This window comes from Streptococcus sp. IMAU 99161, assembly GCF_014435245.1.
GTDB lineage: Bacteria > Bacillota > Bacilli > Lactobacillales > Streptococcaceae > Streptococcus > Streptococcus lactarius.
Genome location: NZ_JAAPAW010000013.1, coordinates 1 through 43232, shown reverse-complemented (window position 1 = coordinate 43232; position 43232 = coordinate 1). Strand labels below are relative to the sequence as shown.

33 protein-coding genes, 2 tRNA genes and 4 pseudogenes are annotated in these 43232 nt (G+C 40.7%); 7 read left to right on the top strand and 32 right to left on the bottom strand.

The features are described from left to right. Positions 1-98: 98 nt before the first annotated feature. Positions 99-410, bottom strand: a complete 312-nt coding sequence (locus tag HA044_RS08465; RefSeq protein WP_187540763.1) for a hypothetical protein — start codon at positions 408-410, stop codon at positions 99-101. Between the two features lie 113 nt (positions 411-523). Here HA044_RS08465 and HA044_RS08460 point away from each other — a divergent pair, with 113 nt between their 5' ends. After that, the gene (locus tag HA044_RS08460; RefSeq protein ID WP_187540762.1) at positions 524-664 is read left to right on the top strand and encodes a hypothetical protein; all 141 of its coding nucleotides are present in this window, start codon (positions 524-526) and stop codon (positions 662-664) included. 67 nt (positions 665-731) lie between these two features. Here the strand turns inward: HA044_RS08460 and HA044_RS08455 are convergent. The 23 genes and pseudogenes from HA044_RS08455 to HA044_RS08345 all read right to left on the bottom strand — a co-directional run bounded on the left by HA044_RS08455 (position 732) and on the right by HA044_RS08345 (position 24467). Beyond that, a tRNA-Thr gene (locus tag HA044_RS08455) sits at positions 732-804 on the bottom strand. A 59-nt stretch (positions 805-863) separates the two neighbouring features. Continuing rightward, positions 864-1814 carry an alpha/beta fold hydrolase gene (locus HA044_RS08450; RefSeq protein ID WP_187540767.1) on the bottom strand — a complete coding sequence of 317 codons (951 nt, stop codon included), beginning with the start codon at positions 1812-1814 and terminating at the stop codon, positions 864-866. A 119-nt stretch (positions 1815-1933) separates the two neighbouring features. Then, positions 1934-2815 (bottom strand): class II fructose-bisphosphate aldolase, encoded by an 882-nt coding sequence (locus tag HA044_RS08445; RefSeq protein WP_187540761.1) that lies wholly within the window; start codon positions 2813-2815, stop codon positions 1934-1936. A gap of 176 nt (positions 2816-2991) precedes the next feature. Continuing rightward, positions 2992-3444, bottom strand: coding sequence for a hypothetical protein (locus HA044_RS08440; protein WP_187540760.1), 453 nt, complete (start codon positions 3442-3444; stop codon positions 2992-2994). Between the two features lie 79 nt (positions 3445-3523). Next, a tRNA-Leu gene (locus tag HA044_RS08435) sits at positions 3524-3609 on the bottom strand. 125 nt (positions 3610-3734) lie between these two features. Further along, positions 3735-5348: a CTP synthase gene (locus tag HA044_RS08430; RefSeq protein WP_187540759.1), complete on the bottom strand. Its 1614-nt coding sequence runs from the start codon at positions 5346-5348 to the stop codon at positions 3735-3737. A gap of 175 nt (positions 5349-5523) precedes the next feature. Beyond that, positions 5524-6219, bottom strand: a complete 696-nt coding sequence (locus tag HA044_RS08425; protein ID WP_187540758.1) for a B3/4 domain-containing protein — start codon at positions 6217-6219, stop codon at positions 5524-5526. A 204-nt stretch (positions 6220-6423) separates the two neighbouring features. Continuing rightward, positions 6424-7003: pseudogene (gene rpoE, locus HA044_RS08420) on the bottom strand (DNA-directed RNA polymerase subunit delta). Between the two features lie 218 nt (positions 7004-7221). Beyond that, positions 7222-8505, bottom strand: coding sequence for a trigger factor (gene tig, locus HA044_RS08415; RefSeq protein WP_187540757.1), 1284 nt, complete (start codon positions 8503-8505; stop codon positions 7222-7224). A gap of 128 nt (positions 8506-8633) precedes the next feature. Next, complete coding sequence (locus HA044_RS08410; protein ID WP_187540756.1) at positions 8634-9197, bottom strand: TIGR01440 family protein; 564 nt, start codon at positions 9195-9197, stop codon at positions 8634-8636. A 3-nt stretch (positions 9198-9200) separates the two neighbouring features. Next, on the bottom strand, positions 9201-9671 hold the full coding sequence (locus HA044_RS08405) for an ECF transporter S component (RefSeq protein WP_003010175.1): 471 nt from the start codon (positions 9669-9671) through the stop codon (positions 9201-9203). Further along, positions 9661-10422 carry a bifunctional hydroxymethylpyrimidine kinase/phosphomethylpyrimidine kinase gene (locus HA044_RS08400; RefSeq protein ID WP_187540755.1) on the bottom strand — a complete coding sequence of 254 codons (762 nt, stop codon included), beginning with the start codon at positions 10420-10422 and terminating at the stop codon, positions 9661-9663. Before HA044_RS08400 ends, HA044_RS08405 begins: the two co-directional genes overlap by 11 nt. Next, positions 10415-11161, bottom strand: coding sequence for a tRNA pseudouridine(38-40) synthase TruA (truA, locus tag HA044_RS08395; RefSeq protein ID WP_187540754.1), 747 nt, complete (start codon positions 11159-11161; stop codon positions 10415-10417). The genes HA044_RS08400 and truA overlap by 8 nt, the downstream gene beginning before the upstream one ends. A 135-nt stretch (positions 11162-11296) precedes the next feature. Further along, positions 11297-14839, bottom strand: coding sequence for a family 20 glycosylhydrolase (locus HA044_RS08390; protein WP_187540753.1), 3543 nt, complete (start codon positions 14837-14839; stop codon positions 11297-11299). A gap of 161 nt (positions 14840-15000) precedes the next feature. Continuing rightward, positions 15001-16134 carry a molecular chaperone DnaJ gene (gene dnaJ / locus HA044_RS08385; protein WP_187540752.1) on the bottom strand — a complete coding sequence of 378 codons (1134 nt, stop codon included), beginning with the start codon at positions 16132-16134 and terminating at the stop codon, positions 15001-15003. A 528-nt stretch (positions 16135-16662) separates the two neighbouring features. Next, entirely contained in the window at positions 16663-18486 is a 1824-nt protein-coding gene (gene dnaK, locus HA044_RS08380; RefSeq protein ID WP_187540751.1) for a molecular chaperone DnaK, read from the bottom strand. A gap of 255 nt (positions 18487-18741) precedes the next feature. Continuing rightward, positions 18742-19281, bottom strand: a complete 540-nt coding sequence (grpE, locus tag HA044_RS08375) for a nucleotide exchange factor GrpE (protein WP_187540750.1) — start codon at positions 19279-19281, stop codon at positions 18742-18744. A gap of 6 nt (positions 19282-19287) precedes the next feature. Then, positions 19288-20322 (bottom strand): heat-inducible transcriptional repressor HrcA, encoded by a 1035-nt coding sequence (hrcA, locus tag HA044_RS08370; protein ID WP_187540749.1) that lies wholly within the window; start codon positions 20320-20322, stop codon positions 19288-19290. Between the two features lie 167 nt (positions 20323-20489). After that, positions 20490-21257 (bottom strand): D-alanyl-D-alanine carboxypeptidase family protein, encoded by a 768-nt coding sequence (locus HA044_RS08365; RefSeq protein ID WP_187540748.1) that lies wholly within the window; start codon positions 21255-21257, stop codon positions 20490-20492. Beyond that, the gene (locus HA044_RS08360) at positions 21250-21948 is read right to left on the bottom strand and encodes a histidine phosphatase family protein (protein WP_187540747.1); all 699 of its coding nucleotides are present in this window, start codon (positions 21946-21948) and stop codon (positions 21250-21252) included. Before HA044_RS08360 ends, HA044_RS08365 begins: the two co-directional genes overlap by 8 nt. Positions 21949-22068: 120 nt before the next feature. Then, the gene (locus HA044_RS08355) at positions 22069-22758 is read right to left on the bottom strand and encodes a histidine phosphatase family protein (protein ID WP_187540746.1); all 690 of its coding nucleotides are present in this window, start codon (positions 22756-22758) and stop codon (positions 22069-22071) included. Between the two features lie 86 nt (positions 22759-22844). After that, complete coding sequence (locus HA044_RS08350; RefSeq protein WP_187540745.1) at positions 22845-24182, bottom strand: PFL family protein; 1338 nt, start codon at positions 24180-24182, stop codon at positions 22845-22847. A gap of 18 nt (positions 24183-24200) precedes the next feature. Continuing rightward, positions 24201-24467 carry an ACT domain-containing protein gene (locus HA044_RS08345; RefSeq protein ID WP_003004214.1) on the bottom strand — a complete coding sequence of 89 codons (267 nt, stop codon included), beginning with the start codon at positions 24465-24467 and terminating at the stop codon, positions 24201-24203. Positions 24468-24823: 356 nt separating this feature from the next. Between HA044_RS08345 and HA044_RS10040 the strand changes: the two are divergent. Beyond that, positions 24824-24931, top strand: a pseudogene (locus tag HA044_RS10040) (YSIRK-type signal peptide-containing protein); the annotation flags it as partial. Positions 24932-25237: 306 nt separating this feature from the next. Beyond that, a pseudogene (locus HA044_RS08340) lies at positions 25238-29323 on the top strand (alpha-L-fucosidase); the annotation flags it as partial. Between the two features lie 88 nt (positions 29324-29411). On the opposite strand, the gene HA044_RS08335 reads toward HA044_RS08340, so the two are convergent. From HA044_RS08335 to HA044_RS08325, 3 genes are all read right to left on the bottom strand, one after another. Further along, a complete protein-coding gene (locus tag HA044_RS08335) occupies positions 29412-29615 on the bottom strand; it encodes an ACT domain-containing protein (protein WP_187540766.1) in 204 nt (67 codons plus the stop codon). 287 nt (positions 29616-29902) lie between these two features. Continuing rightward, on the bottom strand, positions 29903-31006 hold the full coding sequence (locus HA044_RS08330) for a VanZ family protein (RefSeq protein WP_187540743.1): 1104 nt from the start codon (positions 31004-31006) through the stop codon (positions 29903-29905). A gap of 140 nt (positions 31007-31146) precedes the next feature. Continuing rightward, positions 31147-31743, bottom strand: a complete 597-nt coding sequence (locus tag HA044_RS08325) for a rhomboid family intramembrane serine protease (protein WP_187540742.1) — start codon at positions 31741-31743, stop codon at positions 31147-31149. A 314-nt stretch (positions 31744-32057) separates the two neighbouring features. Here HA044_RS08325 and HA044_RS08320 point away from each other — a divergent pair, with 314 nt between their 5' ends. Further along, entirely contained in the window at positions 32058-32261 is a 204-nt protein-coding gene (locus HA044_RS08320; protein WP_013904666.1) for a CsbD family protein, read from the top strand. Positions 32262-32496: 235 nt separating this feature from the next. On the opposite strand, the gene HA044_RS08315 is transcribed toward HA044_RS08320, so the two are convergent. The 5 genes from HA044_RS08315 to HA044_RS08295 form a co-directional block, all read right to left on the bottom strand. Further along, positions 32497-33753 carry an MFS transporter gene (locus HA044_RS08315; RefSeq protein ID WP_187540741.1) on the bottom strand — a complete coding sequence of 419 codons (1257 nt, stop codon included), beginning with the start codon at positions 33751-33753 and terminating at the stop codon, positions 32497-32499. A gap of 45 nt (positions 33754-33798) precedes the next feature. Beyond that, positions 33799-34569, bottom strand: coding sequence for a type II toxin-antitoxin system toxin PezT (gene pezT, locus HA044_RS08310; RefSeq protein WP_187540740.1), 771 nt, complete (start codon positions 34567-34569; stop codon positions 33799-33801). Next, the gene (gene pezA / locus HA044_RS08305; protein ID WP_187540739.1) at positions 34569-35045 is read right to left on the bottom strand and encodes a type II toxin-antitoxin system antitoxin PezA; all 477 of its coding nucleotides are present in this window, start codon (positions 35043-35045) and stop codon (positions 34569-34571) included. Before pezA ends, pezT begins: the two co-directional genes overlap by 1 nt. A gap of 409 nt (positions 35046-35454) precedes the next feature. Beyond that, positions 35455-37059 carry an ABC transporter ATP-binding protein gene (locus tag HA044_RS08300; protein WP_187540738.1) on the bottom strand — a complete coding sequence of 535 codons (1605 nt, stop codon included), beginning with the start codon at positions 37057-37059 and terminating at the stop codon, positions 35455-35457. After that, entirely contained in the window at positions 37052-38119 is a 1068-nt protein-coding gene (locus HA044_RS08295) for a helix-turn-helix transcriptional regulator (protein WP_187540737.1), read from the bottom strand. The genes HA044_RS08300 and HA044_RS08295 overlap by 8 nt, the downstream gene beginning before the upstream one ends. Before the next feature lie 414 nt (positions 38120-38533). Here HA044_RS08295 and HA044_RS08290 point away from each other — a divergent pair, with 414 nt between their 5' ends. The 3 genes and pseudogenes from HA044_RS08290 to HA044_RS08280 form a co-directional block, all read left to right on the top strand. After that, positions 38534-39736, top strand: coding sequence for a hypothetical protein (locus HA044_RS08290; RefSeq protein WP_222935357.1), 1203 nt, complete (start codon positions 38534-38536; stop codon positions 39734-39736). 1206 nt (positions 39737-40942) lie between these two features. After that, positions 40943-42151, top strand: a complete 1209-nt coding sequence (locus tag HA044_RS08285) for an ATP-binding protein (protein WP_187540736.1) — start codon at positions 40943-40945, stop codon at positions 42149-42151. A gap of 377 nt (positions 42152-42528) precedes the next feature. Then, positions 42529-42903 (top strand): annotated as a pseudogene (locus HA044_RS08280) (tyrosine-type recombinase/integrase); the annotation flags it as partial. Between the last annotated feature and the right edge of the window lie 329 nt (positions 42904-43232).

Genomic DNA, 43232 nt, shown 5'->3' with positions numbered 1-43232 from the left:
CCCCTCTTGAATTGAGGAACAAGGCCGTTGCTTAATCTTTTATTATTTCATTGTCTACTTGACTGGGAGCAGTTCAATTTCTGTCCCACTCTCTTTCTTTATTTGTTGCTTTCCTTATCTGGTAAAAGAAAACCAAGACCCAGGCAAGCAAGGACACCCGCTGTGATCACTAAGCCATTTGAAACCGGCAAAAGATCGTAGATCGCGTTTGCAATCATCAGAGCAATCAAAGCACAGATAGCACTTGCCTTGTAATCCTTTTTGAAGAGATTTTCAAGAGTAAAGAAAGCAAATAAGAGAACGGGAAATAGGGGCCAGATTTTCACATCAAGCTTTGGAAAGCCAACCATTCCCATTGTGACAACCGCAAGAGCAGCAAGAATAAATCCTAGTCCAAGTAGTTTTTTCATCCTAATACCTCATTTTCACTATTCGGAAGGGTTCCTTCCTTTGATGATTCTATAATAGCAGAGGAAGTGAAAAGTAACAAGGACTTTTGACTAGGTGGTCAAAAAAGGCGCTTATGCGGTCAAAAAAAGGAGCGAGACAGAACGAATCGTTTATCACCATCATTCATTATCTCGCCCCTCCAAGTGGTGCTTCTAGCCATCACTACTACATCAAGCAGGTCCTTTTAATGCTCATCGAAGCCTTTTATAATTAATTTGGTACAAAAAGCAATTAAACATCAAAAAAGCCCGTCACAACAGGCTTTTTATTGTCTCATTCGATGCCGATTGCAGGGATCGAACCTGTGACCTACGCGTTACGAGTGCGTTGCTCTACCAACTGAGCTAAATCGGCGATTACCTTCTTAGTATAGCACTCTGAGAACGGATGTCAAGCACTTTTAGTTGATCTTTTTAATCAAGTCTAGACTGATGTAGAAAAGAGCTTATTTGAGAGACGACCTCCTCCTTCTTGCTATGATAAAAATCATGAGGGGCATCCTCATAAACAACTTGGACATTGGAGTGATTTCTAGCAAAGTCTTTCGCATAATTCTGCCACTTCGACCGACTAAAGCTAGTTCCCTCCCCATTTGAGACGAATAGGAGCACAGGGATTTTAGAATCAATGGTAAATCCACTAACCTTACGAGCATTTTCTTTCACTGCACGAGTTTCGTTTAACATAGCCTTCGACAGCAACTGCTTGTAAGCTAAAAATCGATATTGTTGGCGTTCACTATCCGTCAAATCATCATTTTTCAGGTAAACAGACTCTGGAAAATAACGGAGCAGCCCAATCTTACTCGTCCAATAGGCTAAGGTCATGAGAGTTGGATGTTCCTTTAAATCCTGATAACTTGCCGGCAGGGCCCAATCAAGACCGATCACTGCCCTTACTTCATTAGGATATTTTTCTTGCCAAGCAAGACTCTCAAGACTAGCCATTGAATGCGAAACAATCACATAAGGTCCCGAAACTTCGGCTTGCGACAAAGCTTGACGGGTCTCAGAAAGAACCTCCATCACATCTCTGGATTGATCACTATCTTCGCTGAAACCATAGCCCGCTCGCTCTACGACGACTACTTTGTATTTTTTGGATAGGGGATCTGATAGATTTTTAAAGTCTAATATAGGCGATGCAATACCAGCACCTGAAAGAAAAACGATCGTTTCCGGCCCTTCTCCTTTGACATATACATTCATTTGATGTCCATTGACTACAACCTTCTTACCTATGGGCATGAGGAGCTTGCTTTCTTTTTGCAAACTAAGTTGGTGGAAACCAAATGTACCTCCTAGAAAAAGGATAAGAAAAACAAAAATGATCCAGCTATACTGTTTGAATTTTTTCATAGCCATATTGTACAAAAAATAGAGCCTGTAAGCAAGAGACTTAACGGCTCCCAAAAGAATGCTAGTACCCAACTTTCCAATACAAAAAAACAAGATCCACCTGGGATCTTGTTTTCCTGTTTTTTTTAAGCTTTGCCTTCTGAACCGAATACGTCGATACGTTCTTCAACAGCTGCTGTAATTGCTTCGAAACCTGGTTTCAAGAATTTACGTGGGTCGAAGAGTTTCTTCTTGTCGTATTCTGCTTCGTTTGCATCGTATTCACGTACGAATTGACGAGTAGCGTTTGCAAATGCGATTTGGCATTCAGTGTTAACGTTAACTTTCGCAACACCAAGTTTGATGGCTGCTTGGATTTGATCATCAGGGATACCTGATCCACCGTGCAATACGATTGGGAATCCTGGTACAGCTTCAGTCAATTTTTGCAAGTGGTCAAGGTGAAGACCTTTCCAGTTTGCTGGGTAAGGACCGTGGATGTTACCGATACCTGCTGCCAAGAAGTCAATTCCTGTAGCAACCATTGCTTTAGCATCTTCGATTGGTGCCAATTCACCGTCACCGATGATACCGTCTTCTTCACCACCGATAGTACCAACTTCAGCTTCAACGGAAACGCCTTTAGCATGAGCTTTTTCAACGACGTCTTTCGCCAATTTAAGGTTTTCTTCAACTGGAAGGTGTGAACCATCAAACATGATTGAAGTGTAACCAGCTTCGATACATTCAAGAGCATCTTCATAATGACCATGGTCAAGGTGAATAGCAACTGGTACAGTGATTCCCATTGCTTCTACAAGGTTTTCGATAAGGGCTTTACATACTTTGTAACCACCCATGTATTTTGCAGCACCCATAGAAGTTTGGATAAGTACTGGAGCTTTCTTAGCTTCTGCTGCACGCAAGATAGCTTGAGTCCACTCAAGGTTGTTTGTGTTAAATCCACCAACTGCATAACCATTGTCACGAGCTGCTTGGACAAATTTTTCTGCTGAAACGATTGCCATTAGTAGTAGGCCTCCTCTAATTTTTTGTGGTTAAACCACTTACATTGTTTATTTTATCACTTTTACACTAAAATTACTAGTCTTTCCTGTGGCTTTACGTGATTTCTTCTGATAAAAGAGGAGGAACCCTCTCCCTCCTACCTTTTCAAAAAGCAAAAAAGGGAGCTAACCCCCTTTCAATCCTTCTCTTTGAAATTTTTTAATGAGACTAGAAAGCCAATCCCGCAAATCACAAGGGATACCGCTGCAACCCATTGTGAATAGAAATAAGCATCAAATAACTGACTGTCGGTAAATAGTTTTCCAAGAAGCCCGTTGACCAATCCCTCAAGCAACGGAAAGCTCTCGTACATAGCAAGGATTGCCGCAAGAAAGAGAATACAGCCTGCCATCAAGAAAAGATTGGGAATCCACTTTTTAATCCTTTTCTCTTTCCTGAGCAAATACTTAGAAGCAATCGCTGCTAGAAAAGCGAGGACGTTCCATATGTTTAAGGCGATAAAATATCTAAAAGTATCCTTGTATGCGCCTATCACCATAGCTAAAATCATAATAGGACCGAAAAAATTAAGGGCACTTCCCAATAGTGCAAAGAGGCCATCGGCCAAAATCAGATACTTCTTCTTCATGTTTATACCACCTCTCCCACCTATTCTACCACAAAGGTTTCGAGAAACAAAAAAGATAGCCGAAGCTATCTTCATCCGATGCGGAGAGAGGGACTTGAACCCTCACGACCTAAAGCGGTCACAGGATCCTTAGTCCTGCGCGTCTGCCAATTCCGCCATCCCCGCGATTGAGTACCTTACTAGTATATCAATCATCGAGATGTTTGTCAAGATTTTTTTCAAACTTTTTTCAGGGTTTGCCATCTCTTTCAATGAAAAGAGGCCAGGTGACGAAACCTAACCTCTTCTTCTTACTTACTATCGTGGTTTTCGACAGCTGCGGTCACAAAGGCTGTGTAAAGACCTTCTGGACGGTTTGGACGGCTTGACAATTCTGGGTGGTATTGGCAAGCCACAAAGAATTTATTTTCTGGAATTTCAACGATTTCGACCAAACGGTTGTCTGGAGAAACACCTGAAAAGACCAGTCCTGCTTCTTCGAATTGTTCACGAAAAGCATTGTTAAACTCATAACGGTGACGGTGGCGACGTTGCACCACTTCTTGATTGTCATAGGCTGCTGCTGCTTTTGATCCTCGCTTGAGTTTTGATGGGTAGAGCCCTAAACGAAGGGTCCCTCCCATATCTTCTACATCGATTTGATCGCGCATGATATCGATCACTGGATACTTGGTTTCTGGGTCCAATTCTGCTGAGTTAGCTCCTTCTAGTCCCAAAACATCACGTGCAAACTCGACACAGGTCAACTGCATACCAAGGCAAACTCCCAGCATTGGTACATCATTTTCACGCGCATACTTGATGGCCTGAATCTTGCCTTCTGTGCCCCGTTGGCCGAAACCACCTGGCACGATGATTCCATCAGCTCCGTCAAGGAGTTCAGCTACATTTTCAGCTGTCACATCATTGGCATTCACCCAGTCGATTTTGACTTCAGCATCATTGGCATATCCAGAGTGTTTCAAAGCCTCTACAACTGAGATGTAGGCATCTTGCAATTCTACGTATTTGCCCACCAAGGCAATCTTGACCTGTTTCTTGAGGCTCATGACCTTATCGACCATAGCAGACCATTCCGTCATATCTGCTTGTGGGACATCCAATTTCAAATGATCACACACGATTTGGTCCATATTTTGCGCTTGCAAATTCAATGGAATTTGGTACAAATGCTGTACATCAAGAGACTCGATGACGGCTTCTGGAGCTACGTCACAGAATTGAGCCAACTTGTTCTTGATTCCTTGCCCGACAGGCTTTTCCGTACGGATAACCAACATATTTGGCTGAATTCCAAGTCCACGCAATTCTTTCACAGAGTGTTGGGTTGGTTTGGTTTTCATTTCTCCTGCAGCCTTCAAGTAAGGAAGAAGGGTGGTGTGGATGTACATAACATTTTCAGCACCGACATCTGCCTTCATTTGACGAAGAGCTTCAAGGAATGGAAGGGACTCAATGTCTCCAACGGTACCGCCAACTTCTGTGATGATGACATCTGAATCGGTCGTCGTCGCTGCTCGTTTGATTTTTTCTTTCAAGGCATCCGTAATATGAGGAATGACCTGTACAGTAGCTCCTAAGTATTCCCCATGGCGTTCCTTCCGAAGAACCTCGCTATAGATTTTTCCTGTCGTGACGTTTGAGTATTTATTGAGGTTGATATCGATAAAGCGTTCATAGTGACCAAGGTCCAAGTCTGTCTCAGCACCATCGTCGGTGACAAAGACTTCCCCGTGTTGATAGGGGCTCATGGTACCTGGGTCAATATTGATATAGGGGTCAAATTTTTGAATGGTGACCTTCAATCCACGATTCTTAAGTAGACGCCCAAGACTCGCTGCAACGATTCCTTTTCCGATGGATGATACGACACCACCCGTGACAAAAATATATTTTGTTGACATGCGCTTTCCTCTTCTTCTAATGTTGTAGAGGCCATTCCTCTTTGCAGAAAAAAACAAAAATAGCTCCCTAATCCATAGGGAGCTCCGACCTCAAAATGAGGTGCCCTAACAATATCTTACCGCAAATACTCTTCTTTGTCAAATTGAAACGTTTATGAAGAACATTTTCATTTCCTTATGAGGCTGGCTCTACTCCATTTCGTGTGACGAGAAATTTCTCAAATTGAAGATCAGGCATGCAGGAAGCAAGATCCTTGTGGATTCGCTCCAGTGCTTCTAAGCGCATCTCTACTGTGGTCTCTTGGTTTCCTTGGATGACAAAGAGGGCATTTTTTGTTGTCTCCTCAAATTTGTAAAGGTCGCTATCCCGTACATCCAACCAAGCTAGAACCCCTTTTTGATCTCTGTAGACGGGGTCTGTCGGCGCTACATGCTTTTCGCTAGAAAGGATAGGTAAGAAGAGATCTTCTCTTTGACTGATCGTAAATTCAATTGGGCCTTCAATTTTATCCAGATCATGTCCTCCAATAGCGAGATAGGTTCTCAGACATTCAACATTATAAATGTCAATGATACTATTGATCTGAGGCAGAGAACCACGATGCTGGATGTTTCGGATGAGGGCAAGAATTGTTGGCGGATTTTTCTTGATACTGCGCCCTACCTTTTGCAACAAATCGGTATAGCCTGTAACGACCGCTGATTCTGCAACTTCTTCCAACTTACATTGGAGCGCCCATTGTTCCATCGCTTGCTTCTTTTCAAGAAAAGCGACAGGTAAAACAGCTTGAGGATCCACATGTTTAGCTATGCCAACCACCACCGTGTCAATACCGGCATCTACTAAACTGTCATCTAAACGAAAGTCCATTTGGAACACCTCCTATTTGGGGAATATTACATGTTCATTATACTCTAACTTACCACCTTTTTCAATGTAAACCAAAAGGGAGTGGGACAGAACGAATGTTGACTAAAAATCGTTCCTTGTCCCACTCTCAATCAACTACTGCGTCTTGCAGTTCTATCTATCATAGATAAGAGGCTGGACACTTTATGCCCAGCCTCTTATGTTTTATTCTTCTTCGTCGTCAGATTCTTCTTCTTCGTCGTCTTCTTCGCTCAATTCAACTTCTTCGCCCAAATCATCTGGTACGATTTCATTGATTTCAGCATCGTAAGCTTCGACTTCACTCTTTTCATCATCTGGATTTTCTTCGTCATATGAAAGAAGGATCTGCTTCGTAAACTTCTTCGTCTTCTGGATCGTCGTCGTTGTAATCGATCGCATCTTCGTCTCCATCCATGAAGGCATTAACACGTTTTTTCTTGCGTTTCTTAGGTGTTTCGTCTTCATCTGTTTCTTCAAGAGCAATGATTTCTTCATCAACTTCATCGATGGCATACCACGAACGAAGGCCCCATTTGTTATCTCCAAGCGGGATAAAGCTTCCATCCACATTCAACTCAGTGTAGAACAATGGAAGAGCTTCGCGGATCTCGCTGTTTGATTTTTCAAGATAGTTTTGAATTTCATTTACAAGATCACTAAAGTACATTTCATGGTCACGTCCACGCAATTCCAAGATCGCACGCGCCACTTCAATCATAGAAAGTTCACTTTTTTCTTGTCCAGCAAATACTTCTAATTCCAAGGGTAGATCTCCTTATGTTTCATTTCCTAAATGGAGAGGAATCCGGTCTCACACCTCATCCTATCCTCACTGATAGACGAAAAGCCTCTATCAGGCATTTTATCGTTACACTCTATTGTACGATAAATTTCCCCTTTCGTCAAAGGAAAATTCCAGGATTCTCCAGGAAATCAGAAATCAAAAAAGAAGAGCCTCGCGACTCTCCTTCTTGTTCTAAATTATTTTACTTTTGCTGAGCTTGTAATCACGTTCACAGCTTTCTTCACAGTGATGTCATGTTTCAACATTTCTAGTGAAAGAAGGTTACGAACTTGTGCAACTTCCATATGGTAGTCGCTTGCCAATTGTTCGATTTCAGCATTGATTTCTTCTTCAGTTGCTTCAAAGCCTTCTGCTTTCGCTACTGCTTCAACCACAAGGTTTGTCTTGGTACGGCTTTCAGCTTCAGCTTCGTATTGTTTATGAAGATCTTCTTGAGTTGTACCAGTGATTTGGAAGTACATGTCAGGTGAGATTCCTTGGCGTTGCATGTTTCCAAGGAATTCATTTACTGAGCGATGAACTTCTTCATGAATCATTTCTTCTGGAAGTTCTACGATTTCAGCATTTTCAACTGCTTTATCGATCGCTGCTGCTTCGACAGCATCTTTGTATGCTTCTTCTTTTGCTTCAGCTAATTCTTTGCGGTATTTTTCTTTCAATTCAGCAAGTGTTTCAACTTCTTCATCGATGTCTTTTGCCAATTCGTCGTCAAGAGCTGGCACTTCTTTTGATTTCACTTCGTGGATCGTTGTTACAAATTTTGCTTCTTTACCTGCAAGGTCAGCAGCTTGGTAATCTTCTGGGAAGGTTACGACAACATCAACTGTTTCACCAGCAGAGTGTCCTACCAATTGCTCTTCATATCCTGGGATGAATTGACCTGAACCAAGTCCAAGTGAGAAGTTATCTCCTTTACCACCGTCGAATTCAACACCATCAATTGTACCAACGAAGTCGATCACTACTGTATCCCCTTCAGCAGCAGCGCCTTCTTTAACGACCAATTCAGCCAAGTTGTTGCGTTCGCGTTCGATACGAGCATCTACATCAGCGTCTGTGACTTCTTTAGAAACTTCTACTGAAACTTCAAGGTCTTTGTAAGCACCCAATTTAACTTCAGGTTTTGTCACAACAGCTGCTGTCAATGTCCAGTCTTGACCTTTTTCCATAGAAACAACGTCAAATGTTGGTTGAGCAACGACTTCAAGACCTGCTTCTTTCACAGCTGCTTCATAGGCTGCAGGAAGAACATCATTCAAAGCATCTTGGTAAAGAGCTTCTTCACCAAAACGTTGGTTGAAGATTGGACGAGGAATATGACCTTTACGGAATCCAGGTACGTTCAAAGTTTTCTTAACAGATTCAAACACACGGTCCAAAGCTGGTTTGATTTGTTCTTGACTGATTGTGAAAGTCAATACACCATGGTTTGTTTCTTTGTTTTCAAATGATACAGACATTCTGTCTCTCCTTAAAATAATATAGTCATTCTCTATAATTTTACCATAAAAGTTTGAAAAAGCAAGTTTTAAAACGGATTTACATCTCTTTTAGTTCAAAAAAACTAGCTCCTGAAAGCTAGTTGATGTTATGCTTTTCGGATCGGGTCTTCCTGGTATCTTGCTCGGGATCCACCGATCAATTTTGGCCGACTGGCCAGGGCTGTGACATGGGCACCTCCTAGTTCACGCAGGGCTGGACGAATGGGGACTTGGACATGTTTGACATGCATTCCAACTGAGGTATCTCCGATGTCTAGTCCCGCTTGAGCTGTGATAAATTCCACTTCGACAGGATCTTTAAAATACTTGAAAGCTGCGAGTTGCCCAGCACCTCCTGCATGGAGACTCGGAAGGACATTGACGATTTCTAGCTCCTTCTTGTCTGCCAATTCTCTTTCAACCACTAAGGCCCGATTGAGGTGTTCACACCCTTGAACTGCAAGAAAAATTTCTCTTGATGTCAATTCGTCCAGCAAGGTTTTAACAATCACCTCACCGATTTCGATACTCGACGCCTTGCCGATTTGACCTCCCGCTACTTCACTTGAAGATAGGCCTAAGACTAGAATTTGCCCCTGGCGAAGATTGGCCTTGTCTAAAACATCACAAAGAATGAGCCCTGTATCTTTCTTCAGTTGCTCCAGATCCATGAGTTAGCTTCCTTTCTTTTGGAAGGCATAATAGACCACATAGCCTAAAGCCATTCCAACAAAATTCTGAGCAAGGTTATTTGGAATATCCGAGATAGCAGCTCCCCAGCCATTGCCTAAAAAGAGAGCAGAAGCTAGTGCGTAGCCGCCTACCATGACGACTGTCGCAAGAAGCAAGCCTAGGTAACGAGCTTTTCCCTTGAAGCCAGCGAAATAGCCTTGTCCCCCGTGAAAGAGGAGGCTAAAGAACATCCACTGAGGATAACCTGAAATGAGGTCGAGTAAAAAGGCTCCGACACCACCAACAATAGCGCCTTCCTTACGTCCAAAATAGAAGGCTGTGAAGTATACACCCAGATCTAACAGGGTGACAATCCCTGTGGGAGTTGGGAGTTTGGTATAGTAGCCAAGAACCACCGTCAAGGCTGTCAAAATGGAAAGGCGGGCAATGAGTTGAGTTCGATTAGATGTCATATTGTACTACTCCATACTGGTCTGAATGTTGGATTGCTTTGAAGACAAAGTCTTTAGAAGCTTTCACAGCTTCAAGTGGAGATTTCCCTTGAACCAATTGACTAGAAATACTAGATGCAAAAGTACAGCCAGCCCCTGTATTGTTCTTTTCTAAAACAGGTTCTTCGATCACGGTGAAATCTGTGCCATCATAAAAGACATCGATGGCTTTTTCTTTATTGAGACGATTGCCCCCTTTGACCACGACAGTTGGAGCACCTAATTCATGGAGTTTGCGAGCAGCAGCTTTCATATCATCGAGCGATTGAATCTGACTTTGGGTCAAGATTTCAGCTTCTGGTAGGTTTGGCGTAATGATGGTCACATAAGGGAAGAACTTGATCAATTCGTCTCGAAGAGCTGAAACTTCCACATCGTGGCTTTCCTTGCAGACCAAGACAGGATCGAGCACTACTGGGATATCTGCATGAGCTTTGACATAGTCCAAAGCTAGGTCTGCCACTTGAACATTTGGCAAAAGGCCGAGTTTAATGGCAGAGAAAGGAACCTCTTTGAGAGAACCCAGTTGTTGAGCGAAAGTAGTCGGATCCACCGGAATCACTTCAAAACCATGCTCGGTCATAGCTGTCAAACAAGTTACCGCCACAAAGCCATGTTGTTTGTTGGTTGTATAGGTTGCAAGGTCTGCATGAAGACCTCCCCCACTAAAAATATCATTTCCTGAAATTGCAAGAATTAATTCATTACTCATAGCGTATCTCCTTTAAATATAAGCCATTTGGCGCTGCTGTTGGACCTGCAAGATTGCGGTCCTTCTTTTCCAAAATCAGATCGATCTGCTCGATCGGCATCCGATCATTTCCGATCTTTAGCAAAGTTCCCACCATATTGCGGATTTGCTTGTAGAGAAAGCCATTGCCCGAAAAGGTAAAGAGCAGGCGATGATTTGCCGCGTCCTCGACCAAGTGAGCTTCTGTAATCGTGCGAACCTTGTCTTCCACACTGGTCCCTGAAGCGGTGAAACCGGTGAAATCATGGGTTCCCTCCAACTTTTGAATGGCCACTTGCATCTTGTCTACATCCAACGGATAAGGGTAGTGGGTTGCATAGTGACGCATCATGGGGTTCTTGGGACGGCCATAATCCACGATAAATTCATAGGTTTTGCTGTGCTTCTTGTAGCGTGAGTGAAAGTCATCTGAAACCGTCTCAACACGAATCACATCGATATCCTCAGGTGTTTGGGTATCCAGGGCAAAGCGGAGCTTCTCCTCATCCCGCGCTTGAGGGAGATCAAAATGGATGACCTGCCCAAGAGCATGGACACCAGAATCCGTTCGCCCTGCTCCATGAACGGTGACAGGCTTTCCTTGATTAAGACGCGTCAAGGTCTTTTCGATTTCTTCTTGCACACTACGGGCATGCGGTTGGCGTTGAAACCCTGCAAACAAGGTCCCGTCATATGAAATGGTTGCTTTGTATCGTGTCATGGTTTTATTTTAACAGGATATAGAAGGGGTTACAAGAGTGGAAAATTCAAACTGTCCGGGTACAGTTTTACAAACACAAAAAAGAAGCAGAATGATGAACATCCTGCCTCCTAACTCCGACCTGTTACAAATCAACTAGGTCTCAGTCTCTTTTTTATTTTTCAAGTTCATTCCTGCTGCTCCTAAGATCGCTCCTAGTAAAGCGAGTCCCAGAGCAGATTCCACTCCCGTTTCTGGAAGTTGCTTATCAGGGTTTACTGTTTCTGGACGAACTGCTTTTTCCACAGTTGCTGGAATTGACGCTTGGGTATTTACTGGTGCTACTGGTTGATCCTTCGAGATCACATGAGGTGTTGACTGATCTGGAGCAATTTTGTTTACGAGCACATCTAATTTCACTGGTGCCTCTGCTGAAGGGCTTGTCGGGATCACGACTTCTTTGGTACCGACTTCAACAATTTCTGCAACCGGCTCTGTGGCAATTTCTGTAGCTATCACTTTTCGACTTTGATCAAGTTGCGAAACCTCTACATACTCAAGGCCTTGTCCTTTAACTCCAGCCTGGGTCACTTTGCGTTCTCCTTTAGAGAGATCTGGATTGGTGCGTTCCACAAGGTCAAAATCAAGTTCTTTCTCTACGATTTCAAGACTTGGTTTGTCTTCCACTAGGGCTTTGACGTCATTTTCAGCCAAGCTACCTTTTTGCGTGATTGGCTTGAGCCCCGCAAGGGCTTGGGTCAAAGTGGCCACTTCTTGATCCACCTGATCTTGATGAGCACGGCTCACATTCCAATTCAAGCTATCTAAGACTTTCGCAAGTGCTGCGCGAGATTCTGGTGTGTAAATGGCTAGATCTGTTGGCACCGTAGCAACTACTTTTCTAAGAGCAGTGAAGTCCGCCTTGAAATAGTCCTTGTTGTGGTTGGCAAAAGCTTCCATGACCTGGAAGACTTCCTCTTCCTTGTATTCATTGGCAGGTTCATCAGCCCAGATTCCCAACATACTTCCAGATGTTGGTATCTTGACATCAGGATATTTAGTTGAAGCCAACTGTTCAAACGGAACAGTTTCTGAATTTCGGATAGCTTTTTCGAGCGGATAACTTTGATCCCCCTTGTGGCCCAAAACATAGTACCAGTCTCCGTTGGTATTAAGTAATTTATAACCCTTATCTGCCAAATACTGTGGAGATGCGAGGTTATAGCCCCACCATCCTTTAGACCAGTATGAAATCAAGACGTCCTTGTCAAAGGCAACATCATCTTCATCTCCATAATAGAAACCATCGTTAAAGGCCATTGGCTGCAAGCCTTTTTCACGCGCCATAGCTGCAAGACTATTGGAATACTCCGCAAATTTACCATAGAGGTCATACCACTTGAGGTAGTACCAGCCTTGCGCACTGGTAGCGTCATTGGCATATTCATCTGTTCCGTAGTTAAAGATCTTAGACTTGTCTTTGAAGTAGTCCATGTACTTGCCAATCAAGGCTTTGGTAAAGTTGACTGCTGCTTCATTGGTCAAATCCATGGTTGTTTTTGAAACCGTATCAAAGCTGGCTTGTGGGTTTTCAATGCCCAATTTTTCCAAGGCCACTAACAAGGCATCCATGTGGCCAGGACTATTGACCGCCGCAATCAAGCCGATTCCTTTAGCAGTAGCATAAGCATGGAGCTCATCCATTTCTGTTTGGGTCAAGGCTTGACCATTTGGATCATCGTAATAGGCCTTGGTACCTTCTAAAATGGCCTTTTTCACATCGTCACTAGCATAAGTCTTGCCATTGGCTTCCACCGTCATATCATCGAGTACGAAGCGCATACCATCGTTTCCGACCAGGAGGTGCAAGTCAGAATAACCTAGCTCACTGGCCTTATCGACGATCCGTTTCAACTGATCCAGTGAGAAGTATTTGCGACCTGCATCGATCGAGATGACCTTCTTCATGGCAAGTTTTTCTTCTGCTTCTTTTGCTGCAACTTCTTTCGCGTAGCTTTCTGTATATACCAAAGCATCTTGAGCCGCTTTGAGATTGTCGATCAAGGTTTTAGCTTCTGCTCGAGTGGTGTCTGTACCTGCCCCTTCTAAAGCTTTTTTAGCTGCCGTAAAAGCTACTAGAGATTCTGGTGTATAGCGATCCAAATCTGTTGGAGCTTCCGAAAGAGCTTTTTCGACGACTTCAGGATCTGCTACAAAGTAGTCTGCATTCTTGTCCGCGAAGGCATGCATGAGCTTGAAGAGTAGCTCTTTTTTGTAGGTTGCAGATGGCCTATCTGCCCAGGCAGCTACCATTCCACCTATGAAAGGCACCTTAGCCCCGTCATTTTTTTGAACAACATCAATTGCTGACTTGGAAATTCCTTCGAGACCTTGATCAAGGTTGTACCAACCAGATCCAGCCTTGTCCCGTCCAATCACATAATACCAGGCATCATTGGTATTAAGAATCTGATGACCTAGTTCAGACAAAAGTTTTGAAGAAGCGACATCATAGCCGTTCCAACCACCTGTCCAGTAGGACACAATGATATCCTTGTCAAAAGTGCCATAGGAAGTATCTCCATTGTAGTAGATTCCATCATTGAAAGCCATTGGTTTCATCTTGTGTTTTTTCACAATAGCTGCTAGATCATTGGCGTATTGTATGAATTTTTCATAGCCTTTTTCTGGGTACCCTTCACCCGGCCAATGCTTGCTGGCTTGGAGAACCTGCCAACCATGGGCATCTGTGGCATCATTGGCATACTCATCCAAACCAATATTGAAAATATCTGCCTTGCCACTGAAATAAGTCGCATACTTGTCTACCAAAGCCTTGGTGAAGTCTAAGGCTTTTTTGTTGTCCAAATCAACGGTCCGAGCTGATTTCTTTGTACCAAAATAATTAAAGTGAGGGTTTTCGATCCCCAATTGTTCCATGGCTGTCAAAATCGCATCCATGTGACCTGGACTATTAATGGTTGGGATGACGCCTACTTTCTTCGATTTGGCGTAGGCCAAAATATCATCCATTTGAGCCTGGGTCAAGGCTGTCCCGTTCGGATCATCATAATAGGCCTTCGTCCCTTTTTCAACTGCATTTGTCACAGCTTGGCTAGAATAAGAAGCAGATCCTACTTTCAAAGACATATCATCCAGCACAAAGCGCAAGCCGTCATTTCCGACGAGGAGATGCAAGTCTGTATAGCCCGTCTTACTTGCCTCATCAATGATTTCCTTGATTTGGTCTGGTGAGAAGTACTTGCGACCGGCATCGATCGAAACAATCTTTTTCTTGGCTAATTTTTCTTCCTGATCAGGATCTTTAGCAGGAGTTTCCGTAGCTGCTGTCGCTGGTTGAGTTGCCACATTCGACTCTGCGACCGAGCTCGCTTCTTCGTGAATCAAACGGTCAAGATCTGATACCCGCAATTCACGATCAGGCAGTGTCGGTTGACTTTGATCGACGATCGGGGCAGGAGCAGTCGGTGTTTCTACTGCTGGCTGAGAAGCTTTCTCGTTTAGGGAAGCAGTCGACTCACCCTCGCTTGGCGGAGTTGGTACTGTCGTTGCAGGACTTTCAGTAGTCGTTGGTGTATCAGCTGCTACAACATGCGCGCCAGCAAAAAATCCTATGAGCACCGAAGCCGCCCCTACTGCGTACTTACGAATCGCATAACGTGGTTGATGTGATTTCATCAGGACCTCCTAAATTGTCTTTGTAATCGTTTTCTTAATTTTACCACGATATCTTAATAAATTCAATGAGGCTTCTCATTATTCTTTAATTAGGAGAGGAAGTTCTTGGATTCGATCCAAAATAAAACGAGCCCCTTACTCAAAAGGAAACTCGTTTATTCTTATAAGTCATCCAAGGCATCTTTCATCTTATCAAAGAAGCCTTTTTTCTTTGGATTTACCTTGATATCACCAGCTTCCGCAAATGCACGAAGAGCTTCTTTTTGCTTGTCATTTAAACCAGTCGGGGTAACGACATTGACTGATACATACTGGTCTCCCATGGCACCACCACGAAGACTAGGCGCTCCTTTTCCACGGAGGCGGAATTTCTTACCGGTTTGGGTTCCTTCAGGAATCACCAAATCAACATCTCCATGCACGGTTGGCACATGAACCGTATCTCCAAGTGCTGCTTGGACAAAGTTCAAATCTAACTTGTAGTAGATGGTTGAACCATCCCGTTCAAACTGATTACTTGGCTCTACACTGACAACGACATACAAATCACCATAAGGTCCACCATTAAAGCCTGCTTCTCCTTGACCCGCTAAGCGGATTTGTTGACCTGTTTCAACTCCTGCAGGAATCTTGACGTTCACGCTATGGGCTTGTTTTTCATGACCAGTACCTCGACAAGTGGTACAAGGGTCCTTGATTTCTTGACCACGACCATGACAGACATCACAGGTCACTTGACGGCGCATCATCCCAAGAGGGGTTTGCGTATCCACATTGATGACACCAGAACCATGACAGCGACCACAAGTCACCGGACTCGTCCCTGGTTTTGCCCCAGAGCCATGACAAGTATGACAACTGGATTCTCGATTGTACTTCACTTCTTTTTCAACACCAAAAATCGCTTCTTCAAACTTGAGATTGACGCGGTATTGGAGGTCATCCCCTTGACGAGGTGCATTTGGATTACGACTTGCACCGCCTCCAAAGAAGCTAGAGAAGATGTCTTCAAAGCCACCAAAACCAGCGCCATCAAAGCCACCAAAGCCACCAGCTCCACCACCGAAGCCACCATTGGCACCCGCAGCACCATATTGGTCATAAGCAGCTCGTTTTTGCTCGTCACTTAAAGTCTCATAAGCTTCTTGAACTTCCTTGTACTTTTCCTCAGCACCAGGTTCCTTGTTGATATCTGGGTGATATTTTTTAGATAATTTCCGATAGGCTTTCTTGATCTCATCTTGAGAAGCATTCTTTGAAACGCCCAAACGGTCATAAAATTCAGTATTGTTCATTTAAGATACCAAGACCGTAAAATTCGACTGAAAAATAGGAAATCTGACGCAGGAGCGATGCTCCTAGACAGATTTATCTTTTTTCCGAGAATTTAGGTCGGGTTCAATTCCTTTCTTTTATATTAAATCAGAATTTTTGGGAACCCGTGTTCAGTTGAGAACACTCTTTGTTCCTTTCTTTTATATTGCGAATCAAACCTCGATTTAGGTCGGGGCCGATTCCTTTCTTTCACATTGAGGAAGAAACCTCAGAGCTCGAGTTCAATCCCCCGAACGCTCTTTGTTCCTTTCTTTTATCGTTTCAAAACGGACCCAAAATATTGGTATCGTTTCTTTTTTACCGAAAAACAGAGGCTGGGTTGCAACCTCTGGATTTCTTTTTATCATTTACTAGTAAGGCTGAATTGAGTTTCAGCTTAAATCGAGCACGCCCTAACCTCTTGGTGAAACAGACAAATCTTTCTAGAAACTAAAGTTTCTGCGTCAGATTTCCTATTTTCACTGTGAGGTTTTAACGGGCTTTGCATCTTATTTTTCAGTAAACTCTCCATCTACGACGTCATCGCCTGCGTTTCCTGTTGCTTGTGCGCCTTCTGCTCCTGCTTGAGCTTGTTGGGCTGCTGCGGCTTGTTCGTAGAGTTTAACGGCAAGAGCTTGAGCTTTTTCGTTAAGAGCTTCCAATTTAGCTTTCATATCTTCAAGGTTACCTGATTCTTGAGCTTTCTTAAGATCATCCAATCCTGCTTGAGCAGCATCGCGTTCAGCATCGAATCCTTTACCTTCAGTTTCCTTGATTGTCTTTTCAGTCGCAAAGATCGCTTGGTCTACTTCATTACGAAGGTCTACTTCTTCTTTACGTTTCTTATCTGCTTCGGCATTTGCTTCGGCATCTTTCATCATTTTTTCAATTTCTTCATCTGTCAAACCTGAGTTTGATTGGATAACAATTGTTTGTTCTTTTTGAGTTCCAAGATCTTTGGCCTTAACAGATACGATACCGTTCTTGTCGATGTCGAATGTTACTTCAATTTGTGGGATACCACGAGGTGCAGCTGGGATATCTGTCAATTGGAAACGTCCAAGAGTCTTGTTATCTGCTGCCATTGGGCGTTCCCCTTGAAGAACGTGGATATCAACGGCTGGTTGGTTATCTGCTGCAGTTGAGAAGACTTGTGATTTAGATGTTGGAATAGTAGTGTTACGAGCGATGAGTTTTGTAAATACTCCACCCATTGTTTCGATACCAAGTGACAATGGAGTTACATCAAGAAGGACAACGTCTTTGACATCACCAGTGATGACACCACCTTGGATCGCAGCACCCATAGCAACCACTTCATCAGGGTTCACTGATTTGTTTGGTTCTTTACCAGTTTCAGCCTTCACAGCTTCTACAACAGCTGGGATACGAGTTGAACCACCAACAAGGATGACTTCATCAATTTCTGACAAGCTCAAGCCTGCATCTGAAAGAGCTTGACGAACTGGAGTTTTTGTACGATCTACGAGTTCACGAGTCAAATCGTCGAATTTAGCACGAGTCAAGGTCATTTCCAAGTGAAGAGGTCCAGCAGCGCCTGCAGTGATGAATGGCAAGCTGATTTGAGTTGAAGTGACACCAGAAAGGTCTTTCTTAGCTTTTTCAGCTGCATCTTTCAAACGTTGAAGCGCCATCTTGTCTGTTGACAAGTCGATACCGTTTTCTTTTTTGAATTCTTCAACCATGTAATCGATAATTTTTTGGTCAAAGTTATCACCACCGAGTTTGTTATCCCCTGCAGTTGCCAATACGTCGAAGACACCATCACCCAATTCAAGGATAGATACGTCGAATGTACCACCACCAAGGTCGAATACCAAGATTTTTTCTTCTTTATCTGTCTTATCCAAACCGTAAGCAAGGGCTGCTGCAGTTGGTTCGTTAACGATCCGTTCTACTTCAAGTCCAGCGATTTTACCAGCGTCTTTAGTTGCTTGACGTTGAGCATCATTGAAGTAAGCAGGAACTGTGATAACAGCTTTGGTTACTTTTTCACCAAGGTAATCTTCAGCGTAACCTTTCAAGTATTGAAGAATCATAGCTGAGATTTCTTGTGGTGTGTATTCTTTACCATTAGCAGAAACTTTTTCAGAAGTACCCATCTTAGATTTGATAGAGATGACTGTATCTGGATTTGTGACTGCTTGACGTTTTGCAGCGTCACCAACGATGATTTCACCATTTTTGAAGGATACTACTGAAGGTGTTGTGCGGTTCCCTTCTGGGTTTGCGATAATTTTTGATTCAGTTCCTTCAAGAACTGCTACTGCTGAGTTTGTTGTACCTAAGTCAATACCAATAATTTTAGACATATGTTTTTCTCCTTGTTGATTTTTCCTTTTTTTCTTTTTGATACTCTTCTTAAGTGGCGACGCCGTCAGAGCTTGACTTCGCCAATCTCTTTGACTAAACTTTGAGCCTAAGGTCTCAAAGTTTGCGAAAATAGCGCCACGGCGAAGAACATCGCCTTTGGTTCGCTTCGCTCACTATTAGTAAAGCTGAACCATTGTTTATCTTTCTTTCATAGTTTATTGTCGTTTCGGACAAGGTTTTTTAAGTTCTTTAGCCTAATTGTAGACAACTACCATAGCCGGTCTTAGGATGCGGTCATGGAGTTTGTAGCCTTTTTGGAAGACTTGTGCGATGGTGTCTGCCGGATGCTCGTCATCTGCAGGCATGGTTTGAATGGCCATATGGTAGTTGTGGTCAAAATCACCATCTGCTGCGATCTCTTCGATGCCTTCATCTTTTAAGGCATGTACCAAACTCTCTTGGACCATTTCCAAGCCCTTCTTCACATCATCTGTCAATCCTTCAACGGCAAGAGCACGTTCAAGGTTATCCAATGATGGCAAAATAGCTTTTGCCAAATCTTGGCTCCGGTATTTTTGTAAGAGTTGGCGTTCTTCGTTGGCCCGACGCTGGATATTTTGCATTTCTGCGTGAGCACGAAGGTATTTGTTTTCAAATTCATCTGCACGCGCTTGTGCTGCTTCCAATTCAGAAGGTTGCTTTTCTTCTTCGACAGTTTCTGTCGTCTCTACAACTTCCTCATCTTTCACGTCTTCTTTTTTGATTTCTTCTGTCAAGGCATACACCCCTTTCATTTGGTCTTAATTTACTTCATAATGGTTGCTGTTGAGGTAACGGTAGTAATCCGTCAACTTCATGACGAGGACTCGTCCGATAACATTGACGAGACTCACAACACGTCGGTAGTCCATCTCAACAGGACCGATCACATGCATCAGTGCGACTCCTCGATAAGGAATTAGGAACTTGTGGCTAATGACGGTCACATTTTTCAAGGCTGGATCTTTTGATTCTGCCACCAATACCTGAGTCAGTTGGTCTTCCGGAATCCCCGCTCTCAACTCGAGGGCTACGTGTTGGGAATTATCCAAGAACTGATAGGTTGAGAGATCGGCATAGCTTAACGATGAAACCTTTCCTTCAACGAAGACCAGCTCTTTAAATAATTGTGAGAAGATGTAATCAAAGAGATCCAATACATTGTCTGTCGTCTTGAAATAACGCTGTACGATCTGTGGAATCTCTGTTCGCAAGCGGTAGTGAATATCCAGGACCGTATTGCCAACAAAGCGTTCTCTCACCAACTGATGGAAGATTTCCAGATCAGTGGTCAAGAAATTCTTTGGAATGGCAAACTGAACGGTTACCGGCTTTGATTCATCTAAGGTCAAGACTGCTAGGGCATCATGACTCGATAATGGTACGATATCAAAACCTGTCAGACGCTGTCTGGTAGGCTCAACATCTTGGATCACGGCAGTGTAACCCGTCATCTGGGCTAACAACTTCGCGGTGGCATCCAAGATATCTTCTAACCGAAAGGCTTCAAAATCAAAGCCTTTCACCACTTGGTAGATGTCTTGCTCATCAATCAACTCTAGATCCAGCGAGTTCTGAACAAAATATTGAAAACCTGCTCGGCTTGGCATTCGACCGCTAGACGTATGGGCCTTTTCTAGTAAACCTTGTTTTTCGAGAGCAGCCATGTCGTTACGAATCGTCGCACTACTGGATTGAATCATATCCTGAAGAGCTTTAGAACCAACCGGTTCGTGGGTCTTGGTAAACATATCGATGACAAGATTTAAAATCTCATTTTGACGTTTTGTAACCATGACCTCACCTCTCTTTCACATTTAGCACTCGATACACTCAAGTGCTAAACCATGATTCTATTATACACCCATCCAGAAGAAAGTCAAGAGAAAAAACTAAAAAATTAGCACTCTTTTTGAAAGAGTGCTAAAAATCATTCTTCAGACCTAGAAAGGGCCATTTCTTGCTACTTACCGTCTTTTTTTAAAAGTTGGATGTATTCTTCTAAGACCAGATTGTGGGCCTGCATATAGCGAGCGGACTCCACTCCGACATAACGGAAATGCCAATTTTCAAAATTCACACCCGTAATGTTGCTCTTGCCATCTGGATAGCGAAGGACAAAGCCATATTGCGGTGCAATCGCAGCAAGCTGTAGACCTAACTCATCGCTTTGCCCCGCCTCTACACTCATATCAATCGCAAGTCCTGTCTGGTGCTCACTAGCACCTGGAACCTGTACTTGGGTTTGCACTTGTTTTTCGGCTTCTTCTTGCGAAAGACCGTTAGCTTTCAACTGATTGACACGTTCATTATAGAGTTTGGTTTGATCAGCCACGCTACGATAACCGGATATCAAGGTCTCTTGTGGTGCGATTTTTCGAGCAGCTTCTAAAAATTGTCGGGTTGGATCCACAATCCGACTATCCACTTTGATAGCATCGACATCCGTCAACTGTGGGTTCAGCTCAGGCTTGACATTTTCACGATTGACCAAGATCAACTGCCAATCTTTTGTCGAGACAGCTGGTAGATCGGATCGTTTTTTCTTGGTTGAAGATGGAGTCGTTACAGCTCCTTTTTTAGGCTTCCAAAACACAAGCCCTGAAAAGAGGCTTGGATTAGCCATATAGGCACCAATTCCTGCTCCAATAACCACCAAGAGAAGCAGACTCACTAAGTAAGGCCACCATTTCTTGCGCTTTTTTCGTGCTCGCTTGAACTTCTTACTCATGCCCCTCCTCTAGGACCTGCGCTCCTACCTGACGATAGGAGAGATCGCCAACTTTTTTGATGGTGAAGGTCCCCTCTTCATATTCCACGACCGTGACACTTCCATTGTCAAGAACCAATTCCTCTACAGCTTTTGGATCGATCAAGTAAATTAAGGTCGTAATGGTCATACCGTGGCTGACCACAATGGCATTGCCACCGCCTGCTGCTTCTAAGTCCTTGGCAATCGCTTCAAAGCCTTCTTTGATCCGTTTGCTTAATTTTTCCCAGGATTCTGCCCAGCCTGTAGTGTCCACTTCGACAATGCCTTCAGCCATTTCCATCAGACTTAGTTTTCTAAAATCATCGATTTGAAAAACCCGAGGGAGAACACCAAAAAAGAGGTCTCCATCATAGGCACCATCAAAGCTACCAAAGCACCACTCACGGATACGCTTATCATAGCGATAAGGGATCTTACCGGTCAGTTCCATCTCTTCAAGGATGATGCCCATACTTTGAATCGCACGGCCAGAATCACTCGAAACGGCTTGATCAAAGTCAATTCCAGCCTTTTTCAGGCCAATTCCTAGTTCTTGAATGCCCCGTTCTCCTTCTTGTGTCAGGGGTGTATCCGACCACCCTTGGGCACGCCCCAAGGTATTAAACATAGTTTTTCCATGTCGGGCAATGTATAATCTGGTTTTTGTCATTGTATTCCTCCGTATTTGTCCACTTTATTATATCATGTTTTCCTATCAGACAGAAGGAAAGCTCTTACATTTTTCGCCTATACAGCATCCCACCATGAAAAATAGCCTTTTCCTGATCGTTTAGCCTTTCTGTATGGCTTCACCTATTTGTCGATAACTTGCATCTCCGATTGAGCGGACTGTAAATTGGCCATCTTCATATTCTAAGAGACTGACACTTCCGTTTGGTAGTGGCAGATTCAGATTGGCTTTTGCTTGCAACAAACAAATGAGGGTCTGAATCGTCCAGCTATGACTGACCACTAGGGCATTTCCACCCCCTTGCTCTTCTACTGCTTTGGCAATTGCGGTAAAACCTTCTAAAATTCGGTGGCTGACTGCTTCCCAAGTTTCAGCCCAGCCGGCTGTATCGACTTGGTAGATGCCATTGACCAAATCTTCTAGAGAGAGGTCTTTATAATTGGTGATATGATACAAGCGCGGGATCACTCCATGAAAAAGCTCGCTTCCATAGGCTCCGTCAAAACTTCCAAAACACCATTCACGGATCCGCTTGTCAAACCGATGGGGAATCTGATCTTTCAATCCCAACTCATCGAGAATAATGCCCATGGTCTGAATGGCGCGTCCAGAATCACTGGAATAAGCATGAGTGAAGTCCAAGCCGGACTCACGTAGCCCAATTCCCAAAGCTTGAATCCCTCGCTCTCCTTCTGGTGTTAATGGGGTATCAGACCACCCTTGGGCTCGCCCCATTGTGTTAAACATGGTTTTTCCATGACGGATAACATATAAATTTGTCTTAGCCATTCTGCTCTCCTTTGTACAATGAAAAAAGTCTGGAGTTTCCTCTTCACAGACCTTTTCATTCTTCTATCTATTATACTAAATTTCTTTTAGTTTTTAAAGCTATGCACAGGTGCTGGAATTTGACCACCACGGGCAATAAAGTCAGCTGATGAGGCCTTGTTCACCTTCATTACCGGAGCATAACCAAGCAGGCCACCCAATTCCAACATATCGCCTTCCTGACCATAAGGGATAATCCGGACTGCTGTTGTTTTTTGGTTAATGACCCCGATGGCTGCTTCGTCGGCAATCATGGCCGCAATGGTCGTAGCTGGAGTATCAGCTGGGATGGCAATCATATCCAGACCGACCGAACAGATGGCTGTCATAGCTTCCAATTTTTCCAGATTGATATGGCCTGATTGGACCGCTGCAATCATGCCCTCATCTTCTGAGACCGGAATGAAGGCACCTGATAGCCCACCGACTTGGTTACAAGCCATGATGCCGCCTTTTTTCACTTGGTCATTGAGCAGAGCGAGCGCTGCGGTAGTTCCATGGGTTCCGACTACTTCAAGCCCCATCGCTTCAAGGACACGGGCAACCGAATCCCCAACAGCTGGTGTTGGCGCGAGAGACAAGTCGACGATTCCAAACTCAACCCCGAGACGTTCACTAGCCATTTGACCGACTAATTGGCCGACACGGGTAATCTTGAAGGCTGTCTTCTTGACGGTTTCAGCCAAGACATCAAAGCTTGCACCTGGAACTTTTTCAATGGCCCGTTGGACAACACCAGGACCGGAAACGCCGACGTTGATGACGACATCGGCTTCACCGACACCGTGGAAAGCACCCGCCATAAAAGGATTGTCCTCTACTGCATTGGCAAAGACAACGAGTTTCCCTGGCCCCATCGGATCTGCTTCCGATGCTTCTTTAATGATACGGCCCATGTCTCGGACAGCTGTCATATTGATCCCCGTCTTGGTCGATCCGATATTGACTGAAGAGCAGACAAAATCGGTCTCTGCTAGAGCGCGAGGAATAGAATTGATAAGGATCTCATCCCCTTTTTGGTAGCCTTTTTGAACCAAGGCTGAGAAGCCACCGATAAAGTTAATTCCGATCTCTTTCGCCGCACGATCCAGCGCCTTGGCGAAGGGCACATAATCTGTCGCATTGGTTGCTGCTCCGATAATGGAAATTGGAGTGACTGAAACCCGCTTGTTGACAATCGGAATACCAAGTTCCGCCGCAATCTCATCTCCAACAGCCACAAGATCCTTGGCCTTTGTTACAATCTTCTGGTAGACTTTTTCTGCAGCCTTATCAATATCTGGATCAATACAATCTAGAAGGGAAATCCCCATGGTGATGGTCCGAACATCAAAGTTCTGCTCCTCAATCATGGCAATGGTTTCGGTTACCTGTTTAATGTCCATAAATTCTCAACCCCTATCTTACAAATTGTGCATGGCATCAAAGATGGCTGCGCTCTGGATATTAATTTTCACATGAAGAGACTGACCGAATTCTTCCAACTCTGAACGAAGCTGCGTGAAATCTTTTTTCTCATCCGATGAGACGACCGCCATCATGGTGAAGTATTCATCCAATACGGTTTGAGAAATATCGTCGATATTGAGTCCCAACTCTGCGACTTTCGTTGCGACACCGGCTACGATTCCTTTTTGGTCTTTTCCAACGACTGTAATAATTGCTTTCATTTCACTGCTCCATTCTATCTATTTGCTTCCATTGTAGCACATTCCCCTTAAAATCGCCGAAAACAGCTGGAATCGTTCGGGGATTCTACTAGATCTTACTCGGTCACTTCCTCCAAGCAAGCAACTTCCTAAAATAGTTTTAATTTCCTCTTCCTTTCTATTGCATTTTTCCTAAAATTTTAGTATAGTTATTATATTGATATTCCTTAAATATTATAAGATAAAAAAGGAGGGATTTATTCTACAAATAATGCAAGGATGATCGCATCCATTTGAACACCACATCAGCATACGATCCAAGTTTCTCTTGGGCTCCAGCAGTAGCTGACTGCTTGCTTACCAGTTAGGAGTCAATTATGAACCGTTACTTTTTTGAAAAAGGATTAACCTTTAGTATCCGCAAGTTAAGCGTGGGGGTTGCTTCTGTCATTGTCGGACTTAGCTTTTTTGCTTCTGGGGTGGCCCATGCTGACGACCAAGCGTCAGAAACCCCTGCAAATCTGGAAAATACTGTCTCAGCTGATAAACCACCACTAGATAGTGCCGCGAAACCTGATCGCGCAGCCCTTCTCCACCAAACCCCTTCCGTCACCGAAAGAGAGGTTCCTACAAGTTCTGAGGATAAGGTTTCTGAAAACACATCAGAAAAAGCTACTCCCGAAACAACCACTAGAAATTCTGAAATGACTGACATGAAGCTGGATACAACAAATTCCAATAAACCTTTACCATCTGCTAACACTTCTGAAAGTCCATCCGAAATCAACCATGCCAATCCCGTCACTCCTGCTACTCCTTCCGTTCATACTCAGGATGACGAAGCAGAAATCGGAAACTATGGTCCTCTTCCAAGCAAGGCACAACTGGATTATCATAAGGAAGAGTTGGCTGCCTTCATCCACTATGGTATGAATACCTACACCAATTCTGAATGGGGAAATGGGAAGGAAGATCCAAAAAATTTTAACCCAACCAATCTGGATACAGACCAGTGGATAAAAACCTTAAAGGATGCCGGCTTTAAACGTACCATCTTAGTTGTCAAACACCATGATGGATTTGTCCTCTACCCCTCTCGCTACACGGACCATACTGTCGCTAGTAGCTCTTGGAAGGATGGGAAAGGGGATGTCTTAGCAGAAATTTCAAAATCAGCTACCAAGTATGATATGAATCTAGGAGTCTATCTCTCCCCTTGGGATGTCAATAATCCAAAATATACGGTAGCTACTGAAAAAGACTACAATGAATATTATCTCAACCAGCTTAAAGAAATCCTAGGCAATCCTAAATATGGGAACAAGGGCAAATTCATTGAAGTTTGGATGGATGGTGCTCGCGGAAGCGGCGCTCAAAAAGTCACCTACACCTTTGACAAATGGTTCCAATACATCAAGGAAGCCGAAGGGGATATTGCTATTTTCTCTGCACAACCGACCAGTATCCGTTGGATCGGAAATGAGCGCGGAACTGCTGGTGATCCCGTTTGGCAAAAAGTAAAGAAAGCCAACATTACAGATAATGTTACAAATGACTATTTAAACCACGGGGATCCAGACGGAGATATGTACTCTGTCGGTGAAGCAGATGTTTCTATTCGCTCAGGTTGGTTTTACCATGACAATCAACAGCCAAAATCTCTCAAAGAATTGATGGAAATCTACTTCAAGTCTGTTGGTCGTGGCACGCCATTACTCCTCAACATTCCACCGAACAAAGAAGGAAAATTTGCTGAGGCAGATGTTGCCCGTTTGAAGGAATTTCGTGCTACTTTAGATCAGATGTACGCAACTGACTTCGCTAAGGGTGCAACCGTTACTGCAAGCTCGACCCGTAAAAATCATCTATATCAAGCAAGCTTCCTTACAGACGGAAATGAAAATACCAGCTGGGCACCGGCAAATGATGCCAAAACTGGAGAATTCACGGTGGATCTTGGGCAAAAGAGACGTTTTGATGTCATTGAACTCAAAGAAGATATCGCAAAAGGACAACGTATTTCTGGATTTAAGATCGATGTCGAACTAAACGGACGCTGGGTTCCCTACGGAGAAGGCTCAACCGTTGGCTATCGTCGCCTTATCCAAGGGCAACCCGTAGAAGCCCAAAAAATTCGGGTACGAATTACAGATGCACAAGCCACTCCTATCCTAAACAACTTCTCCGTCTATAAAGTACCAAGTAGCATCGAAAAAACCGATGGTTTCCCACTCGGGCTCGAATACCATTCAAATACAAGCGCTGATACCGCTGGAACAACTTGGTACAATGAAGCGGAAGGGGTTCGCGGTACTTCCATGTGGACCAACCAACAAAACGCGAGTGCTACATACCACTTCCAAGGAAGCAAGGCTTATGTAGTAGCCACTGTGGATCCCCATCACGGAGAAATGTCCGTTTATGTTGATGGCCAGAAAGTTGCCGATGTACAAACCAAAAATGCGAGTCGCAAACGGAGCCAACTGGTTTATGAAACAGGAGATTTAGCTCCTGGTGAACATACCCTTAAATTGGTCAATAAGACAGGTGAACCGATTGCAACAGAAGGGATCTATACTCTAAACAATGCTGGTAAGGGGATGTTTGAACTAAAAGAAACAAGCTATGATGTTCAAAAAGGCCAGCCCGTAACAGTTACCATCAAGCGTGTTGGCGGTCATCATGGAACTGCTACTGTCCATGTAGTAACAGAACCAGGAACAGGGGTTCATGGTAAAGTCTATAAGGATACAACAGCTGATCTGACCTTTGCAGACGGCGAAACTGAAAAAACAATGACCGTCCCAACTATTGACTTCACCGAACAAGCAGACTCCATTTTTGACTTCAAAGTAAAGATGACAAGCGCCTCTGACAATGCTTTATTGGGATTTGCTAGTGAAGCAACCGTACGCGTAATGAAAGCGGGTTTGCTCAAACAGCATGAAAACAACTACGATGATCAGGCAAAACAACTAGAATATAGTCCTGGTTGGCACCATGAAACCAATTCAGCTGGAAAATACCAAAATACAGAATCTTGGGCATCCTTTGGTCGTATGACGGATGAGCAAAAGAAAAACACAAGTGTGACCGCTTATTTCTATGGTACTGGACTGGAAATCAAAGGATTTGTGGATCCAGGACATGGTATTTACAAAGTAAGTCTAGACGGAAAGGTACTGGATTACAAAGATGGGCAAGGTAATGCTTCCGTTCTTGATGGTAAAAAATACTTCAGTGGCAAAGCCTCAAGCCGGCAAGGGGATCAGACCATCGTTCGCTTGATGGACTTAGAAGAAGGCTGGCATGCCCTTCGCCTCCAATTGGATCCTGAACGAAACGATCTTGGTCGAAACATTGGTATTCAAGTTGACCAATTTATCACACATGGAGAAAACAGTGCTCTTTACACCAAAGAAGAAGTCGTTCAGGCCATGCAGCAATGGAAGACGGATTTAGAAGCCTTTGATCAAAGTGATTTAAAAGATACTCCTGTTGCTCGTCAAGCTTTTAAAACAAACTTGGAGACATTCTCTAGACAACTGACAACAAGTCCAGTGGACGTAGAAAAACTCCTACTAACCGTGACTTCTCTGCAAGAAATTCTTGCGAACGATGATAATTTTGCTAAAGTAGAAGAAATTCCAAACCTCAAAAATCCTGAAGAAACCACTCAACCAAGTAAGCAAACTGATTCAAAAATCGTATATGACAAGACCATTCAAGCCTTAACAGAAGCCTTTGATCAGAAAGCTAAAGAGTTAACTGGCGATAAAGTAGCTTTGAAGAAATTGGTAGATCTAACCGAGCACGCATTAGCCTCAATCCAAGAAGCTAAAACGCAAGAAGTGCTTGACAAGGCTCTCCAAGATGTCCTAACCGCTATCCACCAGCTTCAAGCCACTCCAAAAGCTGAACCTAGCGAACCAGCTCAACCTGAAAAACCAGCTGAGCCTGCTAAACCAGTGCAACCGGAAAAGCCAGTTGAACCTAGCGAACCAGCTCAACCTGTGAAACCCGTTGAACCTAACAAACCAGTGCAACCTGAAAAGCCGGCTGAACCTAGCGAACCAGCTCAACCAGTTAAACCAGTTGAACCTAGCGAACCAGCAAAACCTGTGAAACCAGCTGAACCTGTGAAACCAGTGCAACCTGTAAAACCGGCTGAACCTGTGAAACCAGTGCAACCTGAAGAACCGGCTGAACCTGTGAAACCAGTGCAACCTGTGGAACCAGTTGAACCTGCTAAACCAGTGCAACCTGAAAACCCGGCTGAACCTGTGAAACCAGTGCAACCTGTGAAACCCGTTGAAAAAGTGTTTGCCACTTCCACTCCTTCAGAAGGTGTCAAAGATTTAGTTTATCACCTTCCTAGTCTGGAAATCGTTCACCACGCCCTTCCTTTTAAGACGATTCGCCGTGATACCACTCAACTTGAAAAAGGAAACGAACAAGTCCTTACTCAAGGTAAAGCAGGCGATCAAGTCGAATATATCCAGGTAAATGGAAACGAACGAACTAGTCTACTGGTCGAGACCACTTCTCCAGTAGATGAAATCATTAAAGTAGGCACCAAGGAAATTCCTCAGCATTCATTTGGAACAGATCTCCCTCCAATCGTTGCTCGTCCTGAATATCCATTGCAAACAGAAACTTCAGCACTTTCAAATCCAGTAGGAACAAGAGTTGACACCAAGTCAGGAGATGCTACACTTTCACCAATCAAAGACAGCAACACCTCAAGTGTGAAAACCACAAAAGCAGAAAAGCAACTGCCAAACACAGGCGAAGAAACAGCTACAGCTTTACTGTGGTTAGCCACCATCACCGCTATCCTCTCACTCTTAGTGTTCAATAGAAAACTAAATGACTAGCAGATATACAGCTACTTTAGTGAACAAAATGCAGCGTGAATAAAGGATTGTTCCAAAAATTAACGGGGCACATTTGTCCCGTTAATTTTCACATGAAGATACTGACCGAATTCTTCCAACTCTGAAAATCTTTTTTTTCGTCAGATGAAACGACCGCCATCATGGTGAAGTATTCATCCAATACGGTTTGAGAAATATCGTCAATCTTGAGCCCCAACTCTACCACTTTGGTTGCAACTCCCGCTTCAATTCTTTTTTGGTCTTTTCCAACGACTGTAATAATTGCTTTTATATCCATTTGTTTGCTTAAATTGTAGTATAACCCTCTTAAAATCGCTGAAAATAGCTGGAATCATTCGGATATTTCCCGCGTGTTAAAAAAATGGAGGCTGGGACAAAAGTCCTAGCCTCTCAATTGTCTTTGGATTGTCGAGCAAGACGCAGTGGTTGAGTGGGCTCTACTACGCTGATTTCATCAGCCTTTATAGCCCTACTCAACTGTGCGGAGGTGGGACGACGAAATTGAATTCTAACGAATTACCGATTTCTGTCCTACTCTCTCTATATAGACTATTCCGTTCAATCCTTTAGGATCTCGTCCTTCACACGCACGGTACTTTCATATGTTGCTCTAGATAGGCGGTCAAATGGAAAACGTCGACTGAGCAAGATGATAGCAAGGGTGAGAATGAGGTACAATAAGAGCGCAAAGAAGAGCAATAAGATCATGGATAAGATTAAGAGGGACTTGTCCGTCAAATCCTGATTCAGGAGCGAAATCAAATAGAACAAACCTTGGGGAATCAGGTAGAAATAGCCCACCACTAGAATCCCCCTCCAAATGGTCCAAAGCCATTTTTGCTTGTCAAAATGCAAGCGGAATCTTACCAAGGCCATTCCCAAGGTTTTGCCCCGCCACAAGGGAAGTAAGCTAAAGTAAAGGGCTAAAACCGCTACATAAGGAAGCACTCCTAAACGTTTGACCACCGCGTAAAGCAAGGATACTGTCACAAAGTCAATCAAGAAGGCAAGTCCAATCCGAAGACCCGATACTCTCATCCCTACTCGGAAAGAATGCTGGTCGATTTCATCTCGCGTCGGCAATAACCAAACTAGGAACCAACCGAGCAGGTAGCCCACTCCACCACCGGTGGTATTTTGAATGATGTCATCGACATCTGCTAGGCGGTAAGGACCCGGATACATAAAATAGAGGCCTGATAACTGGGTCAGTTCCAAAAAGAGACTAAAGAGGGCTGTCAGAAGAATCGTTTTCTTAAAACCACACTTGAAATAATAGCGCAGATACATCCCAAAAGGAATCAACATCAGGACATTAAAGGCAGGCACATAAAAAGTCGGATGCTTAAGGGCCTGAATCCAAGTACCAGTCTGCGCTAGATCAAACGGGCTCTCCTTGAAAAAATCCACCACAAAGGCAAAGGGATAAAGATTGACCATTTCCGAGTATCTAGTATGGATCTTACTTGGATCCGGCAGAGGCAAGATCACCAGCAGATAGACCGTCATCAAGTAAAGCATAAAAGAATAGAAAATCAGCACCCGCAATTTATTGACCGAGCCATATTTTCGATAATTCAAAATCATGTAGGGCAAGGTCAGCAAAAATGCCAGGAAAGGAAAGAGCTGAACAGCCGTCTTAATAGTAGAGATATAGCCCATTGTGTCTCCTTTTTTTCGTTATAAAATCACCCTTTGCACAATGACAAAAGGTGATTTCTTCATTGATGATATAGAATATTATACGGCGCAGTGAGGGAAGAGTCAAGGAAGGAAGATGAAAACCTCATTCAAGAGCCGGCTTAATAGTTACTTCTCCCCTTCAAGCTGTTACTTCCAATAAAGACCAATAGATAACTGGCAATCCCTGAAAGATGCAGCCAAGTCGAGATCCAGCCGGTGATGGCCGGTAAGAGCATGAGGCCAGATAAAAAAATTAAGAATAGATAAAACAGTTTTACGGAGAGTGAATACTCTTTCCACATATTTGGCAGGAGCAGGACTCCTCCCGTTACAAAGGCATAGCCTACAGCAGAGATCCCTGTTGCCTGAATTTCCTGCCCTTGCGTTAAAAGATGAAAAACGATGGAAGAGAGAGCTGTCGCCGTAACAAAAGCAATCAAGACTTGCCTGGATCCTCTCTTCCTTTCTAACAGTCCACCAAAAGGAAGGACCATGAGTCCATTTAAAATCAAATGGACCCATAAAAACCAGACAGGTGCTCCTTTACTGCCATGCATCAAGGTCCCACTGACATACTGCCAAGCATAGGCCGGCTTCGAATGAAAGGCCAACAGGTCATACATAGCATCCCCCAAAAAGGAAGTCAACAGGCCGAGCAACAAACAAGTTAAAGACAAAGTACTGACAACGGGGTAGGTTTTGAGGATTCTTTTCATGTTCATCTTCTCTTTTTCAAAAAATAGCGCTACGATGTATCTGTTCACGACCATTATACCATTTATTTTATTGGAGACAAAAAATTTTTTGGCCTTTTTCGTTTCAAATCTTTGCTGGAAAGCCTGAATATCGTGACCTATTAGTCGATCATTATTCAGACCTCATCCCTATTATTAGAATACCGTAACGATTATTTGACTTTCCATTTCAGAAGGCATATACTTATATTAATCTGAGCTAAATAGTTTTAATTTTTTAAATGAACTGTCTTAAATTCAGATTAAAAAACTATTTACTTAACGGAGGTGACGCTATGTCATTAGAAGAAAAATTGAACCAAGCCAAAGGCTCTGTTAAAGAAGGCTTCGGTAAATTAACCGGCGATAAAAAAACAGAAGCTGAAGGCACTGCTGAAAAAGTTGCTTCAAAAGCAAAAGAAGTTGCTGAAGATGCTAAAGAAGCTGTTGAAGGAGCTATCAAGGGCGTTAAAAATATCTTTCATAAAGACGACAACTAAGCCTTAACATTCTAGAGCCATTTTGTTTTCTACAGTCACATTTGACTGTGGAAGATAGGATGGTTTTTTGCTTGCTTCTGGTTCAATTAGGTAAACAAAAAACACCTGAAAGGTGCTTCTCGGGCGTATTATCACTCTTTTGAATTGACAATTTCCAATCCCAGCCCTGCTAATACTAGCAACATACTGGGTCATCTATCGAACAGATAGGTGGAGTTGGCCAATTAAAATTTTCTTATGCCGTTATCTCTACTTTTTTAATTGTATATAGAAATGCTAACAAAACTAACACCATATACACTACTGCTATGTAATTAGAAGGTAGATAGATAACTAAGGTCGAAAACAATAATCTGGAGATAACATCCCCCATTTGGAAGTAGGTTACCATTCCTCCAAATATGGTCGCCAATTTCGTTTCATCTATATGATTAAATATGATCGCTCCCATTTTAGGGTTTAATGCACTAACGAACACACTCGAAAGAAAGGATGCAAATAGTATGAAATAAATATTTTGGTAGTAAAATGCAACAAACGAAAGCAAAACAGTCGTTAAATTCATTTTTAGCAAAGCTCCTATGGAGAGGCTTTTAAATCTTTTACTAATCAGAATGAAAGCACCTCCTAAAATCCCTCCAGCAACCGTACTAATGCCTAAAAGTGAGATGGTGGTTGCTGTATTCATAATGGTTAGAGCAGAACCTTTAGAAAGATTAACGACAACTAATGGTGTGAGAATAGCTAAGCTTCCATTAAGAATCGGTATCACAAGTAGGGCAGCCTTCATATGACTAATACTAAATAGATGCTTAATGGAGAGTTTTAAGTGTGACATGATCTCGGAAAACAAAGCTATGAACTGAAATGTAGAGCCCGTGCTAGACGAGGTTTGATCGTCATAATCATCATCAATTTGATGTTTGATCACTAGCATAATGAACAAACTAATCGCAAAGGTTAGAGAATTGATAAGAGCTAAGTGAAAGAAACTCAGAATCGTGATCAAAAACGCTCCCAATGATTGATTGACAATATTCATGGTTGACGTTACCGTCTGCCTAAAGGCCATCGCCTCTTCTCTCTCTGATTTTTCCACAATCCGATTCGAAATTGGGTAGAAAAGACCATTTTCAAATTGCCCCAGTGTATCTGAGACAAGATTAACCATACTAGCCAGTATAACTACCATAATAGATGCCTTAAAATTCATCACCATAGCCACTACTAAATACAAACCTACCCGTATCCACAACGTTTTAATAATGGTCTCAACTTTATTCAGCGTCCTATCTGCAATGATTCCAAAAAATACTGTAAATAAGATCGGGATCGTCTCTGATAGATTGATGATTGAAACAGCCAAATTACTGTCTTTCAGCTCCGTCACATAGGTCATGAGAGCTATAAAATATAAGGTATCTCCCAAATTTGATATTAGATCTGAAAGTAGAACTTTCAAATATAGCTGATTCTTTAAAATTTTTCTCATACGTCTCCCTTACTGTGTACCTTCACCTCATAAAAAGATTCTCTCTTACTTTTTAGTATCCGTGTCAAACTCCCTCAACCGTTCTTGTCCCAATTTCAACATCTCTTTCTCCACCTTACTCCATTTTCCAAAGAGGCATTCTTGTAAAACTTCTGCTGCTGAGGTTTCATCTACTTGCGAATCATAAACACACGATCGATCTCTTTGATAAATTTGAATTTGATTAAAAATTTTGTTATTTTCCAGCTCTCGTAAGTTATCAACCAAATGTTCTACAATTCCATCATGGTGTGTTTTGGGAGTCGCTCTAGCTTGGCGAGGATCTATAGTATAGAGCTCTTCATAACGTATCAAAGTACTGAGATAGGACAATTCTGGCTTAGTCGCTATTAGTGCAAGTGAGACTTGGTAACCTCTAGTTGCTAATAATTGTGGCGTTTTTCGAGGAACTTCGGTTGTTCTCAAGGTACCCTCGATTAATAAATGATAACCTTTTTTACTCAACTCATCTACAAGATAGTCAACCATTTGTCCTGCGAATACTTTGGTATAATCCACACTATCTTTGCCATACTTTTCCTGTAGATCAAGGTAGTTCGGATGAAAAGAGCGAGAACTATCTCCATCAATGATAATGATATTTCCTTGAAATTCCCTTTGTTTAATACGATGAATCGTTGTTTTCCCAGCACCACTCTGTCCACCCAGCAAGATAGCCTTGGGCTGAGACGAAGTTGTTTTACCACGAGTTAAAGAACGGAAGAGTCGTCTGGATGCTCGTTCAAAATCATCTTGACTAAATTCTTCTAGTTTCATTAAGCCACCACCAGATGACTAGCTTGTTCTAGTATCCGTTCAATGCCATCCAAATAGCCATTATATCGCTCTACATCCTCAAAAGTCCCCACAAGATAAATCTTCGTGTTCAGCAAATCAGACAAATCATCGCTCATTAGAACCCAAGGATTAGAAGGATCATCAAATGCAATTCCTTGTTCATCTTGAAAACGATAAAGTTGCGCTAAGATATTCGCCCCTCGTTCTTTAATCACTTCAATTTTCAGAGTTAACTGATAATCTTCTACCGGTGTGAGCATTTTTTCCTCCCCTACGATATCGATATAAGAAACATTAAATTTCTGGCAGATACGATCTATTAATTCTGTTGAAATTGAACTTGTTCCATTTTCATAACGACTCAGACTATTTCGAGAGATACCAACAATCTTTGCAAACTCAGGCTGAGTTAGGTTATGTGCCTTGCGTAACGTTTTAATATTTTCTCCGATCATGAGAGTCCTCCTTAAATTATTTCCTATTATAGCATAAAAAGAAAAAAACGCACCAATTTTGGTGCATTGTTGTGACTGAGAGATAAAATGTCACACATTCAATTATTGAAGAAACAATCACTATAAGGCTATTCAAAAGTCTTTAAGGTTCTAGATTGTCAAATTAAGTTAGACTTTTCATGTAACTCAGAAAAACATATATGGGGTTTGAGAGTTCAAGTAATTCCTAAAATTCTTTGAAATTAAAAACGCATAATATCAGGTATTTTAAAAAGACTGATATTATGCATTTTATTTTAACCTGAACTAGGGGGATTATTTCCAGATAACGTTTTTGACAAGCCTCTTATCTGCTTAAGGTACATCTCCTCCATATCTTTGTTGACTACAACTATCATTGTAAAACATATTACTTAAAGTAACGACTATCTAAAACTTCATCAAATAGTTCAAGGACTTTAGATTCTGTATTATGGCTGATATAGATAACACCAATATCCTGTAACCCTAATATTGTCTCTTCAATGGCCAGTCTGTTTTCTTTATCGAGCTGTGAAGTTGTTTCATCAATGATAATAAAATCAACATCCTTAACAATCGCCCGAGCCAAAGCAATTCTCTGTTTTTCTCCACCTGAAATAGCTAAACCATTCGACACAAGTTTTCTATCTAAACCAGATAAATTTTCACCAACAAAAGAACTCAATTGAGTTTTTTCAACCACTTCAGCCAGTTCCTGATCTGAAATTAATTTACCTAATGTAATATTCTCTCTAATTGAACCATTTATTAAATAAATAGATTGGTCAATATAGGCTATACGCTTGTAGTAACTTTTTAGATTAATTGCATTAAGATCACAACCGTTGATAAAGATACTCCCTGATTTGGCCTGTTTCAATCCTAATAATAACTGTAAAAGAGTTGATTTCCCGCTTCCAGACTCCCCAACAATGGCATATTTTCTCCCTTTAATAAAGGTCTGAGAAAAATCGTTAAAAATCACATGATTATCATACTGAAAAGAAATATCAGCTAAGGAAATATTATTTACTCTCGAGTCAACTTCAATAGTTTCATTAACTGTTTTGGTCTGAAATTTCTGTAATAAAACATCTGATGACTTAAAGATTGTAATGGAAGAAGTCAAACCCTGAATACCGTTAAATAAGTTACCAGATAATGACGCTATACTAAATACACTACCAATCGTCGTTAACCCTATACTAGAAATATAGAGAGTAAAAATGATTAAGCCTATTTGTGAAAAAAGCGAAACCAACAATACTACACTTCCAACCTTTGCTTGCGTCATAGAAAATCTAAATTGATGTTCTTCTTTTGTTGTTGAAGCATTGTTCATCCTTGAAATAAAACTTGCTAACGCATCTCCAAGGAAAAACAGGCTCAGTCCCTCCATATTGTCTCTCACTGCCTCTGTATACTCTTCATTTGCTCTCGTATACTTTTCTTGTGCTATTACAACATATTTTTGTGATAAATTGGGAATAACGAGTGATATTAAAAGAAATGCTACTGATACCAATGCAATTGACCAATGTAATATGAAAATTGAAATAAAAGCACTAATTACAAGAGCTAACATATAAATAAAAGTTAAAATATTTTCAAAAGCCTGAGTTTCTATCTGTTTTGCATCGTTAATAAACCAAGAAATGGCTTTTCCTGTATCTCGTTCCGCAATTAAATCAGATGAATTTTCCACGACATTATCTGTGATTTGTGTTTTCAACAAAATATTTGAACTTTTTAAATATCTTGCTTTAAAGTAATCTGAAAGAAATGAGAGAAGTACTGTTACTAAAATAATAAACCCAAGAATATATATCGCACGAAAGAATCTATTTTGTCCGAGTTTATAACTATCAAACAAAAATGTTAATGAATAAGACATGATCGTGATAGATATCGCAAATAATATTTTAAAAATAATGGCAATAAGAGTATCTTTCCAATTTTTCTTTATGATGTTATATAGTAGGATATTACTCATATTTTTCACCTCCCAATTGAAGCAAGAAATTTCCTATCTGATTGATTTCTGATTGGTTCACTCTATAATAGATTCTTTTCCCTTTCATTTCTGATTGAATCAAATTTTCTTTTAATAAATGAGATAAGTGGTGACTAATAGTTCCTGTTGAGATAGACAATTCTTCTGAAATTTCGCGTCCATACATAGATTTGTTTGATAACATTAAAATAATATTAAAACGAGTCGGATCAGAAATAAGAGATAATTTTTGGATCATATCCTCTTTTTTTTCCTCAACTGATTTTGGTTGTCCCTCTAATAAAGAGGGTACCAGACCAAAATAACAAAATCCTTTTGTTAATTCCCCCTCCATGAATAAACTAAGTCCAAAAAGTTGAGGGAATTGAATAAACAACGTATATTCAACGTCAACAATAGTATGGTTTTTACTCAGAGAATCTATTGTAGACTCCAATTCTTCACTTATGAGTTTCTCAGTGCCCATCTCACTATAAACTTCATCAAGTCTACTAAGTATCAAATACTCCTGATTCTTAATTACTTGTTCCATTAATAAAATGAATTGATATAACTGATCAAACGTATGATTTATATTATGCAGTAGTTTATAAATTAGATACCTTTGTTGTTCATTAAATAGTTTTAAATTATCAATTTCATGAAGGTGAAACTCTGGAGAAAGTTCGTATCCTAAAGATTGCATATTCTTAATAAACTCTGATTTTATAACAGAAAGCAACTCAGAAGTAGAATAGTTTTTAATAGTTTTTTGCAATCTAGAATATGTCAAGAAATAAAGAATTTCAGGAGTTTTCTCATTTCTATAATTTTTAAAGAAGATTTCTATTTCAGAAAATTCGTTTAAAACGCTCCTACCTTCACGCCTAATATTGTTATAGAAAGAAATCAGATCTTGATGTTCAAGATCGATCTGTTCTTTTGACAGTTCATATTTTTTATAATTTATCGGTAAATCTGAATCTGTTTTTTCTTCCCAATTACAAATTCTCGTAGCTAATAGCAATGCCTCATTAAAATAATTAATTTCTTTTTTCATATAACATCTCTTTTCGTAAACTATAAAATAAATGGGGAAATTTTCTTATCATCTGCATCCTTGTTGATAACCTCAATAATAGTCAATACCCCTTCTTTATTTGTCTATATTTTAGCAATATGTTTTATATATGTCAATCATTATGTTTTATAATAATAAAACATTGTTTCAGATTTCCTTATATTCCAACATTTATAGTAATTGTTTCTACTAAAAAATATTCAAAATTCAAGTAGGGCTTACTAACTTACTAGTGAAAGATTTTGTTTACTACCCAAATTTAATCTTTTAACACAATTGCTCTTTTTCAAATTATTTCATCGCCAAATATCTTTTGATATATTCTATTTTATTTTTGTAAGAAACCCTTTATAACGTGTTATAATTAAACAAATAAGTGTCAAAGGTGAAATTATGAACGATGTTGCAAATACGAATAAAGATGAATATGAATTAATTGAAAATAATCTATTAGCCTTTAATCTATTTAAATCTGAAGAAGATAAAAAAACGACTGATATATTTGCAATAAGCAGTCCTTTTGAATATGCCTTACCTCAGTTAATTGACAATAACACATCGCTAAATTTAGCAAATATCATTGATATCAATGGGGAACCACTATTTAATTTTGTTGATAGACATCTTAATCCCAAGCCTAAAGTATATGATAAAAAGAATGATAATTTTTATGAATTAGATTTTGCTAGTCTTTCAGAAAAAACAAAAAAGAAGCTAGAAAATGGTACCTTTAAAGTAGGAAATTCCAAAAAAATTGATGGTAATTATAGAGCCGTCATTGTTGATACGACAAAAAATAATGTCCGTGTTGAAGATGTTACATTAAAAAAAGTAGAGAAAAAAAGCAACAACACTGACGATTCCTCCAAAGTTGATTTATCAACCCAAGTTCAACTAAAACAGATTTACGATCTACTTTTAGATATGAAAGCTAGTCAAGAATTTCAAATTAACTGGGATAGAAATAATAGCATCTTACCTCCATTCTTCTCTGCTAGAACTAAAGTTTTACAGGCACTAAACACTGTCTCCTTAGACGAAAAAATTCATCTTTTGAATGAAGCAAATACTTATATGGAAGATTCTGTCAGTGCAATCAAAGCTGATTTGATCTCCAATAAAGAGGAAATAATTAAGAGAACTAAACAAGTAGATTATTTATATGATTCATTAAAAAGACATGCTGACTTTATACTCAACGATACAGAAATAATAACAAAAATAGTTGGTATGCAACTTTACATTGATTTAAGCTTAAATAATAAGGCAATGGCTCTCGAACGCCTTACTTCTTATAACGGAGTAATGGAATTACTCACCCAACCAGATATAACAACCAATAGAGGTTTACTACTTAACTTATTACAAAAGATTCCTCGTATAAATAGAGCTAAGTGGTTAAAAAATTCAGATAAAATTAGCCTATTAGAACTTATCAACAGTCATTATAAATACGGAAAGAATGATATTGATTTATTTATAAATCTACAAGAAAAGCTTCATGAAGCAAATGATACAAATAATACTTTTTTAACAAATTTAGAAAATAAAAAATTGGAGATTGGGGATAAAAGTGATGTCCGAGAATCAAATTAGTCAAAAACGTAAATGTAAGTTCTGTCGTAAAACAATAACTGATAAAAGGTTATTTCCTGTTTGTGATAGATGTAAAAGTACTGGAAAAAAAGGAACCGGAGTGCTTTTAGGAACTACTTTAGCCTTCGCCATTAATATAATAAAAAAACGCCTCTAACAGAGTAGTATTTACTCTGTTCAGATTGAAGACAAAGTTCATTTTGGACTATTTTCTTCAATCTTTTTCTTTTACCATAATATATATTTAAAATGGAAAATTTATGTCATTGCAATTGTTAATACTAAAGATAAAGTCAATCATACTGTAGGTGATATTGCATTTCGTAGCTTAAAAAATTGATGGTGTGAAAAGTGGTGTGAATTTTACTAAAAATCATCAAAAAAACACCCCATGGTGTGAACCATGAAGTGTTTCGAAGCGTTGATAGTATCGTATTGATTAACGTTTTGAGGCAATTGACTTCGTCACATTGCAGCCACATTTGTAAGCGACTAAAGTCGCAACAACTGTGTCAATTGCACCAATTTAGTAAGAAAGTCCAAAAAAGAACATCCCGAAAGGTGCTCTCTGTAAGTATAGTAATTCTTTCGAAGAACATTTTGAGTGCAGCGGTTGCCATCCAATCGAACATCGCTTCGCTTGTTTTCTTGGGGCAACTGTGCATAGCATATCTCTATGCGACTAAAGTCGCTAGAGCTATCCTAATTGCGCACCGCCAGTTCTCATACAAAAAACACCTTGCAAGATACAAAGTGTTTTCGTTTGTATTCTGCTTTCCAGTAACGAATTAACGTTTTGAGAACTGGCTAGCTTTACGAGCTTTTTTCAAGCCTGGTTTTTTCTACATCATGGTATTTATGGTAAATTATTACTAAAATCAAGTAATTTTAAGAGATAAATCCTCAATCCTTACATGTATAACCCTTTTAAAAATCGAAAGGTTATCAAAGGGTTATCACTTTTTAGTTTTAGGAGCTTATGTAGTTGAAAAATACGAACTACTGTATCACAAAGATGAAGTACAGTTTAGCAACAAATATACAGTTTCTTCGTGCCAGTGTAATTTCTTTTTCTATCCTTAAGATATTTAAATAGTCATAGATATTATTTCTAAAAAATTGAAAGTAATCAAATGAATTAAATATTATTTCTAAATATTTGAAAATAATTCCTATTTGTAATATACTATCTTTGAGGTAACTATTATGAACTATATTAAAAGACCACATTATTTAGATTTTTTAAAAAGACATCGTGACCGCCAAATCATTAAAGTTGTGAGTGGAGTTAGACGAGCTGGTAAATCTGTACTCTTTCAACTCTATAAAGAGGAGTTACTAGCAACTGGGGTAGACGAGGATCAGATTATATCCATCAATTTCGAAGATTTGAGTTACTATGAACTGCGACATTTTCAAACATTATTTGCTTATATAAAAGAGCGGTTAGCCAAGGAGAAAACATACTATATCTTCTTAGATGAAATTCAACATGTTGAAAAATTTGAACTAGTAGCAGATAGTCTATTCATCTTACCAAATGTAGACCTCTATTTGACTGGATCAAACGCCTACTTTATGAGTAGCCAATTAGCTACAAATTTGACTGGTCGGTATGTTGAGATAGAGGTTCTTCCTTTGTCATTTGAAGAATACCTATCAGGTCAATCTCTCTCAAAGAATCTGAATACAACAGAAATTTTTAACAATTATCTATTTAGTGCTTTCCCTTACTTATTGCAAACATCATCTTACGCTGAAAAAATTGACTATCTCAGAGGAATATATAACTCAATATTGTTAAATGATATTGTAACTAGATTGGGAAATCCAAATCCTACTATTATTGAGCGTATTGTCCGAACCCTTCTCAGTAGTACAGGTAGCTTAATATCAACAAATAAGATTCGCAATACCCTAGTCAGCCAAAATGTTTCAATATCCCATAATACTTTAGAAAATTATTTGACAACTTTGACAGATAGTTTACTTTTTTATTCCGTTCCACGTTTTGATGTAAAAGGTAGAGCATTATTGCAACGCTTAGAAAAATATTATCCCGTTGATTTAGGTTTACGACATCTCTTATTACCAGACCACAAAGAAGACATTGGTCATATCTTGGAAAATATTGTGTATTTGGAATTGAGACGTAGATATTCACAAGTATATGTTGGTAATTTAGATAAATATGAGGTTGATTTTGTTGTTGTAACTGATGTTGGTCACTACGCTTATTATCAGGTCAGTGAAACAACACTTGCTCCAGAAACACTAGAAAGAGAACTTAGACCACTAGAAGCCATTAAAGATCAATTCCCCAAATATCTGTTAACAATGGATACGATTCAGCCAACAGCAAATTACAATGGTATTGAGAAGAAAAATATCATAGATTGGTTACTAGAAAAGTAGATAATTATGAATCATACAGCTGATTAAATTTGCAACAGTCTGTTATCAATGATTCTCCCCAAAACCTAACAAGATTTAGTGAATTTAGAACACACGATCTAATAGGGTAAAGTAGAATACATAACTTCTGGAAGCACTATCAAAAATTAATATCATAGTCTTATTAGAGAAAATCATCACCCACTTCCTCAAATGAGATTAAATTGTAACTGAATTATAATGAAAAAGAGGCTGAGCCATCAGGCTTTAAAATAAGAAAAACGCATATTATCAAGAATTGAACAACCTTGATAATATGCGTTTTATTATGGAAATATTTGCTTCATTTTCTCCTGAAATAGAGCTTTTGCTATCCTATTTTCTCTATTTCTAATGACTTACTCCAACTTCTTACCTCTTGGAAAAAACAACAAAAATATGAACTAGCAAAGTTTGGCATCGTCAGTAATACAGAACAATTTGTATTTACATATAATGACAGGACTAATAACATAAATTTACCTCTCCATACAGACTATCTCAACTACCGAATGAAATCAGTAAGACGAAGACATCCCGAATTAGCACCAGCTTCACCACACAAACTAAGACATACCGGTGCTACTCTTGCTAAACAAGCAGGTATTTCTCTTGAAGCCATTTCAGAAGCTCTTACTCATAGTGATAAGGAAATTACAAAAACTTACGTCAATACCAAAGATAAAGTCAATCAGACTGTAGGTGATATTGCGTTTCGTAGTTTAAAAAATTGATGGGGTGAATATGGGGTGAATTTTGGGGTGAACTTTGATTTTTTGAAACAAAAAAGACATCCAAGAGTAACTTCTTGAATGTCTGTAAACGTTGATATAATCGTATTGATTAACGTTTTGAGTGCAGCGGTTGCCATCCAATCAAACATCGCTTCGCTTGTTTTCTTGGGGCAACTGTGCATAGCATATCTCTACGCGACTAAAGTCGTTAGAGCTATCCTAATTGCGCACCGCCAGTTCTCATAGAAAAAAGGCTCTATAATTTCTGTAGTGGGTAAAACCACTGTAGAAATTATGGAGTCTATTTTGTTGTAGAAAAAAAGCTCCAT

Coding starts and splice junctions, on each gene's coding strand:
- HA044_RS08410 (WP_187540756.1), bottom strand. CDS start 9,197: ATGGATCTGGAGCAACTGAAGAAAGATACAGGGCTCATTCTTTGTGAT.
- HA044_RS08350 (WP_187540745.1), bottom strand. CDS start 24,182: ATGGACATTAAACAGGTAACCGAAACCATTGCCATGATTGAGGAGCAG.
- dnaK (WP_187540751.1), bottom strand. CDS start 18,486: ATGTCTAAAATTATTGGTATTGACTTAGGTACAACAAACTCAGCAGTA.
- HA044_RS08425 (WP_187540758.1), bottom strand. CDS start 6,219: ATGGACTTTCGTTTAGATGACAGTTTAGTAGATGCCGGTATTGACACG.
- HA044_RS08440 (WP_187540760.1), bottom strand. CDS start 3,444: ATGAAGAAGAAGTATCTGATTTTGGCCGATGGCCTCTTTGCACTATTG.
- HA044_RS08460 (WP_187540762.1), top strand. CDS start 524: ATGCGGTCAAAAAAAGGAGCGAGACAGAACGAATCGTTTATCACCATC.
- HA044_RS08360 (WP_187540747.1), bottom strand. CDS start 21,948: ATGACAAAAACCAGATTATACATTGCCCGACATGGAAAAACTATGTTT.
- HA044_RS08405 (WP_003010175.1), bottom strand. CDS start 9,671: ATGACATCTAATCGAACTCAACTCATTGCCCGCCTTTCCATTTTGACA.
- HA044_RS08450 (WP_187540767.1), bottom strand. CDS start 1,814: ATGGCTATGAAAAAATTCAAACAGTATAGCTGGATCATTTTTGTTTTT.
- truA (WP_187540754.1), bottom strand. CDS start 11,161: ATGACACGATACAAAGCAACCATTTCATATGACGGGACCTTGTTTGCA.
- HA044_RS08445 (WP_187540761.1), bottom strand. CDS start 2,815: ATGGCAATCGTTTCAGCAGAAAAATTTGTCCAAGCAGCTCGTGACAAT.
- HA044_RS08330 (WP_187540743.1), bottom strand. CDS start 31,006: ATGGGCTATATCTCTACTATTAAGACGGCTGTTCAGCTCTTTCCTTTC.
- pezT (WP_187540740.1), bottom strand. CDS start 34,569: ATGAAACTAGAAGAATTTAGTCAAGATGATTTTGAACGAGCATCCAGA.
- HA044_RS08430 (WP_187540759.1), bottom strand. CDS start 5,348: ATGTCAACAAAATATATTTTTGTCACGGGTGGTGTCGTATCATCCATC.
- HA044_RS08290 (WP_222935357.1), top strand. CDS start 38,534: ATGAACGATGTTGCAAATACGAATAAAGATGAATATGAATTAATTGAA.
- HA044_RS08355 (WP_187540746.1), bottom strand. CDS start 22,758: ATGGCTAAGACAAATTTATATGTTATCCGTCATGGAAAAACCATGTTT.
- hrcA (WP_187540749.1), bottom strand. CDS start 20,322: ATGGTTACAAAACGTCAAAATGAGATTTTAAATCTTGTCATCGATATG.
- HA044_RS08285 (WP_187540736.1), top strand. CDS start 40,943: ATGAACTATATTAAAAGACCACATTATTTAGATTTTTTAAAAAGACAT.
- dnaJ (WP_187540752.1), bottom strand. CDS start 16,134: ATGAACAATACTGAATTTTATGACCGTTTGGGCGTTTCAAAGAATGCT.
- HA044_RS08365 (WP_187540748.1), bottom strand. CDS start 21,257: ATGAGTAAGAAGTTCAAGCGAGCACGAAAAAAGCGCAAGAAATGGTGG.
- HA044_RS08345 (WP_003004214.1), bottom strand. CDS start 24,467: ATGAAAGCAATTATTACAGTCGTTGGAAAAGACCAAAAAGGAATCGTA.
- HA044_RS08295 (WP_187540737.1), bottom strand. CDS start 38,119: ATGAAAAAAGAAATTAATTATTTTAATGAGGCATTGCTATTAGCTACG.
- HA044_RS08320 (WP_013904666.1), top strand. CDS start 32,058: ATGTCATTAGAAGAAAAATTGAACCAAGCCAAAGGCTCTGTTAAAGAA.
- HA044_RS08315 (WP_187540741.1), bottom strand. CDS start 33,753: ATGAGAAAAATTTTAAAGAATCAGCTATATTTGAAAGTTCTACTTTCA.
- HA044_RS08465 (WP_187540763.1), bottom strand. CDS start 410: ATGAAAAAACTACTTGGACTAGGATTTATTCTTGCTGCTCTTGCGGTT.
- grpE (WP_187540750.1), bottom strand. CDS start 19,281: ATGAAAGGGGTGTATGCCTTGACAGAAGAAATCAAAAAAGAAGACGTG.
- HA044_RS08400 (WP_187540755.1), bottom strand. CDS start 10,422: ATGAGTAATGAATTAATTCTTGCAATTTCAGGAAATGATATTTTTAGT.
- pezA (WP_187540739.1), bottom strand. CDS start 35,045: ATGATCGGAGAAAATATTAAAACGTTACGCAAGGCACATAACCTAACT.
- HA044_RS08300 (WP_187540738.1), bottom strand. CDS start 37,059: ATGAGTAATATCCTACTATATAACATCATAAAGAAAAATTGGAAAGAT.
- HA044_RS08325 (WP_187540742.1), bottom strand. CDS start 31,743: ATGAAAAGAATCCTCAAAACCTACCCCGTTGTCAGTACTTTGTCTTTA.
- HA044_RS08390 (WP_187540753.1), bottom strand. CDS start 14,839: ATGAAATCACATCAACCACGTTATGCGATTCGTAAGTACGCAGTAGGG.
- tig (WP_187540757.1), bottom strand. CDS start 8,505: ATGTCTGTATCATTTGAAAACAAAGAAACAAACCATGGTGTATTGACT.